Source organism: Mycobacterium sp. 852002-53434_SCH5985345 (assembly GCF_001667155.1).
Taxonomy (GTDB): domain Bacteria; phylum Actinomycetota; class Actinomycetes; order Mycobacteriales; family Mycobacteriaceae; genus Mycobacterium.
The window spans coordinates 112,257-169,927 of sequence record NZ_LZIE01000074.1; the positions used below are offsets into that span (position 1 = coordinate 112,257).

General features: G+C 66.3%; 53 protein-coding genes (2 of these 53 cut by a window edge). 34 read left to right on the plus strand and 19 right to left on the minus strand.

Annotated elements, in window-relative coordinates; all coding sequences use genetic code 11:
* Positions 1-1,134 carry the 3' portion of a cytochrome P450 gene (locus tag A5756_RS18080; RefSeq protein ID WP_066955299.1) on the plus strand. 57 nt of this gene lie to the left of the window's left edge, so 1,134 of the gene's 1,191 nt are visible here — the last part of the coding sequence; its start codon lies beyond the left edge, outside the window; the stop codon is at positions 1,132-1,134.
* Between the two features lie 49 nt (positions 1,135-1,183).
* Positions 1,184-1,747, plus strand: a complete 564-nt coding sequence (locus A5756_RS18085) for a pyridoxamine 5'-phosphate oxidase family protein (RefSeq protein WP_082959142.1) — start codon at positions 1,184-1,186, stop codon at positions 1,745-1,747.
* 5 nt (positions 1,748-1,752) lie between these two features.
* Here the strand turns inward: A5756_RS18085 and A5756_RS18090 are convergent, their stop codons facing one another.
* Positions 1,753-2,658, minus strand: a complete 906-nt coding sequence (locus A5756_RS18090; RefSeq protein WP_066955301.1) for an SDR family oxidoreductase — start codon at positions 2,656-2,658, stop codon at positions 1,753-1,755.
* A 14-nt stretch (positions 2,659-2,672) separates the two neighbouring features.
* A complete protein-coding gene (locus A5756_RS18095) occupies positions 2,673-3,458 on the minus strand; it encodes an SDR family oxidoreductase (RefSeq protein WP_197505796.1) in 786 nt (261 codons plus the stop codon).
* A 59-nt stretch (positions 3,459-3,517) separates the two neighbouring features.
* Between A5756_RS18095 and echA20 the strand changes: the two genes are divergently transcribed.
* Genes echA20 through A5756_RS18140 form a run of 9 tightly spaced genes read left to right on the plus strand, consistent with a single transcriptional unit; the run spans position 3,518 to position 9,805 of the window.
* Positions 3,518-4,276: a (7aS)-7a-methyl-1,5-dioxo-2,3,5,6,7,7a-hexahydro-1H-indene-carboxyl-CoA hydrolase gene (gene echA20 / locus A5756_RS18100; protein ID WP_066955304.1), complete on the plus strand. Its 759-nt coding sequence runs from the start codon at positions 3,518-3,520 to the stop codon at positions 4,274-4,276.
* On the plus strand, positions 4,273-5,151 hold the full coding sequence (gene ipdA, locus A5756_RS18105; protein WP_066955307.1) for a cholesterol ring-cleaving hydrolase subunit IpdA: 879 nt from the start codon (positions 4,273-4,275) through the stop codon (positions 5,149-5,151). The genes echA20 and ipdA overlap by 4 nt, the downstream gene beginning before the upstream one ends.
* 3 nt (positions 5,152-5,154) lie before the next feature.
* Entirely contained in the window at positions 5,155-5,907 is a 753-nt protein-coding gene (gene ipdB / locus A5756_RS18110) for a cholesterol ring-cleaving hydrolase subunit IpdB (RefSeq protein WP_066955310.1), read from the plus strand.
* Positions 5,907-6,980, plus strand: coding sequence for a (3aS,4S,5R,7aS)-5-hydroxy-7a-methyl-1-oxo-octahydro-1H-indene-4-carboxyl-CoA dehydrogenase (gene ipdC, locus A5756_RS18115; protein ID WP_066955312.1), 1,074 nt, complete (start codon positions 5,907-5,909; stop codon positions 6,978-6,980). The genes ipdB and ipdC overlap by 1 nt, the downstream gene beginning before the upstream one ends.
* Before the next feature lie 54 nt (positions 6,981-7,034).
* Entirely contained in the window at positions 7,035-7,457 is a 423-nt protein-coding gene (locus A5756_RS18120; protein WP_082960051.1) for a nitroreductase family deazaflavin-dependent oxidoreductase, read from the plus strand.
* Between the two features lie 42 nt (positions 7,458-7,499).
* Positions 7,500-8,147 carry a SatD family protein gene (locus A5756_RS18125; RefSeq protein ID WP_066955315.1) on the plus strand — a complete coding sequence of 216 codons (648 nt, stop codon included), beginning with the start codon at positions 7,500-7,502 and terminating at the stop codon, positions 8,145-8,147.
* On the plus strand, positions 8,144-8,884 hold the full coding sequence (locus tag A5756_RS18130; protein ID WP_066955318.1) for a hypothetical protein: 741 nt from the start codon (positions 8,144-8,146) through the stop codon (positions 8,882-8,884). The genes A5756_RS18125 and A5756_RS18130 overlap by 4 nt, the downstream gene beginning before the upstream one ends.
* A 13-nt stretch (positions 8,885-8,897) precedes the next feature.
* On the plus strand, positions 8,898-9,377 hold the full coding sequence (locus tag A5756_RS18135; RefSeq protein ID WP_066955321.1) for a helix-turn-helix domain-containing protein: 480 nt from the start codon (positions 8,898-8,900) through the stop codon (positions 9,375-9,377).
* A complete protein-coding gene (locus A5756_RS18140; RefSeq protein WP_066955323.1) occupies positions 9,374-9,805 on the plus strand; it encodes a VOC family protein in 432 nt (143 codons plus the stop codon). Before A5756_RS18135 ends, A5756_RS18140 begins: the two co-directional genes overlap by 4 nt.
* Before the next feature lie 39 nt (positions 9,806-9,844).
* Here A5756_RS18140 and fadA6 read toward each other — a convergent pair whose 3' ends face one another.
* Genes fadA6 through ipdE1 form a run of 4 tightly spaced genes read right to left on the minus strand, consistent with a single transcriptional unit; the run spans position 9,845 to position 13,588 of the window.
* On the minus strand, positions 9,845-11,005 hold the full coding sequence (gene fadA6, locus A5756_RS18145) for a steroid 3-ketoacyl-CoA thiolase FadA6 (RefSeq protein ID WP_066955326.1): 1,161 nt from the start codon (positions 11,003-11,005) through the stop codon (positions 9,845-9,847).
* A 3-nt stretch (positions 11,006-11,008) separates the two neighbouring features.
* The gene (kstR2, locus tag A5756_RS18150; RefSeq protein ID WP_156659622.1) at positions 11,009-11,611 is read right to left on the minus strand and encodes a TetR family transcriptional regulator KstR2; all 603 of its coding nucleotides are present in this window, start codon (positions 11,609-11,611) and stop codon (positions 11,009-11,011) included.
* Between the two features lie 43 nt (positions 11,612-11,654).
* Positions 11,655-12,443 carry a (5R,7aS)-5-hydroxy-7a-methyl-1-oxo-2,3,5,6,7,7a-hexahydro-1H-indene-carboxyl-CoA reductase gene (ipdF, locus tag A5756_RS18155; RefSeq protein ID WP_066955332.1) on the minus strand — a complete coding sequence of 263 codons (789 nt, stop codon included), beginning with the start codon at positions 12,441-12,443 and terminating at the stop codon, positions 11,655-11,657.
* Positions 12,440-13,588 carry an acyl-CoA dehydrogenase IpdE1 gene (gene ipdE1, locus A5756_RS18160; protein WP_066955334.1) on the minus strand — a complete coding sequence of 383 codons (1,149 nt, stop codon included), beginning with the start codon at positions 13,586-13,588 and terminating at the stop codon, positions 12,440-12,442. The genes ipdF and ipdE1 overlap by 4 nt, the downstream gene beginning before the upstream one ends.
* Positions 13,589-13,636: 48 nt before the next feature.
* Here ipdE1 and fadD3 point away from each other — a divergent pair, with 48 nt between their 5' ends.
* The 5 genes from fadD3 to A5756_RS18185 are packed head-to-tail and all read left to right on the plus strand — an operon-like array spanning position 13,637 to position 19,376.
* Positions 13,637-15,181 carry a 3-((3aS,4S,7aS)-7a-methyl-1,5-dioxo-octahydro-1H-inden-4-yl)propanoate--CoA ligase FadD3 gene (gene fadD3, locus A5756_RS18165; RefSeq protein WP_066955336.1) on the plus strand — a complete coding sequence of 515 codons (1,545 nt, stop codon included), beginning with the start codon at positions 13,637-13,639 and terminating at the stop codon, positions 15,179-15,181.
* A gap of 1 nt (position 15,182) precedes the next feature.
* A complete protein-coding gene (locus A5756_RS18170) occupies positions 15,183-16,328 on the plus strand; it encodes an acyl-CoA dehydrogenase family protein (protein WP_066955339.1) in 1,146 nt (381 codons plus the stop codon).
* Entirely contained in the window at positions 16,325-17,269 is a 945-nt protein-coding gene (locus A5756_RS18175; protein ID WP_066955342.1) for an acyl-CoA dehydrogenase family protein, read from the plus strand. The genes A5756_RS18170 and A5756_RS18175 overlap by 4 nt, the downstream gene beginning before the upstream one ends.
* Positions 17,266-18,222: an acyl-CoA dehydrogenase family protein gene (locus tag A5756_RS18180; RefSeq protein WP_156659624.1), complete on the plus strand. Its 957-nt coding sequence runs from the start codon at positions 17,266-17,268 to the stop codon at positions 18,220-18,222. Before A5756_RS18175 ends, A5756_RS18180 begins: the two co-directional genes overlap by 4 nt.
* Positions 18,219-19,376 carry a pyridoxal phosphate-dependent aminotransferase gene (locus A5756_RS18185; RefSeq protein WP_066955348.1) on the plus strand — a complete coding sequence of 386 codons (1,158 nt, stop codon included), beginning with the start codon at positions 18,219-18,221 and terminating at the stop codon, positions 19,374-19,376. Before A5756_RS18180 ends, A5756_RS18185 begins: the two co-directional genes overlap by 4 nt.
* Here A5756_RS18185 and A5756_RS18190 read toward each other — a convergent pair.
* Complete coding sequence (locus A5756_RS18190; protein ID WP_066955350.1) at positions 19,373-20,203, minus strand: arylamine N-acetyltransferase; 831 nt, start codon at positions 20,201-20,203, stop codon at positions 19,373-19,375. The genes A5756_RS18185 and A5756_RS18190 overlap by 4 nt on opposite strands.
* Positions 20,204-20,297: 94 nt before the next feature.
* On the opposite strand from A5756_RS18190, the gene A5756_RS18195 reads away from it, so the two are divergent.
* The 3 genes from A5756_RS18195 (at position 20,298) to A5756_RS18205 (ending at position 24,837) form a co-directional block, all read left to right on the plus strand.
* Positions 20,298-20,900 (plus strand): DsbA family protein, encoded by a 603-nt coding sequence (locus A5756_RS18195; RefSeq protein ID WP_066955353.1) that lies wholly within the window; start codon positions 20,298-20,300, stop codon positions 20,898-20,900.
* A 149-nt stretch (positions 20,901-21,049) separates the two neighbouring features.
* Positions 21,050-24,199 carry a serine/threonine-protein kinase gene (locus A5756_RS18200; RefSeq protein WP_066955356.1) on the plus strand — a complete coding sequence of 1,050 codons (3,150 nt, stop codon included), beginning with the start codon at positions 21,050-21,052 and terminating at the stop codon, positions 24,197-24,199.
* Positions 24,200-24,378: 179 nt separating this feature from the next.
* A complete protein-coding gene (locus A5756_RS18205) occupies positions 24,379-24,837 on the plus strand; it encodes a hypothetical protein (RefSeq protein WP_231989241.1) in 459 nt (152 codons plus the stop codon).
* On the opposite strand, the gene hsaB is transcribed toward A5756_RS18205, so the two are convergent.
* Genes hsaB through hsaA form a run of 4 tightly spaced genes read right to left on the minus strand, consistent with a single transcriptional unit; the run spans position 24,834 to position 28,364 of the window.
* On the minus strand, positions 24,834-25,397 hold the full coding sequence (hsaB, locus tag A5756_RS18210) for a 3-hydroxy-9,10-secoandrosta-1,3,5(10)-triene-9,17-dione monooxygenase reductase subunit (protein WP_066955361.1): 564 nt from the start codon (positions 25,395-25,397) through the stop codon (positions 24,834-24,836). The genes A5756_RS18205 and hsaB overlap by 4 nt on opposite strands.
* Positions 25,398-25,399: 2 nt before the next feature.
* A complete protein-coding gene (gene hsaC / locus A5756_RS18215; protein ID WP_066955365.1) occupies positions 25,400-26,302 on the minus strand; it encodes an iron-dependent extradiol dioxygenase HsaC in 903 nt (300 codons plus the stop codon).
* Complete coding sequence (gene hsaD / locus A5756_RS18220; RefSeq protein WP_066955367.1) at positions 26,302-27,177, minus strand: 4,5:9,10-diseco-3-hydroxy-5,9,17-trioxoandrosta-1(10),2-diene-4-oate hydrolase; 876 nt, start codon at positions 27,175-27,177, stop codon at positions 26,302-26,304. The genes hsaC and hsaD overlap by 1 nt, the downstream gene beginning before the upstream one ends.
* Before the next feature lie 2 nt (positions 27,178-27,179).
* Entirely contained in the window at positions 27,180-28,364 is a 1,185-nt protein-coding gene (hsaA, locus tag A5756_RS18225) for a 3-hydroxy-9,10-secoandrosta-1,3,5(10)-triene-9,17-dione monooxygenase oxygenase subunit (RefSeq protein WP_066955370.1), read from the minus strand.
* A 156-nt stretch (positions 28,365-28,520) separates the two neighbouring features.
* Here hsaA and A5756_RS18230 point away from each other — a divergent pair, with 156 nt between their 5' ends.
* From A5756_RS18230 to A5756_RS25985, 5 genes are all read left to right on the plus strand, one after another.
* Positions 28,521-29,603, plus strand: a complete 1,083-nt coding sequence (locus tag A5756_RS18230) for a ferredoxin--NADP reductase (RefSeq protein WP_066955373.1) — start codon at positions 28,521-28,523, stop codon at positions 29,601-29,603.
* 50 nt (positions 29,604-29,653) lie between these two features.
* Complete coding sequence (locus A5756_RS18235) at positions 29,654-30,187, plus strand: hypothetical protein (protein ID WP_066955376.1); 534 nt, start codon at positions 29,654-29,656, stop codon at positions 30,185-30,187.
* Between the two features lie 445 nt (positions 30,188-30,632).
* Positions 30,633-31,910, plus strand: a complete 1,278-nt coding sequence (locus tag A5756_RS25535) for a metallophosphoesterase (protein WP_082960052.1) — start codon at positions 30,633-30,635, stop codon at positions 31,908-31,910.
* A 61-nt stretch (positions 31,911-31,971) separates the two neighbouring features.
* Positions 31,972-33,840 carry a hypothetical protein gene (locus A5756_RS25980; RefSeq protein WP_156659626.1) on the plus strand — a complete coding sequence of 623 codons (1,869 nt, stop codon included), beginning with the start codon at positions 31,972-31,974 and terminating at the stop codon, positions 33,838-33,840.
* A gap of 7 nt (positions 33,841-33,847) precedes the next feature.
* A complete protein-coding gene (locus A5756_RS25985; protein WP_156659628.1) occupies positions 33,848-34,792 on the plus strand; it encodes a hypothetical protein in 945 nt (314 codons plus the stop codon).
* Position 34,793: 1 nt separating this feature from the next.
* Here A5756_RS25985 and A5756_RS18240 read toward each other — a convergent pair whose 3' ends face one another.
* Together A5756_RS18240 and A5756_RS18245 are read right to left on the minus strand one after the other, a co-directional pair.
* Entirely contained in the window at positions 34,794-35,987 is a 1,194-nt protein-coding gene (locus A5756_RS18240) for a DNA adenine methylase (protein ID WP_066955379.1), read from the minus strand.
* A gap of 237 nt (positions 35,988-36,224) precedes the next feature.
* Complete coding sequence (locus A5756_RS18245; protein WP_066955382.1) at positions 36,225-38,348, minus strand: acyl-CoA dehydrogenase; 2,124 nt, start codon at positions 38,346-38,348, stop codon at positions 36,225-36,227.
* Positions 38,349-38,685: 337 nt separating this feature from the next.
* Between A5756_RS18245 and kstR the strand changes: the two genes are divergently transcribed.
* Complete coding sequence (gene kstR / locus A5756_RS18250) at positions 38,686-39,285, plus strand: cholesterol catabolism transcriptional regulator KstR (protein WP_197505457.1); 600 nt, start codon at positions 38,686-38,688, stop codon at positions 39,283-39,285.
* 69 nt (positions 39,286-39,354) lie between these two features.
* Here kstR and A5756_RS18255 read toward each other — a convergent pair whose 3' ends face one another.
* Positions 39,355-40,434 (minus strand): LacI family DNA-binding transcriptional regulator, encoded by a 1,080-nt coding sequence (locus A5756_RS18255; RefSeq protein WP_066955388.1) that lies wholly within the window; start codon positions 40,432-40,434, stop codon positions 39,355-39,357.
* 129 nt (positions 40,435-40,563) lie between these two features.
* Here A5756_RS18255 and A5756_RS18260 point away from each other — a divergent pair, with 129 nt between their 5' ends.
* The 9 genes from A5756_RS18260 (at position 40,564) to A5756_RS18300 (ending at position 51,263) form a co-directional block, all read left to right on the plus strand.
* Positions 40,564-41,505, plus strand: a complete 942-nt coding sequence (locus A5756_RS18260; RefSeq protein WP_066955390.1) for a metal ABC transporter solute-binding protein, Zn/Mn family — start codon at positions 40,564-40,566, stop codon at positions 41,503-41,505.
* On the plus strand, positions 41,502-42,326 hold the full coding sequence (locus tag A5756_RS18265; RefSeq protein ID WP_066955392.1) for a metal ABC transporter ATP-binding protein: 825 nt from the start codon (positions 41,502-41,504) through the stop codon (positions 42,324-42,326). The genes A5756_RS18260 and A5756_RS18265 overlap by 4 nt, the downstream gene beginning before the upstream one ends.
* Positions 42,323-43,183 carry a metal ABC transporter permease gene (locus A5756_RS18270; RefSeq protein WP_066955395.1) on the plus strand — a complete coding sequence of 287 codons (861 nt, stop codon included), beginning with the start codon at positions 42,323-42,325 and terminating at the stop codon, positions 43,181-43,183. Before A5756_RS18265 ends, A5756_RS18270 begins: the two co-directional genes overlap by 4 nt.
* A 31-nt stretch (positions 43,184-43,214) precedes the next feature.
* On the plus strand, positions 43,215-43,925 hold the full coding sequence (locus A5756_RS18275; protein ID WP_232005358.1) for a sensor domain-containing protein: 711 nt from the start codon (positions 43,215-43,217) through the stop codon (positions 43,923-43,925).
* 59 nt (positions 43,926-43,984) lie between these two features.
* A complete protein-coding gene (locus tag A5756_RS18280; RefSeq protein ID WP_066955398.1) occupies positions 43,985-44,743 on the plus strand; it encodes a LamB/YcsF family protein in 759 nt (252 codons plus the stop codon).
* The gene (locus A5756_RS18285) at positions 44,743-45,660 is read left to right on the plus strand and encodes an MBL fold metallo-hydrolase (RefSeq protein ID WP_066955401.1); all 918 of its coding nucleotides are present in this window, start codon (positions 44,743-44,745) and stop codon (positions 45,658-45,660) included. Before A5756_RS18280 ends, A5756_RS18285 begins: the two co-directional genes overlap by 1 nt.
* A gap of 5 nt (positions 45,661-45,665) precedes the next feature.
* A complete protein-coding gene (locus tag A5756_RS18290) occupies positions 45,666-46,907 on the plus strand; it encodes an SLC13 family permease (protein WP_066955984.1) in 1,242 nt (413 codons plus the stop codon).
* A 227-nt stretch (positions 46,908-47,134) separates the two neighbouring features.
* A complete protein-coding gene (locus A5756_RS18295; protein ID WP_066955404.1) occupies positions 47,135-50,305 on the plus strand; it encodes an adenylate/guanylate cyclase domain-containing protein in 3,171 nt (1,056 codons plus the stop codon).
* Positions 50,306-50,420: 115 nt separating this feature from the next.
* The gene (locus tag A5756_RS18300; protein WP_066955407.1) at positions 50,421-51,263 is read left to right on the plus strand and encodes an alpha/beta fold hydrolase; all 843 of its coding nucleotides are present in this window, start codon (positions 50,421-50,423) and stop codon (positions 51,261-51,263) included.
* A gap of 96 nt (positions 51,264-51,359) precedes the next feature.
* Here the strand turns inward: A5756_RS18300 and A5756_RS18305 are convergent, their stop codons facing one another.
* The 5 genes from A5756_RS18305 to A5756_RS18325 form a co-directional block, all read right to left on the minus strand.
* A complete protein-coding gene (locus tag A5756_RS18305; protein WP_066955410.1) occupies positions 51,360-51,671 on the minus strand; it encodes a DUF3303 domain-containing protein in 312 nt (103 codons plus the stop codon).
* A complete protein-coding gene (locus A5756_RS18310) occupies positions 51,668-53,083 on the minus strand; it encodes a cytochrome P450 (RefSeq protein ID WP_066955413.1) in 1,416 nt (471 codons plus the stop codon). The genes A5756_RS18305 and A5756_RS18310 overlap by 4 nt, the downstream gene beginning before the upstream one ends.
* 88 nt (positions 53,084-53,171) lie before the next feature.
* Complete coding sequence (locus tag A5756_RS18315) at positions 53,172-55,799, minus strand: LuxR C-terminal-related transcriptional regulator (protein ID WP_066955416.1); 2,628 nt, start codon at positions 55,797-55,799, stop codon at positions 53,172-53,174.
* 91 nt (positions 55,800-55,890) lie between these two features.
* Positions 55,891-57,132, minus strand: a complete 1,242-nt coding sequence (locus tag A5756_RS18320; RefSeq protein ID WP_066955419.1) for a glycosyltransferase — start codon at positions 57,130-57,132, stop codon at positions 55,891-55,893.
* A gap of 1 nt (position 57,133) precedes the next feature.
* Positions 57,134-57,671: the final stretch of an adenylate/guanylate cyclase domain-containing protein gene (locus tag A5756_RS18325; RefSeq protein ID WP_066955422.1), read on the minus strand. The gene runs 2,657 nt beyond the window's last position; the window shows 538 of its 3,195 coding nt (coding positions 2,658-3,195); its start codon lies beyond the right edge, outside the window — the gene reads right to left on this strand; it ends in the stop codon at positions 57,134-57,136.

Here is a 57,671-nt window from a genome sequence, read left to right on the forward strand (position 1 = left end):
GCCATCATCGATCCTTATCCGCACTACCAGCGGCTGCGCGACCTCGGCCCGGTGGTCTGGCTGGGCAAGCAGAAGGCGTACGCGCTTCCTCGCTACGCCGAGTGCAAGGCAGCGTTGCGTGATGACAAGACATTTCTCTCCGGCAGGGGCGTTTCACTCAACCCGATCACCAATCGCTTATCCCGCGGCACGACGCTCAACAGCGACGGGGATGAACACGATCAGCGACGAAAACTGGTGGCGCACCGGCTGTTACCGCGCGTGTTGCGAGGGATCAGCGAGAGCGTGGACGCAACCGCCGCCGCGGTCGTGGATGCCGCGCTCGCTAAGGGTGAGGTCGATGGCGTCAGCGATCTCGCGGCCGCCCTGCCGCTCGCGGTAGTGCCCGACCTCATCGGGTGGCCGCGCAACCATCGCGGTCGCCTCATCGAATGGGGTGGGGCCACTTTCGACGTCCTCGGTCCGCTGAACTGGCAAGCGATCAAATCGACGCCTCGAGCGTTGCAAATGCTGAGCTTCGCGCGTCGCGTGGTTCGCCAGCGCGCTGTTCTGGACGGCAGCATGGCACACGAGCTGCTGATTGCCGCCGACGAAGGCAAGCTGTCGCACCGCGAATGCCCGCCGCTGATGGTCGACTACCTCGCGCCGTCGATAGACACCACCATGAGTGCCATCTCCAACGCGTTGTATTTGTTCGCCAACCATCCCGAGCAATGGCGGCTCCTCAAAACGGAGCCGGCCCTCATGACGAACGCGATCAATGAAGTCGTCCGGTACGAGCCACCTTTGCGCGCATTCGCGCGTTGGGTAGCTCGACCGACTGAACTCCTCGGCACGACAATGCCATTCGGCGCTCGGGTGCTCGTGATGTACGCCTCGGCCAACCGAGACGAAAACGAGTGGGAGCAACCCGACGTCTTCGACATTCGCCGCGACGCCAGCCGTCAGATCGGCTTCGGCCAGGGTGCACACGCCTGCGCCGGCCAAGGTCTGGCGCGCTTGGAGACGGCCGCCATGCTGTGCGCGCTCGTCGACCGCGTCGACCGCATCGAGGTCACCGGCCCACCGAAATGGGCTATCAACAACATCATTCGCCGGCACCAATCCCTGCCACTCAAGCTGATTGCCGCTTAGCGATCTCATTCGGGATTGCCGACGTACAAACGGATCTGAGAGGAATCCAATGAGACTCCTACCGCCGGCCGCCGAGCCTTTCCTCCCACCGGCCGAGCGCGACATGCTCCCCTCGGAGCGCCGCGAATTCGTCCGCACACACCGAACGTGTGTGTTCGGCTACCGCCGCCGCCGGGACGGGCCGGCCATGTCGGTCGTCTATTACGTCCCGACCGATGACGACCAATTGCTGGTGTCCACCATGGCCGGACGTGCGAAGACGAATGCCGTGGCGCGGGACCCGAAAGTCAGCATGTGTGTGCTGGACGAGCGCTGGCCGTTCTCGTTCTTGCAGGTCTACGCCGACGCGGTGATCGAACGTGACAACGACTTGATCGTCGACGTCATGATGGCCGTGGGCTGGCGCATGTCCGGACAGCAGCCAGGCGCCGAAGCACGGCCCTTCGTCAAGGAAATGGCCGAGCGCGAAGGCAGAGTGGTGATCCGTTGTCGCCCCTACGCGACGTTCGCCACGCCGCCGCGTCATCTGTATGCGAATGAAGAAGCAACCGAACTGACCCACTGGGGATCGTCTTCGGTCGCCTGGAGCGCTCCGGACCCGGTTGCCCAATAGCTGAGTTAGGCGCCGTAGACAGGGGCCGCCGGGCGCGCCTTGGCGAGCAGATCGGCGACGACGGGTCCCAGTTCCGCGGGGTCCCACTTCGCGCCCTTGTCGATTTGCGGTCCGTGCGCCCAACCCTCGGCGATCCGGATCTTGCCGCCCTCGACCTCGAACACCTTCCCCGTGACGTCGCGGGATTCGGTGCTGCCCAGCCACACCACCAGCGGTGAGATGTTCTCCGGTGCCATCGCGTCGAAATCCTGGTCCTGCGTTGCCATCATCTCGGCGAAGACGGTCTCGGTCATGCGGGTGCGGGCCGACGGTGCGATGGCGTTGACGGTGACGCCGTAGCGGCCCATTTCGGCGGCGCCAACCAGCGTAAGTGCCGCGATGCCGGCCTTGGCGGCGCTGTAGTTACCCTGTCCGACGCTGCCCTGCAGGCCGGCACCCGAACTGGTGTTGACGATCCGCGCGTTGACGGTTTTGCCCTCTTTGGACAGCCCGCGCCAGTACGAGGCCGCGTGCCGCATCGTGGCGAAGTGACCTTTGAGATGGACGGCGATGACGGCGTCGAACTCTTCCTCGCTGGTGTTGGCCATCATCCGGTCACGCACGATGCCGGCGTTGTTCACCAGAACGTCCAGCCCACCGAAGGTGTCGACGGCGGTCTGGATCAGGCCCGCGGCTTCGTTCCAGTCGGCGATGTTGGATCCGTTAGCGACGGCTTCCCCACCGGCCGCGGTGATTTCGTCGACCACGCCCTGTGCGGCGCTGCCGCCGCCGGCCGGTGAACCGTCGAGGCCCACGCCGATGTCGTTGACCACCACGCGGGCGCCTTCGGCCGCGAAGGCCAGCGCATGCGCGCGACCGATGCCGCCGCCGGCTCCGGTGACGATGACAACGCGGCCGTCAACCACTCCCATTGTTCGTGTCTCCTCTACTTGATCGCGCTGGCGTTCGTTGTGGCCAGATAGTGCGGCGGCTCACCGCCGCCGTGCACCTCCAGCGAGGCGCCGCTGATGTAGGACGCGGTGTCCGACGCCAGAAACGCTGTGGCCCAACCGATGTCCTCAGGCTTGGCCAGCCGGCCCAGTGGCACGTTCTTTGAGATCGCGGCGATGGACTCGGCGTCACCATAGAAAAGCTCGGACTGCTCGGTCTCCACCATGCCGACCACGCAGGCATTCACCCGGACCTTCGGCCCCCACTCCACCGCCAGTGTCTGCGTGAGGCTTTCCAAGCCCGCCTTGGCCGCACCGTACGCGCCGGTGCCGGGCGACGGCCGTCGACCACTCAGGCTGCAGATGTTGATGATCGACCCGCCGCGGTCCTGGTTTTGCATCTGAGCGTTGGCGTGTTGCGAAACCGACAGCGCGCCAATGAGGTTGAGCTCGATGATCTTTCGGTTGAACTTTGCGCTGGACTCCGCGGTCAGCACGTACGGCGAACCGCCCGCATTGTTGACCACGACGTCGAGCCGGCCGTGTTCGTCGACGATGGAGTCGATCAGCGCCTTGACGGCGTCGTCGTCGCGGATGTCACACGAATGAAATTCATAGGGCAGGCCCTCGACGGGACGCCGTGCGCAGGTGATGACAGTCGCGCCCTGCGCGGCGAAGACAGAACTGATACCGGCGCCCACCCCCCGGACCCCGCCGGTGACCAGAACCACCCGCCCGGCCAGCCCCAAGTTGATGGCGTCGGGTGCTTCGGCGCGAGTCACTGTGCTAGCGTACCAAGCAAGTGCTTGCTTAGGTAGTTACCCCACAAGGAAGTGGCACCGTGCCCATCACATCCAAAACCACCGAACCGGGCATCGTCGCGGTCACCGTCGACTTTCCCCCGGTCAACGCCATCCCGTCGCGCGGCTGGTTCGAACTGGCCGACGTCATCACGGCCGCCGGTCAGGACCCCGAGACTCACGTCGTCATCCTGCGGGCCGAGGGCCGTGGCTTCAACGCCGGGGTCGACATCAAGGAGATGCAGCGCACCGAGGGATTCGCCGCGCTGATCGACGCCAACCGCGGTTGCTTCGCCGCCTTCCGCGCCGTCTATGAGTGCGCGGTGCCGGTCGTTGCCGCGGTGAACGGGTTTTGCGTCGGCGGCGGCATCGGCCTGGTCGGCAACTCCGACGTCATCGTGGCCTCCGACGACGCCACGTTCGGGCTGCCCGAGGTGGAGCGCGGCGCCCTGGGCGCGGCCACCCACCTCTCCCGGCTGGTGCCGCAGCACCTGATGCGGCGGCTGTTCTTCACCGCCGCCACCGTCGACGCCGCCACCTTGCACCACTTCGGTTCGGTGCACGAGGTGGTGCCGCGCGACCAGCTGGACGAGGCCGCTTTGAAGGTGGCCCGAGACATTGCCGCCAAGGACACCCGCGTCATCCGCGCGGCCAAGGAGGCGCTCAACCTCATCGATGTGCAGCGGGTCAACTCGAGTTACCGCATGGAGCAAGGGTTTACGTTCGAGCTCAATCTGGCCGGCGTCGCCGACGAGCACCGCGACGCGTTCGCCGGTACGGCGAAGGGCAAGAAGGAATGAGCGACAAAAGGACCAGCCTGGATGAATCCGTCGCGCAGTTGCGCAGCGGCATGACCATCGGCATCGGCGGCTGGGGCTCGCGGCGCAAACCGATGGCCTTCGTGCGGGCCATGCTGCGCACCGACGTCACCGACCTCACGGTGGTCACCTACGGCGGACCCGACCTCGGCTTGCTGTGCTCGGCCGGCAAGGTCAAGCGCGCCTACTACGGCTTCGTCTCGCTGGACTCCCCGCCCTTCTACGACCCGTGGTTCGCCAAGGCCCGCACCAGCGGCGCCATCGAGGCCCGGGAAATGGACGAGGGGATGCTGCGTTGTGGCCTGCAAGCCGCCGCGCAACGCCTGCCGTTCCTGCCGATTCGGGCCGGGTTGGGCAGCTCGGTCCCCGACTTCTGGGAGGGCGAACTGCAGACCGTGACCAGCCCCTACCCCGCACCCGGGGGCGGCTACGAGACGCTGATCGCCATGCCGGCGCTACGCCTGGACGCGGCCTTTGTGCACCTGAATCTCGGTGACTGCCAAGGCAATGCGGCCTACACCGGGATCGATCCCTACTTCGACGACCTGTTCCTGATGTCCGCCGAAAAGCGCTTCCTGTCGGTGGAGCGCGTGGTCTCCACGGAGGAGTTGGTCAAGGCTGTTCCCCCGCAGACCCTGCTGGTGAACCGGATGATGGTCGACGCCGTAGTGGAGGCGCCCGGCGGCGCCCACTTCACCACCGCGGCACCGGATTACGGCCGGGACGAGAAGTTTCAGCGGCACTACGCCGAGGCGGCCTCCACCGAAGAGGGCTGGCGGAAGTTCGTCCAGACCTACCTGTCGGGCAGCGAGGACGACTACCAGGCGGCGGTTCGCGCATTCGCAGAGGAGGCCTGAAAAGTGAGCAGCACCCGCGCCGAAGTGTGCGCAGTCGCCTGCGCCGAATTATTCAGGGATGCCGGCGAAATCATGGTCAGCCCTATGACCAACATGGCGTCGGTCGGTGCGCGGCTGGCGCGGTTGACCTTTTCGCCCGACATCTTGCTGACCGACGGCGAGGCGCAGCTGCTGGCGGACACCCCCGCCCTGGGGCAAGCCGGGGACCCAAAGAGGATTGAGGGCTGGATGCCGTTCGGCCGGGTGTTCGAGACGCTGGCCTGGGGGCGACGGCACGTAGTGATGGGCGCGAATCAGGTCGACCGCTTTGGCAATCAGAACATTTCGGCGTTCGGCCCGTTGCAACACCCGACCAGGCAGATGTTTGGCCTACGGGGCGCACCCGGCAACGCGATCAACCACGCGACCAGCTATTGGGTGGGCAACCACTCGAAGCGGGTGTTCTGCGAGGCCGTCGACGTTGTCTGCGGCATCGGCTGGGACAAGGTGGACGCGGACAATCCGGCCTTCCGCTTCGCCAACACGTACCGGGTCGTGTCCAACCTCGGCGTGTTCGACTTCGGCGGCCCGGACCACACGATGCGCGCGCTGACGCTGCATCCCGGGGTTTCACCCGATGACGTTCGCGAGGCCACGTCGTTCGACCTGCATGGCGTCGACGAGGCCGGTGAGACCAGGCTGCCGACGGACGAAGAGCTCCACCTGATCCGCGAGGTGATCGACCCGAAGTCCCTGCGCGACAGAGAGATACGTTGATGAAGTTGCGCACGCCGCTGACCGAGCTGGTCGGTGTCGAGCACCCGGTGGTGCAAACCGGGATGGGCTGGGTGGCCGGCGCCCGATTGGTGGCCGCCACCGCCAACGCCGGGGGGCTGGGCATTTTGGCTTCGGCCACCATGACGCTGGACGAGCTCGCGACCGCCATCGGAAAGGTCAAGGCCGCCACCGACAAACCGTTCGGCGTGAACATCCGCGCCGACGCCGCCGACGCCGGCGACCGCGTCGATCTGATGATCCGCGAGGGCGTGAAGGTGGCGTCGTTCGCGCTGGCGCCCAAGCAGGAGCTGATCGCCCGACTCAAAGACGCGGGCGCAGTGGTGATTCCGTCGATCGGCGCCGCCAAACACGCACGCAAGGTCGCGGCCTGGGGCGCCGACGCGATGATCGTGCAGGGCGGCGAGGGCGGCGGACACACCGGACCCGTCGCCACCACGCTCCTGCTGCCGTCGGTGCTGGATGCAGTGCAGGGCACCGGAATCCCGGTGATCGCGGCTGGCGGGTTCTTCGACGGGCGCGGTCTGGCGGCCGCGTTGAGCTACGGCGCCGCCGGCGTGGCGATGGGTACCCGTTTCCTGCTGACCTCCGACTCGACCGTGCCCGAAGCCGTCAAGCGCCGCTATTTGGACGCTGCGCTCGACGGCACGGTGGTCACCACACGCGTCGATGGCATGCCGCACCGGGTGTTGCGCACCGGCCTGGTCGAGCGGCTGGAAAGCGGTTCGCCGGTAAGGGGTCTCACCGCGGCGGTGCGCAATGCGGCCAAGTTCAAGCACATGTCGCAGATGACCTGGCGGTCGATGATCCGCGACGGCATGGCGATGCGCCACGGCAAGGAGATGACGTGGTCGCAGGTGGTGATGGCGGCCAACACCCCGATGCTGTTGAAGGCCGGACTGGTCGAAGGCAATACCGAGGCTGGAGTGCTCGCCTCGGGCCAGGTGGCCGGCATCCTCGAGGACCTGCCGTCGTGCGCCGAGCTCATCGACTCGATCGTGCGCGACGCGATCACCCATCTGCGGTCGGCGTCGGCGCTCGTCGAAGAACGGTAAGCCGGCGACCAAAGACCCTGGCACCGGCTCGTTGGGCGGCGTCACCCTGGATGGATGATGAAGCTGACACCCGAATCCTGGCCGACTCCACTATTGAACGCGGTTCGTACTTCCAACAAATACCTGCTCAATCCGCTGATGGTGCGACTGGCCGGCCGCAAGAACTGGTATGCGGCAGCGATCGAGCACACCGGACGACGCTCGGGCAAGGTCTACACCACACCGGTCGTCGCCGAGCGAACCCCCGACGGCTTCGTCGTACCGCTGCCCTACGGCACCGACGTCGACTGGTTGCAAAACATTCGTGCGGCAGGGCGAGCGACCATCACGTCCCATGGCGAGAAGCACGAGGTGGTCAGGCCCGAGATCATCGACGCGGCCGACGCCCTGCCCATGCTGTCGACTTCCCGGCGACGCACCTTCGAACGCGTCGGCATAGCGGAGTTCCTCCGTGTCAAGGAGAGGCCTGCTGATTAAGCTATGGCCTAATTTCTGCGGAATTTAAGCTATAATCTTCATATGGTCCAAGTGAAGGAAAATCCTTCACTACGCGCGACGGTCATCGGCGACGTAGTCGGATCCCGGCTTGCCGCCGACCGGCCGGGCCTGCATCGACGGGTGGCCGCCGTCCTGCGCCAGGCCGCCGCCGGCGCGATCGACCCGCCCGCCTTCACCGTCGGTGACGAGTTCCAGGGCAGTTACCCCACCGTCGGCGCGGCCATCGACGCGGCATTGACGATCCGCCTACTGCTGGCGCCGGAGACCGACGTCCGGTTCGGCATCGGCTGGGGCATGGTCACCGTCCTCGATGCCGGCGCCGGCATCCAGGACGGGCCGGGCTGGTGGACCGCGCGCGAGGCCATCCAGCAGACGGCGGAAACTCAGCGACAGCCCGGCTTCACGCTGGTGCGCACCGCATTCAGGGCAGCTGACAACACGCGCGCCGACGCCGCCGCCGTCAACGCGGCCCTGATTTGTCGGGACCATCTGCTTGGATCGCTCGATGAAAGATCGTTGCGAATTGTGAGGGGCTTGATGACCGGCCGAACCAAGAAGGAGCTCGCCGTGGCCGAGGGCATCAGCCCGTCCGCGGTCTCCCAGCGGGCCGCGCGGGACGGTTTGGACCTGATTGTCGTTGCCTCTCAATACCTTCGGAGCCTGCCGTGAGTGCCGTTGCGGTATTGTTGCTCGCTGTCGGAGTCGCCGACCTGTGCCGGCGAGCGGTCCGCGCAACGTGGCCCCCGCTGGCGGTCGGGCCGGTCGTCGTGCTGGCTTGCGCGGCGCTGGGCGCGCTGTGGCATGGCGGCGATATACCGCTGCTCGTGGTCGCGGCCACCACGGCGGTCGTCTGGGAATGGCTATGCCTGCGCAGCGAACGTAGCGGTCGCGGGCAAGCGGCCCCGTTGGCGGTATTCGCCGCCGCGCTGGTGCTGCTGATCGTGTTGTCCGGATGGTCCACCCGGGTGAGCGGCGTCGTCGGGCGGTGGTCGGCATGGGTACAGCTGCCGCTGAGCCACGTCACGCCGACCCGGCTGCTGATGATCGTCGGTGTGGTGCTGATGCAGTTCGCCACCGGAAATCAGTTGGTGCGCCTTGTGCTCGGCTCCGTGGGGGCGGTGCGCCCGGCGGGCGAGCCGCAGCCATCGGACCGCCTCAAGGGCGGGCGGCTGCTGGGGCCAATGGAACGGCTGCTGATCCTGAGCCTCGGCGTCGGCGGCCAGGTGGCGGCGGCCAGCGCCGTCGTCGCCGCCAAGGGCATCATCCGATTTCCCGAGTTGAGCGCCCAGAAGAACCGCAACGGCGACGTCGGCATCGACGAGGTGACCGAGTATTTTCTGGTGGGCAGCTTCACGAGCTGGCTGCTGGCACTCGGCGGGATCGCGCTGGTGCTGGCCGCCCGGTGATCGCGGGCAGACTATGGGGGTGGCATCCGCACCGGTAGCCCGGCACCTGCTTAGGGCCAAAGACTTCGTCGACGCGCATTACCAGAAGTCGCTGTCCGTCGCCGACCTGGCAGCGGCGGCAGGCCTTTCACCCGCTCACTTCAGCCGGCGCTTCAAGGAGACGTTCGGCGAGTCGCCGCACCAGTATGTGCTGACGCGGCGGCTCGAACGAGCCGCCGCATTGCTGCGCACGACCGACTGGACGGTGGCCGCCGTTTGCGTCGCGGTGGGTTGGGAAAGCGTCGGCTCGTTCACCACGAGTTTTCGCCGCATGTTCGGCGTGACGCCACAGGGCTATCGGGCCACCTTCCCACCCGCCGAGCGTCACGTACGAATTCCGCGCTGTGTCGCGCAGGCCTACGGGCGGCCACAAAACCGCACGTTTCGAGAAGACGACGGACCCGCGAAGTCCGTAGCGTCGAAGCGAGACAACCGGAGTGAGGAGAACCGATGATCAAGATCGCAAACGCACAGTTCTGGGTGCATGACCAAGACGCGGCGCTGGCGTTCTACACCAAGACCCTGGGCTGGGCGGTCCGGTCGGACGTGACGATGGAAGCGTGGAACTTCCGGTGGCTGTGCGTCGGTCCCGTCGGGCAGGACGACGTCGGGCTGGTTCTCATGCCCGTTCCAGGGCTGCCGATGCTCGACGCCGCGGCCAGCGCGCAACTGGCAGAGCTGGTCGCCAAGGGAGCTGGTGGCACCTTGTTCCTGGAGACCGACGACTGCCAAGCCGCCTACGACGAATTATCCGCTCGCGGAGTCGAATTCAATGATCCTCCAACGCCGCAGGCGTACGGTATCGACACTTCCTTCCGCGACCCGTCCGGAAACAACATTCGGCTCACCCAGGTACTCGAGTTCGATCCGGCCCGGAACTGATCACCCGCCCGGCTCGCGGTAAAGCGGCCCCCGCGGGCCCTACAGCCGCTCGATGATGGTGACGTTCGCGGTGCCACCGCCCTCACACATCGTCTGCAAGCCGTAGCGGCCGCCGATGCGCTCGAGTTCGTTGAGCATGGTGGTGAACAGCTTGGCGCCGGTCGCGCCCAGTGGGTGGCCCAGGGCGATCGCGCCGCCATTCGGGTTGACCTTCTCCGGGTCGGCCTTGATCTCCTTGAGCCAGGCCATCACCACCGGTGCGAACGCTTCGTTGATCTCGACGGTGTCGATGTCGTCGATCGACAGCCCGGCCTTCTCCAGCGCGTGGCGCGTGGCCGGGATGGGCCCGGTCAGCATGAACACCGGGTCGGCCGCGCGGGCACTGATGTGGTGAATGCGGGCCCGCGGCTTGAGCTTGTGATCCTTGACCGCCTGCTCGGAAGCCAGCAGCACCGCGCTGGCGCCGTCGGAGATCTGGCTGGCCATCGCCGCCGTCAGCCGGCCGCCCTCGACGAGCGTCTTGAGGCCGGCCATCTTCTCCAGCGACGACTCGCGCGGACCCTCGTCGACCCGGAAAGGCCCCGATTCCGTTTCGACGGTGATGATTTCGTTGTCGAAGTGACCGCCGCGGATCGCGGCGAACGCGCGCTCATGGCTGGTCAGTGCGTAGCGCTCCATCTCTTCGCGCGACAGGTTCCACTTCTCGGCGATCAGCTCCGAGCCGCGGAACTGAGAGATCTCCTGGTCGCCGTAGCGGTGCAGCCACTGCTTGGACTCATTGGTCGGCGAGGTGAACCCGAACTGCTCGCCCACGGTCATGGCCGACGAGATCGGGATCTGGCTCATGTTCTGCACACCGCCGGCCACGATGAGGTCGGCGGTGCCGGCCATGATGGCCTGCGCGCCAAAGGAAATCGCCTGCTGGCTGGAGCCGCACTGCCGGTCCACGGTGACGCCGGGAACCTCCTCGGGGTAGCCCGCGGCCAGCCACGAGAGCCGGGCGATGTTGCCCGCCTGCCCGCCGATGGCGTCGACGCAGCCGGCGATCACGTCGTCGACGGCGGCGGGGTCGACGTCGACCCGGTCGAGCAGCCCACGCCAACCAAGGGCGCCGAGGTCTACGGGATGCACCCCGGCCAGCGATCCATTTCGCTTGCCGACCGCGGTACGCACAGCGTCGATGACATACGCCTCTGCCATTTGTCAGACTCCTTCTTTGGTAATCCCACCGAGAACGATGGCGAGGTATTGCTGACCCACCTGTTGTGCGGTGAGGGGTCCGCCGGGTTGATACCAGCGCACCGACACCCACGTGGTGTCACGAATGAAACGGTAGACGAGGTCGACGTTGAGGTCGGGCTGGAAATAGCCCTCATCGATGCCCTGGTTGATCACCTCGACCCACATCTTGCGCTGCTGGCGGTTCATGTCCTCGATATAGGCGAACCGGGGCTGCGACAACAGCCGTTGGGCTTCGTCCTGATAGATGACGACCTGCGCGTGCCGATGCTCGATCGCCTCGAACGACGCCATGAACAGCCCCTTGAGCCGCTCCAGCGGGTTGGCCTCGCTGTCCACGATCTCGCGGTAGCGGGCGAACAACCAGTCCAGGAAACTGCGCAGCAGCTCATCGACCATCTCCTCCTTGGAGGAGAAGTGGTGATAGAGGCTGCCGGACAGGATGCCGGCACTGTCCGCGATGTCGCGCACGGTGGTGGCGCGCAATCCGCGCTCGGCGAACATGGTCGCGGCGAGTTCCAACAACTCGTCGCGGCGGCTGTTTGCCTGACCGGCCACTCGGTCCACTCGATCAGAGTATCAACCAAGCGCTTGCTTGGCTAGCCGGCGCTTACGGATGCTGGCTGGACACCGAGATGACCTCGCCGGTCAGGTAGCTGGAATAGTCGCTGGCCAGGAATGCGATGGTGGCCGCCACCTCCCACGGCTCGGCCGCCCGCCCGAAAGCTTCACCGGCCGACAGCCGGTCGAGCAGGTCGGACGAGGTCGTCTTGTCCAGGAACTTGTGCCGCGCGATGCTCGGCGACACCGCGTTGATGCGGACCCCGTAGTCGACGGCTTCTATTGCACTGCAACGGGTTAACGCCATAACCCCCGCTTTGGCGGCCGCGTAGTGCGACTGCGAGTGCTGCGCCCGCCAGCCCAGAACGCTTGCGTTGTTGACGATCACCCCGCCGTGGTCCGCGTCGCGGAAGTAGCCCAGCGCCGCCCGGGTGGCGCGGAACACCGACGACAGCGTCACGTTCAGGACGCGGTCCCACTCGTCGTCGGTCATGTCGACCACCGGTGTCTGACCGCCCAGCCCGGCGTTGTTAACCAAAACGTCCAGCCGGCCCATCCGGGCGGTGGTCGACGCGATCAGCGCGTCCACCTGCGCGCTGGACGTCACGTCGCACAGCACGCTCTCGACCCGGCCCAGCCCCAGCCCCGACAGTTCGGCGGCGGTCTCCCCCAGCCGTCTTTCGTGGTGGTCCGACACCACCAGGTCGGCGCCCTCGACCAGCGCCCGTCGCGCCGTCGCCGAGCCGATCCCGGTGCCGGCGGCCGCGGTTACGACGACCACCTTGCCTTGCAGAAGCCCGTGCCCGGCAACCTCTTTCGGAGCTTCGGACAGGCTCATCCCTTTACCTCCCGGGGCAGGCCGAGCACCCGCTCGGCGATGATGTTGCGCTGGATCTCGTTGGAGCCGCCGTAGATGGTGTCGGCGCGGGTGAACAGGAAAAGCCGCTGCCACTCGTCGAATTCGCCGTCCGACAAGGTCAGCCCCGGCTTGCCGATCACGTCCATCGCCAGCTCGCCCAGATCGCGATGCCAGTTGGCCCACAACAACTTTGACACGTTGTCCTGGCCGGGCTGCTCAACGTCCATGGTGGCCAGCGCATACGAACGCATGGCCCGCAGACCGGTCCACGCCCGCGTCAGCCGCTCCCGGATGAACGGGTCATCAGCGGCGCCGTTGCGCTGCGCAAGGCCGGCCAGGTTGGAAAGCTCACGGGCGTAGCGGATCTGCTGCCCGAGGGTCGACACGCCACGTTCGAAGGTCAGCGTGCCCATGGCGACCCGCCAGCCGTCGCCGGGCTGGCCGACCACGAGATTGGCGTCGGTGCGGGCGTCGTCGAAGAAGACCTCGTTGAATTCCGAGTCGCCGGTCAGCTGGATGATCGGGCGGACCTGCACACCCGGCTGGTCCAGCGGCACCAACAGATACGACAGCCCGGCGTGCCGCTTGGAACCCTTCTCCGTGCGAGCGACCACGAAGCACCACTGCGCCCAGTGCGCCAACGAGGTCCACACCTTCTGGCCGTTGATCACCCAGTGGTCACCGTCCAGCTCGGCGGTGGTAGAGACGTTGGCCAGGTCGCTGCCGGCGCCGGGCTCGGAATAGCCCTGACACCACAGCTCGGTGACGTCGAGGATCTTCGGCAGGAAGCGCTGCTGCTGCTCGGGTGTCCCGAAGGCGATCAGTGTCGGCCCCAGCAGTTCCTCGCCAAAATGGTTCACCTTGTCCGGCGCGTCGGCTTTGGCGTACTCCTCGTAGAACGCCACCCGGTGCGCGGTCGAGAGCCCACGGCCGCCGTGTTCCACCGGCCAGCCCAGGCAGGTCAGGCCGGCGTTGGCCAGATGCTGATTCCACGCCCGGCGCTCTTCGAACGCCTCGTGCTCGCGCCCCGGTCCGCCAAGGCCCTTGAGAGCTGCGAATTCGCCGACCAGATTGTCGGCGAGCCACTGGCGGACCTCCGCCCGGAACTCCTCGACGTCCTGCATGCCCTGTAGGCTAACCTACCAAGCACTTGCTTTGTTAGAGGAGCATTCATGGGGAGCGATCCGCGCACCGTACCGGCGGCGCTCGATCGATTGGCGCAGCAACTCCCCGGTCACGACGCGTTGATCACCGACGAGCGGTCGTTCACGGCGGCCGCGCTGCGCGACGAGGTGCACCGGGCGGCGGCCGCGCTGATCAGCCTCGGCGTGCAAGCGGGGGACCGCGTGGCGATCTGGTCGCCTAATACCTGGCACTGGGTGGTGGCCTGCCTGGCGATCCACCACGCCGGCGCAGCCATGGTGCCCCTGAACACCCGCTATACGGCCGAGGAGGCCGCCGACATTCTGGCCCGCACCGGTGCGCCCGTGTTGTTCGGGATGGGCCGATTCCTCGGGCACGATCGCGTCGCCGACCTGGACCGCTTGGGCCCTGAAGCCCTCCCCGCGCTGCGGCATATCGTGCGGATTCCGATCGAGGCTGATGACGGGACGTGGGACGACTTCATCTCCCGCGGCTCCGACGTCAGCGCGGTCGCGGCCCGCGCCGACGCCGTCACGCCCGACGACGTCAGCGACATCCTGTTCACCTCGGGCACCACGGGACGCAGCAAAGGGGTGCTCTGCGCGCACCGGCAATCGCTGTCCGCCTCGGCGTCGTGGGCCGCCAACGGCAAGATCACCAGCGACGACCGCTACCTGTGCATCAACCCGTTCTTCCACAACTTCGGGTACAAGGCCGGCATCCTGGCCTGCCTGCAGACCGGGGCGACGCTGATCCCGCACCTGACCTTCGACCCGTCCCATGCGCTGCGGGCGATCGAGCAGCACCGCATCACCGTGCTGCCCGGGCCGCCCACGATTTACCAGACCCTGCTGGACCATCCGCAGCGCAAGGACTACGACCTGAGCTCGCTGCGGTTCGCGGTGACCGGAGCGGCCACCGTCCCAGTCGTCTTGGTCGAGCGCATGCAATCCGAGCTTGACATCGACATCGTGCTGACCGCTTACGGGCTGACCGAGGCGAACGGCATGGGCACCATGTGCCGCGCGGACGACGACGCGGTCACCGTCGCCACGACGTGCGGGCGCCCGTTCGCCGACTTCGAATTGCGCATCGACGCAACAAGTCCCGGCGAAGCCGGTGAGGTGCTGCTGCGCGGGCCGAACGTCATGCTGGGTTACCTCGACGACCCGGCCGCCACCGCGGCCGCCATCGACGCCGACGGCTGGCTGCACACCGGTGACATCGGTGCCGTCGACCCGGCCGGCAACCTGCGCATCACCGACCGGCTCAAGGACATGTACATCTGCGGCGGATTCAATGTCTACCCCGCCGAGGTCGAGCAGGTGCTGGCCCGGATGGAGGGGGTCGCCGACGCCGCGGTGATCGGGCTTCCCGACGAGCGCCTCGGCGAGGTCGGACGGGCGTTCGTGGTGACCCGGCCCGGCGTCGTCCTCGACGAGCAGTCCGTGATCGCTTACACACGTGAACATTTGGCGAATTTCAAGGCGCCGCGGTCGGTGCGGTTCGTCGAGGCGTTGCCGCGCAATCCTGGCGGCAAGGTGGTCAAACCACAACTGCGAGAGTGGACGTGAAGTGGATCTGGAACTAGACGAAGAGACCCTGGCGTTTGCGGCCGAGGTGCGGGACTTCTTGTCGGCCAACGCCGATTCCATCCCGACGAAGTCCTACGACAACGCCGAGGGCTTTGCCCAGCACCGGCAGTGGGACCGCGTTCTGTTCGACGCCGGGCTGTCGGTGATCACCTGGCCCAAGAAATACGGGGGCCGCGACGCGCCGCTGCTGCACTGGGTGGTGTTCGAAGAGGAGTACTTTCGCGCCGGTGCCCCGGGACGCGCCAGCGCCAACGGCACCTCGATGCTGGCGCCGACGCTGTTCGCACACGGCACCGAAGAGCAGCTGGACCGCATCCTGCCGAAAATGGCCAGCGGCGAACAGATCTGGGCTCAGGCGTGGTCGGAGCCGGAATCCGGCAGCGACCTGGCCTCGCTGCGATCCACCGCGACCCAAACCGACGGCGGTTGGCTGCTGAACGGGCAGAAGATCTGGAGTTCCCGCGCGCCGTTCGCGGAAATGGGCTTCGGGCTGTTTCGGTCGGACCCGGCGGCCGAGCGGCACAACGGCCTGACGTACTTCATGTTCGACCTGAAGGCCAAGGGCGTCACCGTACGCCCCATCGTCCAGCTGGGCGGCGACACCGGCTTCGGCGAGATCTTCCTCGACGACGTGTTCGTCCCCGACCACGACGTCATCGGCACCCCGAACGAGGGCTGGCGGGCGGCCATGAGCACCTCGAGCAACGAACGCGGCATGTCCCTGCGCAGCCCGGCCCGTTTCCTGGCGACCGCCGAGCGGCTGGTGCAGCTCTGGAAGGACAGCGGCTCTCCCCCGGCCTTCGCCGACCGCGTCGCCGATGGCTGGATCAAGGCCCAGGCCTACCGGCTGCAAACCTTCGGCACGGTGACCAGGCTGACCGAAGGCGGTGAGCTGGGCGCCGAATCGTCGGTGACCAAGGTGTTCTGGTCGGACCTCGACGTGGAGCTGCACCAGACCGCACTCGACGTGCTCGCCGCCGACGGCGAGCTCGCCGGCAATTGGACCGATGGCCTGCTGTTCGCGCTGGGCGGCCCGATCTACGCCGGCACCAACGAGATTCAGCGCAACATCATCTCGGAGCGGCTGCTGGGCCTGCCCCGCGAGAAGTCCCGGGGCAAGAAGTGAAATTTGCGCTAGACGAACAGCAGCGCGACTTCGCGGCCAGCATCGACGCCGCCCTGGGCGCGGCCGACCTGCCCGGTGTGATCCGCGCGTGGTCGGCGGGCGATACCGCGCCCGGCCGCAAGGTGTGGGGCCAGCTGGCCGACCTGGGTGTCACCGCGCTGGCGGTCCCCGAGAAGTTCGACGGCATCGAGGCCCATCCGGTCGACCTGGTGGTCGCGCTCGAACGCCTGGGACGGTGGTGTGTGCCCGGGCCGGTGGCCGAATCCATCGCCGTGGCACCGGTTTTGCTCGCCTCTGACGATCAGGCCGAGCGCTGCGCCGCCCTGGCCTCCGGTGAGCTGGTCGCCACCGTCGCGCTGCCGCCGCACACCCCCCGCGCGGTGGACGCCGGCACGGCCGGGCTGGTGCTCGTGGCAACCGACGAGGGCGTCGCCGAAGCGACGCCGGGTGACCGGCACGAGTCGGTCGATCCGAGCCGGCCCCTCTACGACGTGACCCCAACCGGCCGGGCGTGGCAGGCGGACCTTCGGCGCGCCTACGAGTTCGGGGCGCTGGCCACCGCCGCACAGTTGGTCGGCGCCGCCGAGGCGCTGCTGCGCGACACCGTCGACTACGCCAAGCAGCGGTCGCAATTCGGCCGGGTGATCGGTTCCTATCAGGCGATCAAGCACAAGCTCGCCGACGTGCACATCGCGATCGAGCTGGCCCGCCCGCTGCTGTATGGCGCGGCCTTATCACTCGAGCCCCGCGACGTCAGCGCCGCCAAGGCGGCGGCGTCCGAGGCGGGCCTGCTGGCCGCGCGGTCGGCGCTGCAGACCCACGGCGCGATCGGGTTCACCCAGGAACACGACCTGTCGCTTTGGTTGCTGCGGGTGCAAGCATTGCGTTCGGCCTGGGGTACGCCCGAGGCGCATCGGCGGCGAGTGCTGGAGGCGCTATGACGATGACAGAAGAACGGGAGATGCTGCGGGAGACCGTCGCGACCCTGGTGGCCAAGCACGCGAACCCGGCGGCGGTGCGCGCAGCGATGGAGTCCGACCGCGGCTACGACGAGTCGCTGTGGCAGCTGCTCTGTGAGCAGGTGGGCGCCGCCGCGCTGGTCATCCCCGAGGAGTTGGGTGGAGCGGGCGGCGAACTAGCCGATGCCGCAACGGTTTTGCAGGAGCTCGGCCGGGCGCTCGTGCCTTCGCCACTGCTGGGCACGACGCTGGCGGAGCTGGCCCTGTTGGCCGCGCCCGAGCCCGACGCCGAGACGCTGGGCCGTCTCGCCGAGGGCACCTCGATCGGCGCGCTGGTGCTCGACGCCGACTATGTGGTCAACGGCGATATCGCCGACGTCGTAGTCGCCCTCGACGACGGCCAGTTGAGCCGGTGGACCCGATTCGACACGCAGCCCGTGACCCCCATGGACCCGACTCGGCGGCTCGCGCGGCTCGAGGCCGAGGCGACCGAACCGATCGGAACCGACCTCGGCATCACCCACAGCGCGGCCATCCTGCTGGCCGCCGAGCAGATCGGCGCCGCCGAACGCTGCCTGGAGCTCACCGTCGAATACGCCAAGAACAGAGTGCAATTCGGCCGTCCGATCGGCAGTTTCCAGGCCCTCAAACACCGGATGGCCGATTTGTACGTCGCGATAGCCGCGGCAAAGGCCGTCGTTGCGGACGCTTGCAACGAGCCCACCCCGACCAACGCGGCCACCGCGCGCCTCGCCGCGACCGAGGCGCTGTGCACCGCCGCCGCCGAAGGCATCCAGCTGCACGGCGGGATCGCGATCACCTGGGAACACGACATGCACCTGTATTTCAAACGCGCCCACGGCAGCGCGCATCTGCTCAGCACACCGCAAGAACTGCTCGCACGACTGGAAGCCGAGGTGCTCGAGACGTCGTGAACGACCACGTCGCGCTGCGCGCCGCCATCCCGCCCTTCTATGTGATGGACGCGTGGCTGGCCGCGGCCGAGCGCCAGCGCAGCCACGGCGACCTGGTGAACCTGTCGGCCGGCCAGCCAAGCGTGGGAGCGCCGGAGCCGGTGCGCGCGGCCGCGGCCGCCGCCCTGCACCTCAACGAGCTCGGTTACACCGTGACGCTGGGAACCCCCGAGCTGCGCGCGGCGATAGCGGCGGATTACCAACGCCAGCACGGGCTTCGGGTGGAACCCGACGACGTGGTGGTCACCACCGGTTCTTCCGGCGGATTCCTGCTCGCGTTTCTGGCGTGCTTCGACGCCGGTGACCGGGTGGCGCTGGCCAGTCCTGGCTACCCGTGCTACCGAAACATCCTGTCCGCGTTGGGATGCGAGGTGGTCGAAATCCCCTGCGGACCGCTGACCCGCTTCCAGCCCACCGTGCAGATGCTCGCCGAACTCGACCCGCCGCCCCAGGGCGTGATCGTCGCCAGCCCCGCCAATCCCACCGGAACCGTGATAGCGCCGTCCGAGTTGGCCGCCATCGCGTCGTGGTGCGAGAAGTCCGGGGTGCGACTGATCAGTGACGAGGTTTACCACGGCCTGGTCTATGAGGGCGCGCCGCAGACCAGTTGCGCCTGGCAGACATCACGAGATGCCGTGGTGGTCAACAGCTTTTCGAAATATTGGGCGATGACGGGTTGGCGGCTGGGCTGGATGCTGGTGCCACCGGCGCTGCTGCGAGCGGTGGACCGCCTGACCGGCAACTTCACCATCTGCCCGCCGGTGCTGTCGCAACTCGCCGGGGTCGCGGCCTTCACCCCCGAGGCGATCGCCGAAGCCGACGGCAACCTGCACCACTACGCGACCAACCGCACGCTGCTGCTCGATGGGCTGCGCCAGATCGGCATCGACCGCCTCGCGCCCACCGACGGCGCGTTCTACGTCTACGCCGACGTGTCGGACCGCACCAACGACTCGATCGCATTCTGCTCGAAACTGTTGGACGACACCGGGGTTGCCATCGCGCCGGGGATCGATTTCGACACCACGCACGGCAACTCATTCGTCCGGTTGTCGTTCGCCGGGCCGACCGGCGACATCGAAGAGGCGCTGCGACGGATCGGCCCCTGGCTTTAGGCGTCCAGGATCTTGTCCAGTCGAGCCTCGAGGGCACCGCGGTCGCCGACGTCGGACACGTTGATGCCGAACCGCCCGCTGAGGGTGTCGACCACCGCCGCCGCGTCGTCCAGGCGGATCTTCTCGCTGGCGTCGGCGCGATGGATGGCCAGGTTCCTACCGGCCAGGTTCAGTCGGGCGTCGTCGGTCACGCGCGCGGCCGTCAGACCGGTGACGAAGTGCGACGAGGGATGCGTCGAGACGAACCAGCTGCCCACTTGCAGGTCGACGTCCGGCGCGGTCCGGGTGCTGAACTCGTAGAGCGGTTGCCACTCGCCGCGGACCTGGGCCTGCAAGACCAGGCCATCGCCGCGGTCCTCCAGCCGGTAGGGCTCGTGCGTCGTCTGCTGCACGCTGCCGGTCTCGATGCGCAGTGGCGAGGTGGGTGTCTGGCCTCCGAAACCCACGTCGACGAGGTACGAAGCGTGGGAGCCGGGGAACGTCACCGCCAACACGGTGTGTGTCTGCGGCGGTGACGGCGCGTCGAGCGGCCGCATCCACACCACCCGGCCGGCCAGGCGCCGCACGCGGAAGCCCAGCTCGGTCAGCACGTAGCCCATCAGGCCGTTCTGCTCGTAGCAGTAGCCACCCCGGCCCCGCCGAACCAGCTTGCCGGCGAGGGCGCCCGGGCTCAGGTCGTCGACAGCCACACCCAGCAGCGGATCGAGGTTTTCGAATGGAATCGCTTTGGTGTGCGCGCTCACCAAGGCCTGCAATACGTCGAGGTTGGGCGCCGCGGCGCCGCCATAACCGATGCGATCGAAATACTCGCCCAGCTTCAGCGTCATACGGCCATTCTGCTGCCAGCCATCGGCAGGCGTGCGACGGCCGGTAGCGGGTATGCCGTCCCTAGCCCCAAGCCTTGGTCCGAAGGAGGAACCCGTGGCCGACGTCGACCTCTATCTCGATCCCGTCTGTCCGTTCTCTTGGGTGACAGCGCGCTGGCTGCGTGACGCCGCGCAATCGACGCACACCCCGGTCGCCCTGCGGCAGATGAGCCTGGCGGTGCTGAACGAGGGCCAGGACACCGACGCCAAACAGCAACGCATGATGGAGCGGTCGACACGGCTGGGCCGCCTGTTCGCGGCGGCCGTCGCCGAGCGAGGACCGGACGCGTTCGCGGGCCTCTACGACTCGATCGGCCGCCGGATCCATGTGCGGCAGGAGGACCTCACCGCAGCAGGAATCCGGGAAGCCCTCTCCGAGAACGGCCTCGAGGAGAGGCTCGCCGAAGCCGTCGACGACAGCGGCTTCGACGAAACGGTCAAGCGGGCGCACCAAGCCAGCCAAGACGCCTTGGGCGACGAGGCCGGCAGCCCGATCATCGCGATCGACGGCCACGCGTTCTCCGGCCCCGTCCTGACCCGAACACCGAACACGCAGGACGGTATTCGCTTGCTGGAGGCAGTGCTCACCATGGCCGGCATTCCGGAATTCGCCGAGCTGCAACGCCCCCATCAGGGCCCGCCGACCATCGACGCCTGAGCGCTACCGACGCGCGTCGTCGGCTAACTCCTCCGGCCCTGGCCCGCGACCGGGTGAACGAAGGTTGCCGAAAGAGACACCGGCGAGGTTCTGAGCGCTTAACCTTGAGCTCGCCTGTCACTATTTCGCGGAGGGTTGAGCGCCAGCAAATGCCTGAAGAGCCCCATTCCGACAATGTCGCACCGGTACCGAGCGGCATCGCCGCGGAGCTGGCGGCCGCGGGGTTCGAGGACGCGCGCCAGGTGGCCCGCGGCGGAGCGGGCGTCATCTACTGCTGCTATGAGACCGCGCTCGGGCGAAGCGTTGCGGTGAAGGTGCTGCCGTCCCACATCGACGAAGACAGCAGAGAACGGTTCCTGCGCGAGGGCTACGCGATGGGCGGGCTATCCGGCCATCCGAACATCGTCAACATCCTGCGGGTCGGCGTGACCCCGAGCGGCAAGCCCTACATCGTGATGCCCTATCACTCGGCGGACTCGCTGGCGGTCCGGCTGCGCCGGGAAGGGCCGGTCGCCTGGCCCGAGGCGTTGCACATCGGCGTAAAGCTCTGCGGCGCACTGGAAACCGCGCACCGGACCGGGACCCTGCACCGCGATATCAAGCCGGCCAACATCCTCCTCAATGACTACGGCGAGCCGCAACTAAGCGATTTCGGCATCGCCCACATCGAAGGTGGGTATGAGACCGCGACCGGGTTCTTCTCCGGGACGATCGATTTCACCGCGCCGGAGGTCATGACGGGCAACCCGGCGACGATCGCGTCCGACATGTATTCGCTTGGCGCCACGCTGTATGCGCTCATCGCGGGCAACGCCGCGCACGAGCGCAAGAAGGGCGAGGACCTGATCGCGCAGTATCTGCGCATCAGCACCACCGGGATCCCGGACATGCGGCCCGACGGCATCCCGGACGCGGTGTGCTCGGCGATCGAGAGGGCGATGTCGATCGACCCCGCCGAGCGGCCCGCCTCGGCCGAGGAGTTCGGCCGCGAGCTACAGGGCGCCCAGCGCCGCAACGGGCTGAAACCCGACGCGATGGCGATCACCGGACGCCCCTCGGCCGTGGCGGCGGATGCCCCGTATGCCGAGCCGGTCCCGCCCGGCGGCCACAGCGAGGTGGCGCACCCGCCCCTCCCCAACACGTCGAGCATGCCCGCACCGACGCGTGGGCCGAGAGGGCACGACGACCCGACCTCCGCGATCAGCGCCCCGCTCGGGCTCGAACATGCGCTGGAAACGGCGGCCCTTCCGCAGTCGGCGCCCGCTGAGCTGGCGAGCTTGCTGCGTGGCGGGCAGGCGCCGGCGACGCAACCGAAGGTGCGGCAACCCAACGCCGCCCCGCCGTCGGGCCGAAACGGCGGCGCCCAGGGCCCGCCGCGCGGCCCCAGGGACCGGGCCGCCGCATGGTTCGCGGAGCCGGGGAAGAAGCGGAACCGCATCGCGCTGGTGGCCGGAGCGGTCGCCGCGGTCGTGCTGTTGGTCATCGGCGGCGTCTTTCTCGCGCTTTCGCCGGACAACAAGGCCGGGTCTAAAGGGGCGTCCGGCCAGCCGACCGCGCAGCCGCCCATGCAATGGAAACCGATCACCAACGCGCGCATTTCGCGGGACGCGGCGGCCACCACGCAGGCCGACGGAACCATCTGGATCTTCGGCGGCATCCGCAGCGACGGCGGCCTGACCGGACTGCAGGAGGGCTACGACCCCGTCATCGACAGCTGGAAGGTCGGCGACGACCTGCCCGTCCCCGTTTCGCACGCGATGGCGGTCACCTGGCAGGGCAATCCGGTGGTGCTCGGCGGCTGGAAGTCCGAGGGCGGTAAAAACGTTGCGAGCGACCAGGTTTGGCGCGTCATCAACAGCCGCTGGGTCGAGCTTCCGCACCTGTTGCAGCCCCGGGCGGCCGCGGCCGCGGCCGTGGTCGGCGACCGGCTGGTCGTCACCGGGGGAGTCGACGCAAGCGGCGCGCTGCTGAACACGACCGAGGTGTTCGATGGCAACACCTGGACCCTCGGCGCGCCCATCCCGACGCCGCGTCAGATGCTGGCCGCGGCCTCGGACGGGAAGCTGCTGTACACCGTGGGCGGCGCCAGCGGCTCCACCGACCTGGCGACGGTCGAGGCGTACGACCCGGCCGCGAAGACGTGGACGCCGTTGCCCGCCCTGAGCCAGCCGCGCAGCGACCTCGGCGTGGCGATCGTCGACGGGCGCCTGGTCGCGGTGGGCGGCGTGTCGGCCGGCCAACTTCTCAAGAGCGTCTCCGCCTTCGACCTGATGACGAAGGCCTGGTCCGCGCTGCCCGACATGACCACCGCGCGGCACGGGATGGCCGTCGACGCGGTGGAGAAGTCCGTGTACGCGATCGGCGGGTCGACCGCCGTCGGCGACGGCCAGCTGACGTCGTCGGCCGAGGCGCTGAAGCTGCCGGCCCGCCGGATCCAGCCGGCGTCGCAGTGGCGGTCGCTGCCGGACGCGCCGACTCCCCGGCTGATGACGGCATGGGCCGTGGTCAACGACAAGATCTGGATCGTGGGCGGCCTGCGCAACGGCGTCGCGCTGCAGACCGTTGAGAGCTACGACCCGCAGACCGGCGCCTGGCAAACCGGGCCACCCCTGCCCATCCCGCTGCATCACGCGGCGGCGGCGGCCTACCGCGGCGAGGTGGTGGTGCTGGGCGGTGCCAGCGATCAGCTGGCCAACGCATCCGACAAGGTGTTCGCGCTGCGCGGCGGCAATTGGGTTGAGCTGCCGCATCTGACGCACGCGCGTGCGGCGCCGGCGGCGGCGGTGGTGGGTGACAAGCTCGTCGCGGTGGGTGGCCAGAACGCCAAACAGGTCGTCCCCCAGACCGAGGTCTTCGACGGCAATTCGTGGAACGACGCCGCCGACATGCCGACGCCGCGCGAACATCTGGCCGCGGTGTCGGACGGCACCTACGTGTACGCGATCGGCGGTAGGTTCCTTTCCGCCGACAAGAACTCCGCGGCGAACGAGCGGTTCGATCCGCAATCGGGCAACTGGACCAAGCTGGTGGGCATGCCGACCCCGCGCGGGAGCTACGGCGCGACCTACATCGACGGCCGCATCGTGGTCGTCGGCGGTGAGGAACCGACGATGGTGCTGAACGTCGTCGAGATGTACGACATCGCCGACGCGAAGTGGAGCACCCTGCCGCCGATGCCGACCGCGCGCCACGCCGAGGTGGTGGCGACGGTCGGGAACACCGTCTACTGCATCGGCGGCGCGAACCGGCCGACCCACGAGGGCCCGATCGCGACCGTGGAGGCGCTGGACTTCATGTAGTGACGGTCTCCGCTCCCGCGGTCTCATGATTTCGGCGTCCACGGCGGCCGGGTAGAGGCCAAGGTCACCAGCCAGAGCCGCCGATCCCTGCCCATTGTTTTACTTGCGCCAGATACGGGGATTCCACTACGAGCCGGCGTCTCGCGCCAGGCGCAAACCCGACCTGATGGGAGCCCATGATGAATAGCAGCGCTATCTGGATCGTGGTCGCCGCCGCGGCGGTATTGGTGATTCTCGTTGCCCTCGTCGCACTGAGCAGAATGCGGCACCGCCGGCGGCAGCGGCAGGCCGAAGAGATCCGCGAACAGGCCAAGCTGGAGACGGCAAAGGTCGAGCGGCGCGAAGCCCTCGCTCAGGAAACGGCCGCAAAGGCCCGCGCCGCGCAGGCCGAGGCGGAGGCCAAGGCGGCCGAAGCCGCCCGGCTGCAGGAGCGAGCGGCCAACCATCAGAGCGAGGTCGCGGCGTCGCGCGAACAACTGCAGGAGCAGTTCAAACGGGCCGATGAACTGCACCCGGAGGCCGCCGCGAAGCCAGCGGGTGAGCACGACGATCCCAACGCGGTGCGGTCCCCGGAGTCGCACGAGCCGACGACCGACGCCGAGGCCGTCGGGCACGAGACCTACCGGGGGACGCCCTAGAGCCAGGTGTCCTGGGTGGTGGCGGTGAGAAACGCCTCGAGGTCGTCGCGCCACTGCGCCGGTGTCGTTTTGTCCGGTTCTATCCCGGTGTACTCCCCGCGATAGAACAGCAGCGGCCGCGGCTTGATCTTGGGTGCCTCCGACAACGACTGAACCGCGCCGAACACGACGAAATGGTCGCCACCGTCGTGCACGGATGCCACCGTGCAGTCGATGTAGGCCAGCGACCCGTCGATGACCGGCGAGCCGAGTTCCGAGGCGTGCCAGTCGATCCCGGCGAACTTGTCGGGCTCCTTCGAGCCGAAGCGCGCGGAAACGTGCTTCTGCTTCTCGGTCAGCACGTTGACGCAGAACCGGCCGCTGGCCTCGATGGCCTGCCAGGATCGCGACACCTTGGTCGGGCAGAACAACACCAGCGGCGGGTCAAGCGACAGCGCGGCGAAAGACTGGCAGGCGAAGCCGACCGGGACCTCGTCATGCACCGTGGTGATGATGGTGATGCCGGTGCAGAACTGCCCCAGCACCTGCCGGAAGGCCCGCGGATCGATCGGCGCAGACATGATTATCCGCGGGCGCCGACCGTGAAGTCGTGGCCCCACAGGCTGACGGCCGTGCTTTCCCGGGCGACCCAGTCGTTATCCTCGACTTGCCTTCCCTCGCAGCCGAATTCGATGTCGAACCCACCGGGTGTCTTCATGTAGAAGGACAGCATCAGGTCGTTGACGTGCCGACCAAGCGTGGCCGACATGGGCACCTTCCGGCGCAACGCACGGTCCAGGCAGAGCCCGACGTCGTCGGAGTTCTCGACCTCCATCATCAGGTGCACGATGCCGCTCGGCGTCGGCAGCGGCAGGAAGGCCAGGCTGTGGTGGCGCGGGTTGCAGCCGAAGAACCGCAGCCAGGCGGGCGCGCCGTCGGCCGGCCGACCGACCAACTGGGGCGGCATCCGCATGGAGTCGCGCAGCTTGAAGCCGAGCACGTCCCGGTAGAAGTGCAGGGCCTCGTCGTCATCGCGCGTGGACAACACCACGTGGCCCAAGCCCTGCTCGCCGGTGACGAACTTGTGCCCGTACGGGCTGACCACGCGGCGGTGCTCCAGCGCGACCCCGTGGAAGACCTCCAGGCAGTTGCCGGACGGGTCGGCGAACCGGATCATCTCGACGACGCGGCGATCCGCCAGCTCGGCGGCGGTGGCCTCCTTGTAGGGCACGCCCTCGACATCGAGCCGGTTCCGGATCTCTTGCAGCCCTTCCGCATTGGCACATTCCCAGCCCGCCTCCATGAGGTGGTCGCGCTCGCCGGGCACGATCACCAGCCGGGCCGGGAAGTCGTCCATGCGCAGGTACAGCGCCCCCTCGGTGTTGCCTTTGCCCTCGACCATGCCGAGCACCTTCAGGCCGTAGTCGCGCCAGGCCGCCATGTCGGTGGCCTCGATGCGCAGATAACCCAGCGAACGGATGCTCATCACGCACCTCCCAGGAAATCGACGGTCAACTTGTTGAACTCGTCGAACTTCTCCACCTGCGCCCAGTGCCCACATTGCCCGAAAACGTGGAGCTGCGCACGCGGAATGGTCTTCAGCGCGACGAGCGCACCGTCGAGCGGGTTGACCCGGTCCTCGCGGCCCCAGATCAACAGCACGGGCTGGCGCAGCCGGTGCACCTCGCGCCACATCATGCCGAGCTCGAAATCGGCCCCCGCGAACGACATTCCCATCGCACGGGTGGCGGTCAGCGATTCCGGCGTGCTGGCCAGCGCGAACCGCTCGTCGATCAGCTCAGGCGTGATCAGCTTCTGGTCGTAGACCATGACCCGCAGGAACGCCTCGAGGTTCTCCCGGGTGGGTTCGACCGAGAACTTGCCCAGTCGTTTGACGCCCTCGGTCGGGTCGGGGGCGAACAGGTTGATGCTCAGCCCGCCGGGCCCCATCAACACCAACCGCCCGGCCCGGTCGGGATAGTCGAGGGCGAACCGGACCGCGGTGCCCCCGCCCAGCGAATTGCCCACCAGCGGAACACGTCCCAGGCCGATTTGGTCGAAGAGCCCCTTGAGCGCCCGCGCGGCATAGTGGTTGAACTGCCCGTGTTCGGCGCGCTTGTCGGACAGCCCGTAGCCGGGCTGATCGACGGCCAGCACGTGAAATCGCTGCGCCAGCATCGGAATGTTGCGCGAGAAGTTCGTCCAGCTGGCAGCGCCGGGACCCCCGCCGTGCAGCAGCACCACGGTCTGGTCGTTGCCGACCCCGGCCTCGTGATAATGCAGCTTCAGCGGGCCGTCGACATCGACTTCGGCGAAGCGCGAGGTCGACTCGAACGTCAACTCCCCCGTTGTGGCCGTCACGGCTAGACCATCGTGTCGCCCGGCGGCAACCCGAACTCGTTGTTTCCGAAGATCTGGTACGCCCGCTCGGGGTCGTTGGCCGCGTGCACCCGTCCCGCGTGCGCGTCACGCCAGAACCGTTGCACCGGTTGGTCGTTGCCCAGGGCGGTGGCGCCGGAAGCCTCGAACAGCCGGTCGATGGAGGCGATCGCACGCCCGGTCGCGCGCACCTGGTCGCGCCGGGCGCGGGCGCGCAGCTCGAACGGGATCTCCTTACCGGCGGACAGCAATGCGTACTCGTCGGCGACGTTGCCGCTCAGCTGGCGCCAGGCCGCGTCGATGTCGCTGGCCGCCTCGGCGATGCGCACCTTGGCGAACGGGTCGTCCTTGGCCTTCTCCCCGGCGAACGCCGCGCGCACCCGCTTGCCCTGGTGCTCCACGTGCGCGTCGTACGCGCCGTAGGCCATGCCGACGATCGGCGCGGAGATGGTGGTGGGGTGCATTGTGCCCCAAGGCATTTTGTAAACCGGGGCGGTGTTGGTCTGGTACCCGCCAGCGGTGCCGTCGTTCATCGCCTTGTAAGAGAGGAACCGGTGCCGCGGCACGAACACGTCCTTGACCACCACCGTGTTGCTGCCGGTGCCGCGCAGGCCCACGACATGCCACACGTCGTCGATGCGGTACTCGCTGCGCGGGATCAGGAAGCTGCCGAAGTCGACCGGTCGGCCGTCCTTGATCACCGGACCGCCGAGGAAGGCCCACGTCGCGTGGTCACATCCGGACGACCAGTTCCAGGAACCGTTCACCAGATAGCCACCGTCGGTCACCACGCCGGCGCCCATCGGCGCGTAAGACGACGAGACCCGCACGTTCGGGTCGTCGCCCCAGACTTCCTCCTGGGCCTGCTGGTCGAACAGGGCCAGATGCCAGTTGTGCACGCCGATGATCGAGCTCACCCAGCCGGTGGACCCGCAGGCGCTGGCGAGCCGTCGCACCGCCTCGTAGAACAGGGCCGGATCGCATTGCAGGCCGCCCCACTGCTCGGGCTGCAGCAGGGTGAAGAAGCCGATGTCCTGCAGTTCCTGAACGGTCTCCTCGGGCAGCCGCCGCAAATCCTCCGTCGCCTGAGCGCGCTCCCGAATCCGCGGCAGCAGATCATCGATGCCAGCCAAAACCGACTGCGCGTCGCGTTGTTGAATGGACGTCACTAGGTTTGCCTCCTGGGCCAAACTTACTCAGCGGACTTACACCAGAGACTAGAACACGTTCCGATTTGTGTCGAGCAGGGTATTCCTGCGGCTGGTAGCGATACGAATCCGCTTTTCTGTAACATGTTCTAGTTGTAACGAGAGGGAGGATGGGTCTTGGCCGAGGCCAATCTCGACGAGCCGCTCGGTGACCACGTCCTTGAACTGCAGATCGCCGAGGTCGTCGCCGAAACGGACGACGCGCGGTCGCTGGTGTTCGCGGTGCCCGACGAGCCGGGCGATCCCGACATCCCGCCCGAGCGGCTGCGCTACGCACCGGGCCAGTTCTTGACGTTGCGCGTTCCCAGCGAGCGCACCGGATCGGTGGCCCGCTGCTACTCGCTGTGCAGTTCGCCGTTCACCGACGACGCGCTGACCGTCACGATCAAACGGACCGCCGACGGATACGCGTCGAACTGGCTGTGCGAGCACGCGCGGGTGGGCATGCGGATCCACGTGCTGGCGCCGTCGGGCAATTTCGTGCCGAAGACGCTCGACGACGACTTCCTGTTGATGGCCGCGGGCAGCGGGATCACCCCGATCATGTCGATCTGCAAATCGGCCCTCGCCGAGGGCAGCGGCCAGGTGACGCTGCTCTACGCCAATCGCGATGAGAAGTCGGTGATCTTCGCCGACGCGCTGCGCGAGCTGTCGGCCAAATATCCCGACCGGCTCACGGTGGTGCACTGGCTGGAATCGCTGCAGGGCATGCCGAGCGTGACCGCGCTGGCGAAGCTCGCCGCCCCCTATACCGATCGCCCCGTGTACATCTGCGGGCCCGGCCCGTTCATGGATGCCGCCCGCGAAGCGCTGGAATCACTGAAAGTGCCCGCGCCGCAAGTGCATATCGAGGTGTTCAAGTCGTTGGACTCCGACCCGTTCGCGGCGGTGAAGATCGACGACACCGCCCCGGGCGACCAGCCGCCGGCCACCGCGGTGGTGCAGCTGGACGGTGAAACCCACACCGTGTCGTGGCCGCGCAACGCCAAGCTGCTCGACGTGTTGCTCGCGAAAGGTTTGGATGCGCCGTTCTCCTGCCGCGAGGGCCATTGCGGTGCGTGTGCGTGCACCTTGCGCAGCGGCAACGTCAGCATGGAGGTCAATGACGTGCTCGAGCAGCAGGACCTCGACGACGGCCTGATTCTGGCCTGTCAATCTCACCCGGAATCTGATTCGGTAGAAGTCACCTACGACGAGTAGTGGCGGGGTTAGGTTCACGGCTAGGGTTGGCGAACCGAGAGGGGAACAGCATGAAGCGGCTGATAACCGGGTTTGCGGTGGTCGGATCGGCGCTGACGTTCCTGCCCGGCCCGGTCGCCGGCGCGGCCAGCAACACCGCGACCACGTTGTTTCCGCTGGACGGACCCAACCAGCTCGAGACGCGCACCATCCTGAATTGCTTCAAGTCCGACGGCCACTGCGACTTCACCGCCGGCGCGGACATGCTGACACCCGACGGGGTGACCGGCTTCCCGCACGAGCTGTGGGCCCGCCAAACCACCGAGATCCGGTCGTCGAACCGGCTGGCCTACCTGGACGCGCACGCCACCGGCCAGTACGAGCGGGTGATGAAGTCGATGGGGTCCGACGAGATCACGACCGTCTACTTCGGTGAGGGCCCGCCGGACAAGTATCAGACGACCGGGCGCATCGACTCCACCGATTGGCAGACCGGCCAGCCCAAGACCGACAACAACGTCATCGTCTGCACCCACATCCAGGTGGTCTACCCCGGGGTCAACATCACCTCGCCCAGCACCTGCGCCCAGACCACGTTTTCCTGAGCGTCGATAAGCCGACGGCACCTGAGTATTCGGCATACTTACGCGAGTTCCTAAACAAACATACTTCTGCCCCTCCGTCCGCGGTCGATCCGGCAATGGCCTCGACGTTGGAAAAGAAGGCGAGGTCGTACCCCAAAAAGTGACCAGCCTGGCCATAACAGAAGCCTGAGCTCTAGTCGGAGACGGCAGAGAGTCCACCTTTACGACAAACGGCACGAGAAACACAACGCCCGCCGGCTGTCCATAGCCACACGGCGATCATCAAAATCCGGCAAATGGAACCCGCCCGATGAGGCGCAAATAAGCACCTTCGAAAAGCATGCGCCGCTATGATCTCATGCCAGGGGGTAGGACAGCGCCCAAGACGGCAAGCAACGACGGGACGTGAGTGAGCCGCGGGCGACTCAACCCGGCTTAGGGTAAATGCGCGCTCGGAGGGTAGTTAGTGTCTGAACTTACGGCCGTGGTGGTGTCTGATCTGCACGCAACAAGCAAGCCACCAGGTGACAGTGCAGGATCGTGGCTCACCACTAACACGCCGGAGACTCCCCAGGAGCACCCAATCATCGGACTCAGATCCTTCCTTCGCGAGAAGCATCCCATCAAACCCGACCTTCTCTTAGTAGCCGGCGACATTTGCGACAAAGCCGATGAAGCCGCGCTCAAATATGCTTGGCGCCACCTAGTAGAACTTGCAAACGATACGGGTGCCACGTTGATTGCAACGGCAGGCAATCATGATCTGGATTCTCGGCATCAGGCCGACATAGACCCACGTGGAGCCCTCTACGACCTCATTCCGCCGTTTCCTGCTCTTGATAACACAACGCGCGACGAATTCTGGTCAAAGAACTTCGCGGTAGTCGAGCCTGCACGAGATGAGGGCAGCAACATAATCCCGTGGAGAGTGGTTACGCTGAACTCAGCCGCCTTCCACGGCTACGTAGGTAATGATGACCGCGAATTAGATCATGGACGAATTTCAAAGCGAACAGCCCGCCGCTTACGTGCCGAATTGGAGTCGCGTAACCAGGAAGCGAATCTGAACATCATGCTGGTGCATCACCACCTCCATCAGTTACCGTACATCGATCAGGAAGAGCAAAGCATAATTCGGGACGTGTATTTGCTGACCGAACTGTTGGAAGAATTCAGCCCTTGGATTGTCATTCATGGACACAAGCACCGCGGCAGATTGCTCTTCGCCGGTGGAGAAGGCCATGCACCGGCGATCTTTTCCGCCGCTAGCATGTCGGCTTTCCCCCTGACTCCGAGCGCTACTGCAGGTACCACAAATCAGGCATATATCGTGACATTCGCTGATCCCGAACGACTCGAAATGCTCCAAGACATTGGCGTAGGCGGCCGTTTCATCGCACTTGACTGGGCTCCGACGAAAGGTTGGAAATTTGCCACCTCAAGCAATGAGTTCACCTTACCCGGCCGCGGCGGCTTCGGGTGGCGCGCCGATCCCCGCACCCTGGCGACTTCCATAGCAAGAGAAATGACCCGTACGAACGTAACCTCAATCTCACGTGAGGAGCTACTTGCACTCGAGCCGAGGCTCGATTTTCTATCTCCCACTGGGATCAATATGCTCGCAGACAAGCTCGAACGTCGCGCACCGTCACTTATGTTACACCGCGACGAACATGGAGAGATCACCAAAGTTGACCGATTAGTCGGACCCAAAGAACAGGCGGAGCAGAGCCTTGGTCGCTGACATTGGCCCTAACTCAATTGAGGCCGGCACACGGCCACTGGTCGCCTTCAACGCCCGATCGATGACGGTAGAAGATATCGTTAAGACTTTTGTTGAGCCGGCGCAGTTCAAACGACTAAGGCAACCGGTCAATTCATTACTGTCGGGGCCAAGGGGGGCTGGCAAGACAACCATGATGAAAATGCTGCAGCCCGAAGCACTTGAGAAGTGGTCTTCGCCCAACGCCATGACAATCAGTAACGAGATCGCTTACACCGGAGTTTTCATCGCAACCGATCGCACATGGAAGCGGCAAATCGAACCGCCAATAAGGGGCGATAAACCATTTCATCCTGTAGTTTCGATAATTACTGAAGCAGCTTTCACATGCCATGTGCTACGCGAGATCGTTTTGGCCATGCGATATCGATTGTCTCCTGAGTGGCCCGGCACGGTGAAGAGGAGCAGAGGGCGGATCATCGACGGCAGTGAAGCGTCACTTTCAATGAAGGTCGCCGATTTATCTGGGCTTGATAAATATGAGCCGTCGTTGAACGGGGTCGCGGATGCACTGACCATCCGATTGGCGCGACTTTATGGGCTTCAAAAAGCATATAGGAATGGGGAAGAGCCGCCTATTCCGGGGTGGATCACGACAGACTGCTTAGCAGCGGCTAGCGCCGTAATTGACTTGTTCAATCGCGCCGTTCAGCAAGAGAACCATCAGTGGGCACTTCTCTTCGACGAAATGGAGCTCGCTCCAACCATGATCGTTCAATCACTGATCGACGGCATGCGTGGACTGCCAGAGAACCTACTGCTGAAACTTAGTATATCGCCAGTCCAACCCGAGCTTTCGGTTCTCAACCTGCCATATGCGGGCGTTCCCGGACAAGATTTCGACCTGATTCAATTGACGAGCGCGCGGCAGTCAAATTCGGTCGAAATAGGTCGCCGTATGCTAGTTGCGGAGCTAAAACGCCGAAATATCCAGGTTTCGCCTGTTCGACTGCTAGGTAAGTCAGTGTTCGCCAGTAACGATGAGGGCGACGGGGGCGTCGATAGGACCGATGCTTCGGCCCGCTATAGCTCATACGCAACGAATTCTTCGCTGCTCAGACGGTACAAGTCTCTAGCATCTATCGATAAAACCTTTTCGGAGTGGCTTAGGGATAAAGATGTCGATCTTGATGATTTGGAGCGATTATCGCCGTCTGATCGAGCCGCGAAATTACGAAAAATTCGCAATCTGGTAGTGGTGCGCGAACACTATCGCAAAGCCGAGACGATGCGCAGAAGCCGTAAATCGTATGGTCTCTATACCGGCATGGACACTGTCGCGGCATTTTGTGATGGGAACCCACGCCTGCTGACCGCCCTAATCGGCCAAATGTTAGCTCCGCGCACAATCATCGAGGGCCGCGTCTCGAGGCCAGATCAAAGCAAAGCGATCGAGAGTGTTATGAGCCGGTTCTTCGCCTTAATTGATTCCGCCGAAGGTGTGAGGGACAAGAGGGGTCATATTGCTACTTTGGCAGACTTAGTCGACCAAATCGGTGACGCACTCGCAGATCGAGTCATCGATTTTCCGTTTTCCGACAACGTTCCCCTTAGCTTCTCGGTCGATAGAGGCGTCTCAGACGAAGCCATGCAGCTGTTGCAAAGTGGGATAAATATCGGCGTATTCATTCACATTCCCAAGCGATCAGACCGCCGGCTGAGGTCGGATGAGCGTGTGCCTCTCGACCTGGCCGGTGAACAATTTCGTCTAAGTTATGTTTTAGCGCCGTACTTCGGCCTACCGGTGCGACTAGGTCGATCAGTGGCTTTATCGGACCTTTTAAGCCAACGGGCTCGGTATCGAAGGGAAGGAAAGTCCAAGGTGATCAACGAAGGTCATACTGTGAGCCAGCAGTACTCGTTTTTCCCTGATCTGACGAAGGCCGAGTGACTTCAGCATGGCGCGCCTTGCGGTAAGCCCGCTTGATGTCAATGAATCGCGTTTCGACCTCTTTATTGGTTCGATTGGTTACGAGCGCCGCGCATCCCATGCAATAACTCAATTGATGCCACAGGTTGAAAAGGTTATCGCTGCTCCATTCAATGAGAATCAGGTACTCAATTATCCTCGCAATTTTGATTTGTTTTGCAAGGTCGGGAAAGTGATCTCAGGAGGAGAGTTATACAAGGGCGCAATTATCGATGAGGTACGCGACTGGGTCGATGTAACAAGCGCACGTCGAAAGGTTACTCGCCAGCCATTTCGGGTGTGTGTCGATATATCGTCGATGAATCGGCTTCGTTTGGCTGAGACAATCTTGGCGCTGTTCATTGAGGCAAATGTTGCCCAGCCGATGGAGGTGTCCTGGGTTTACTCGGTAGCCCGGTTTGATCGACGACTGCTAGATACGGGTCCGGTTAAGTTCAATGATGCAATTCCAGGTTTTGAGGGCTGGGGCGATCCAATGACTCCACTTCATGCGATTGTGGGTTTGGGCTTGGAGGGCGATCTTGCTTTGGGCGTGTTAGATGAGCTCGAAGCAGCGGATACGACGGTTTTTGAACCCATGGGATTCTCGTCCTCGTACGATCAGCGCATTTCCGCTCGAAATCGAGATTTTGCGAGCGGGGTGCCTAGCGATAAGAGATTCTCGTACAACGTCACAGAGCCGTATACCTCGTTTCTTACGTTGTCAGGAGTCGTGGCTGACCTCACGTCGGTTGGTAGGGTGGTAATCCTTCCGTTGGGGCCTAAATTATTCGCGCTTATGAGCTTGCTAATCGCGGCGGCTGAACAAGAAAGAATCACGATATGGCGGCTGAGCGCTGACACGAGAGGAGACCCAGTTGACCGAAAAGCGGCAGGCCCTATCCTGGGCCTGAATACATTTTTCAGTCCTTGATTCATATCGAACATACGTAGATGCACTCTAAAGTTAGCTTTTTAGCAGGCCCGGCTTTTGCACCCATTGTGGAATGCGCCGCCGGCAACGTCCGCCGTGTCACTTTCTTAAACTGATCTTGTAACAGGTCGTCAAGAGAAATCCCCGTCTTGTGGAGGAGCCCATCCGTCGGATAGGACAGGACGAGGTTAGCCCCCCTATCGATGATCGCCTCGATTAACATTATGAATGCCTTTTCGACCGCAGACTTCGTCGAGTAGTCGCTCAGGAAACGGTCCGTCCTATACCTACCCAAGCCCTTCGATTCCGGGAAATCGTACTTGTATAACGTCTCGTATAGATGGTAGTAACGCGAATAGTGGTCCTTAGTATACGGCGGGTCGGCATATACGACAGTGAATTCGGGTACTGATCGCAGCGCGTTGCATGCCTCGAGGTTCGTTATGCGGTTCTGCCGACGCCATTTTGCGTCACCAATAGGCTCGAACACATGAATGCGGTCCAGGAATCGGTCCCATATGCTACGGTGCCAGTACGTGGATACGCGTGCAGCGGACTTCTGAGTGCGGGCCTGCAGAAATTGTGCTGTATGACCTGGCGAGTTCACACAGTCACTGACAGACCCCAGCCACGCTGCTATAGCGATGTCGTCGGCTCCACACACGGTATCGATCGCATATTTAATCGCGTCAACCTGAATAGCCTGCCTCAAACTAAGATAACTTCCCGCAAAGTAGAGCTGGGCTAACTTATGCTTACGTATTCCTTGAGAACCAGAGGCGTGGAGGGCGGCCTTCTTCGTTTTTATGCAGTTTCCCGCATGTGGAAGCGAACCGATGTACTCCCTCAGCCGGGTCCAGTCAGGGTGCTTGAGGACGGTCGCTTCTCTTTGGAGCTCAGTTCTCCACATCTTCGATAGGTCACTCACTGCCTCTTCGTAATGACATCTCATTGGTCCGATCAGCTCGCGCGGATGTACTGCTGTTCTCTCGGCAAAGAGCGCGCGTGCGAAGCAGTTTGTGAACGTCAGCACATCATTGATGTACACCGGACGTTCGTTCCGGAGACTCGCGGATGCTGCGCCCATTCCACCAAACAGATCCACGACTGGCCCGCGCTCTGATGCCTCAAAGATCGCCTTACGCACGTGCGGGGTAAGGAACCGCTTTGTCCCCATGTACCGTATCGGCGCCATTCGTAATCCCCGCTGTGCGTTGCGTATATTCGGCCAGGATGCCCGAGAAGCGATGAGGCATCATAACCTGGTTCATCGTCGAGGGTTCGCCGTTCTGTGCAACCCCGTTGCTACTACAACGCGCGGACCGACAATTGGGCGATTCGGTCTTTTCTCACAATGCCAACCGTTGCGCATCTGACTTTCAACACCCTCGCTGGGTTTCCGTCTCGCCGGAAATAGATGGCCCAGGGCCCGTCACCGGGGTAGCCCGAGCAGTCGCTCGGCGGCCACGGTGAGCAGGATCTGCTCGGTGCCGCCGGCGATGGTTAGGCAGCGGGTGTTCAGGAAGTCGTACACCGCGTGGTTGCGGACCAGCCCGGCGCCCTCGGCGACGTCCATCATGAACTCCGCCAGCGCCTGCCGGTAGCGCACCCCGATGAGTTTGCGGACGCTGGACTGCGCCCCCGGGTCCTGCCCGCCCACGGCGAGCTGGGCGATCCGCTGGTCCAGCAGCGCGCCGGTTTGGGCGATGACGATCAACCGGCCGAGCCGATCCTGCTGCGCGGCATCGAGATCCAGCTCCGCCAGCACCTTGAGCAACTCCTCCATCGGGTTGCCCAGTGCGGTGCCGGTGGCCATCGCAATCCGCTCGTTGGCCAGCGTGGTGCGGGCCAGCCGCCAGCCGTCGTTCACCGCGCCGACCACCATCTCGTCGGGGACGAACACGTTGTCCAGGAAGACCTCGTTGAACAGTGAGTCACCGGTGATCTCGCGCAGCGGGCGGATCTCGATGCCCGGCGATTTCATGTCCACCAGGAAGTAGGTGATGCCCTTGTGCTTCGGGGCGTCCGGATCGGTGCGCGCCAGGCACACGCCCCACCGCGCCTTGTGCGCCGCCGACGTCCACACCTTCTGCCCGGTGAGCAGCCAGCCGCCGTCCCCGCGCGCCGCCTTGGTGCGCAGCGACGCCAGGTCGGAGCCGGCTCCCGGTTCGGAAAACAGTTGGCACCAGAGGAATTCACCGCGCAGGGTGCCCGGTACGAAGCGCTCGATCTGCTCCGGCGTGCCGTGCTCGAGGATGGTCGGGGCCGCCCACCAGCCGATCACGAGGTCGGGCCGCACCACCCCACCGGCCGCCAGCTCCTGATCGATCAGCAACTGCTCGGCCGGCGACGCGCCACGCCCGTGCGGCGCCGGCCAGTGCGGTGCCTGCAGCCCGGCCTCGGCGAGCGCCGCCTGCCGCTTCTCTTCGGGCAGCGCGGCGATTTCCGCGATGGCGGCGGCGATCTCCGCACGCTCGCCCTCGACGTCGGTGAGGTCGATCCCCAGGCGTCGCCGCACACCGCCCTGCGTCAGTTCGGTGACGCGGCGCAACCAGCGCTCGGCGCCGCCGAGGAAGCTACCGATGGCGTGCGCCCGCCTCAGGTACAGGTGCGCGTCGTGTTCCCAGGTGCAGCCGATGCCGCCGAGCACCTGGATGCAGTCCTTGACATTGGCTTTCGCGGCGGCGATGCCGATGCTCGCCGCCAAAGCGGCCGCAATCGAAAGCTGGTCAGCATCGCTATCCCCTGCGGCGCGTGCGGCGTCGGCGGCGGCCACCTCCGCCTGCTCGGCGCGACACAGCATTTCCGCGCACAAGTGCTTGACGGCCTGGAAGCTGCCGATCGGCTTGCCGAACTGCTCGCGGACCTTGGCGTAGTCGACGGCGGTGTCCAGCGACCAGCGGGTCACGCCCGCCGCCTCGGCCGCCAACACCGTCGCCGCCAGCTCCTCGACGCGCTGTGGCGAGTCGGTGATCTTGGTGGCCGGTGCCGACGTCAGTACCACCCGGGCCAACGGCCGGGAGAAATCGGTGGCGTCCAGGGCCTCGATCTGCACGCCGTCGCTCTCGGAGTCGACCAGCAGCCAGGTCCCGCCGGCCGGCAGCAACAGGACGCCCCCACCGGCGGCACCCAACACCAATGGCAGCACGCCCGAGGCCCGCGACGTTTCGCTGTCGAACTGCGCGTCCCCGTCCAGCGCCAGCCCGGCGAAGCGTTCGCCGGCGGCCAGTTGCGCCAGCAGTTCGGGGTCGGAGACGACGAGCGTTGCCAGCGCCGTCGTCGCCACCGGCCCGGGCACCAGTGCCTTGGCGGCTTCCTCGACCATCGCGCACAGGTCCTCGACGCTGCCACCGGCCCCGCCGTGCTCCTCCGGGATCGCGACTCCGAAAATGCCCAGCTCGGCGAGGCGGGCGAACACCGGGCGCCACGCGTCGGCGTCGCCTTGCTCGACCTCGCGGATCGCGGTCGTCCCGCCGGGTCCCGCCGCCGAATTGCGGGCCCAGTCGCGCACCAGCGCACGCGCGGCGAACTGCTCGTCTGTGACGGTCGCTACCACCCTCGGGACCTCCGCGTCCTTCGACTCGACGTGACATTGGGGCCTACGACCCCTAGCTCTCGATTCTCCTGCGTGTCTCGGGTCGCTGCGCAACCCGCCTCGTCGCAGACTAGAACGTGTTCTAATAGTGCCAGCGATCGACCGTCAAGTCGAACGCCATCACAGCAGCACACGCGGCTGTCCCGGCGGTACGGAGGTGGGAAATTCACACTCAGCATGCGTATCGTTTGCAAGCGAGCCGCCAGGAACAGGAGCAACCCGTCATATGCCAGCCGGTGCCAACTCGAGGGCCAACGCGAGCCGCGCTTCTGACTCGCAACCGCGCGAGGTCATGAACGTGGCGGTATTGGCGGAGTCCGAACTCGGCTCGGAGGCACAGCGGGAACGCCGCAAGCGGATCCTGGACGCCACCATGGCCATCGCCTCCAAGGGCGGCTACGAGGCGGTCCAGATGCGCGCAGTCGCGGACCGCGCCGACGTGGCGGTGGGGACGCTGTACCGATATTTCCCGTCGAAGGTGCACCTGCTGGTGTCGGCGCTGGGCCGGGAATTCAGCCGCATCGACGCCAAGACCGACCGCTCGTCGGTTACCGGGGGCACGCCGTTTCAGCGGCTCAACTTCATGGTCGGCAAGCTCAACCGTGCGATGCAGCGCAATCCCCTGCTCACCGAAGCCATGACGCGGGCCTACGTCTTCGCCGACGCCTCCGCGGCCAGCGAGGTCGACCAGGTTGAGAAGCTCATCGACTCCATGTTCGCCCGGGCGATGGCCGAGGGCGAACCGACCGAAGACCAGTACCACATCGCCCGGGTGATCTCCGACGTCTGGCTGTCCAATCTGCTCGCCTGGCTCACCCGGCGCGCCTCCGCCACCGACGTCAGCAAGCGGCTGGATCTGGCCGTGCGGTTGTTGATCGGGGACCAGAACGGCGGCTAGGCGGCGATCGCAAGCGCGGCGTCGCCGGGCGCGGCGGGTCGCCGCCATCAGCCATGCCTCGCGCGACAGCTAGGCCGGCGGACCGGCGGTTCGGCCGCGGATCAGCTCGGTAGCCAGGACCTCCGCGACCGGCAGGCCCGACCGCGGCGGATTCAGCAGTAGCTCACCGGCCCGGCGGCCCTTCTGCAGGCTGGGCTGAGACACGGTGGTCAGCCCACGGCCGACCGCGTCGGGCACGCCGTCGAAGCCGGTGACGGTCATCTGCCCGGGCACGTAAATGCCATGTGCGCGAAGGTAATCCATGGCGGACAGGGCCAAGATGTCGGCCGTACACATCAGCGCGGTGATCCGCGGGTTGGCCTCCAGCGCCGCCTTGGCGGCGGCTCCACCGGAATCCGGCAGGTGCTCGTAGCTCTCCACCACGGTCAGCGCATCGGGGTCGACGCCGGCGGCCGTCATCGCCTCCCACACGCCGATGATGCGTTCGCGCTGCACGTCGAAGGCCGGCGACCGCAACCGGTCCGCGTCCACCAGCCCCTGCCGGCGGTCCCGGCCCAGCCGCATTGTCAGCAGCCCGATCTCGCGATGCCCGAGCCCGAGCACGTAGTCCGCCAGCTCGCGCATCGCCGCCCGGTCGTCGATGCCCACCCGGGACACACCGGCGAGCCCCTTCGGCTGGTCGACGACCACGACCGGCAACCGGCGCTGCAAGACGACCTGCAGGTACGGGTCCTCTTCGCAAACCGAATACACCACGAAGCCGTCCACACCGGCGCCGAGCACCGCGCCCGTCCCGTCCTGGATGCTGCGGCCGGGCCCGACGGCCACCAGCAACAGTCCCTGCCCCAGCTCTTCGCAGGACTGGGCGACCCCTGCGACGAAGTCCCGTGCCGCCGGGTCACTGAAGAAATAGGTCAGCGGTTCAGCCATCACCAGCCCGACCGCACCGGCCTTGCGGGTGCGCAGCGAGCGCGCCACCGGATCGGGGCCCGGGTAGCCCAGCCGCCTGGCCGTCGCCAGCACGCGCTCACGCAGGTCGGAGGAGAGCTGATCCGGCCGGTTGAAGGCGTTCGAGATCGTGGTGCGCGAAACCTTCAATTCGTCCGCCAACGACGCCAGAGTCGCACGCCGGCGCGGTGCGGGGCTCACAGTCGGTGACGCTACAGCGAATCCCCACCCGCGCCTAAGCGGCTTCCACTCGTCACTTTGTAATGGAAACGATTTTCATTAGTATTATGTGTCGGCCAGTCGGCCAGCGAGAGGACATCGGACGTGCGCATGGCGCTCAAGCGGGGACGAAGCGCGGCCGCCAACGCACCGCGTTGGCTGCCTGCCGTCCTGCTCCTGCTCGCTGCCGGCACCGCGCCCACCGGCTGCGCCAGCCCGGCGCATCCTCACGCGACCGCCGTGGTCGCCTCGACCGGGGTGTGGGGCAGCGTGGCCCGCGCCATCACCGGCCGTCGCGTCGCGGTCACCACCCTGCTGCCCGGCGGGGACACCGACCCACACTCCTACCAGGCCAGTCCATCGGACGCGGCCGCGATCACCGACGCCAGCCTGGTCGTCTACAACGGCGGCGGTTACGACCCGTGGGTCGACCAGGTGCTGGCCGGGCATCCCGGCGTGAAATCGATCGACGCCTATGCGTTCCTGAAAAACTCCGGCACCGCAGCGCAGCAGGCCAACGAGCACGTGTTCTACAACCTGGACGTCGCGAAATCGGTCGCGTTCGCCATCGCCGACCGCATGGCCGTCGTCGACCCGGTCCACGCCGCCGACTACCGCGCCAACGCCGCCGAATTCTGCCGCGGCGCCGACGGCATCGCCATCTCCGAACACGCCATCGCCAGCGCCTACCCCGGCACCGGGGTCATCACGACCGAACCTGTCGCGTACTACCTGCTGGCGGCGTCCGGCCTGGTCAACCGCACCCCGCAAGCCTTCACCGCGGCCAACGAGAACGAAACGGATCCCGCGCCGGCCGACATGGCCTTCGTCCTCGACCTGATCGACCACCGTCAGGTGTCGGCGGTGCTGATCAACCCGCAGACCTCGACCACCGCGATCAACGGCGTGCGGGACGCCGCGCGCCGCGCCGGCGTGCCGGTGACCGAGGTGAGCGAGACGCTGCCCGACGGGACCGATTACCTGAGCTGGCAGCGCAACACGGTCAACCAGCTGCTGACGGTGCTGCAGTCCGGCCGGTCAGTACAGCCGTGAGCCTCGATGCGGTTCCGGCCGTCGACCGCTACCGGGACACCGTCTCGCTGCGGGGGGCGCGGCTGGCGTTCGGTGACCGCGTGCTGTGGGATCACCTCGACCTGTCGGTGTCGCGCGGCGAGTTCATCGCCGTCCTCGGTCCCAACGGCAGCGGCAAGACGTCACTGCTCAAGGTGCTGCTGGGCCAGCTGTCGCTGTCCGCCGGGGTCGCACTGGTGGACGGAAAGCCGATGACCTCGGGCAGCGGACGCGTCGGCTACGTGCCGCAACACCGACCGATGGACCACGACGTGATGCTGCGTGGACGCGACCTGGTTCGGCTGGGCGTCGACGGACATCGTTGGGGCAGCGTGCCACGCAGATCCGCCGACCGGGCCCGCCGGCGCGCGGCCGTGCGCGAGGCGCTGCGACAGGTCAACGCCGAACACCTGGCCGACGTCCGGGTGGGGGTGATGTCGGGCGGCGAGCTGCAGCGGATTCGCATCGCGCAGGCGCTGGTCAGCGACCCGATGCTGCTGCTGTGCGACGAGCCGCTGCTGGCCCTGGACCCGGCGAACGCGAAGCTGGTGTCCGCCCTGATTGACCGCCGCCGCCGCGATGCGTCGACCACCGTCATCGTCGTCACCCACGACGTCAACCCGATCCTGTCCTACGTGGACCGGTTGATCTATCTGGTCGACGGACGATTCCGGATCGGCACCGTCGAAGAAGTGATGACCACGGAGACCCTGTCCATGCTGTATGGGGCCGACATCCAGGTGGTGAAGGTCAAAGACCGCTACGTGGTGGTGGGCGAGCCGACCGACTGGGCCCACCAGTGAACCCTCGGCTCACCGGCGTCCTGGCCCACCTGCTCGACTTCGACGTCACCGCCCACCTGCTCGGCCACGACTTCGTCCAGCAGGCCCTGCTCGCGGCCGCGCTGCTGGGGCTGGTGGCCGGGTTGATCGGACCGTTCATCGTGATGCGTCAGATGTCGTTCGCCGTGCATGGTTCCAGCGAATTGTCGTTGACGGGAGCGGCTTTCGCGCTGCTGGTCGGCGTCGAGGTGGGGGTGGGCGCACTGGTCGGCAGCGCTTTGGCGGCCGCGCTGTTCGGCGTTCTGGGGCGGCGGGCCCGCGAACGCGACTCGGTCATCGGCGTGGTGCTGGCCTTCGGCCTGGGCCTGGCGGTGCTGTTCATTTACCTCTACCCGGGCCGGACCGCGACCAGCTTCGCGCTGCTCACCGGGCAGATAGTCGGCGTCGGCTACACCGGGCTGAGCATGCTGGCGCTGGTATGCCTGCTCGTCATCGCCGTCATCGCGACGTGCTACCGCCCGCTGTTGTTCGCCACCGTCGATCCCGACGTCGCCGCGGCCCGCGGCGTGCCCGTTCGCGCGCTGGGCATCGTGTTCGCCGCACTGGTCGGCGTGGTGGCCGCTCAGGCCGTCCAGATCGTCGGGGCGCTGCTGGTGATGTCGTTGCTGATCACGCCGGCGGCCGCGGCCGCCCGAGTGGTGGCCTCGCCGGCGGCGGCGATGGTCGCCTCGGTCGTCTTCGCCGAGGTTTCCGCCGTCGGCGGCATCGTGCTGTCGCTGGCGCCGGGTGTCCCGGTGTCGGTCTTCGTCGCGGGGATTTCGTTCGCGATCTATCTGTTCTGCTGGCTGCTGGGACGACGGCGGGAAGTTGCCTCCTAAACTTGTCGGCACAGACGTCCGAAAGGCTCTGGTGCGTAGGCAACTCCCAATCCTCCTGCAGGCGGCGGTGTGCGCCCTCGCGGCCGGCTGCACCAGCATCGTCGGCGGTAACGCCGCGCCCGCGGACACCCGCGGTCCGCTCACGCAGGCCCCGGTGGCCGTCACCGCCCTGGACGGGCTGCTGCTCGACGACAGGAAGGTCAACGACATCCTGGGTGCGGGAATGCGAATCCGGTATCGCACCCAGGAGATGTGGGACTCCACCCAGACGTTCAGCGAGAAGAGCTGCTTGGCGATGGCCGGGCCCGCCCAGCAGGCCGTCTATGCGGACACCGGCTGGACCGCGGTGCGCGGCGAGCGACTGGACGACAGCTTCGACAATCCCAAGGTGCGCAACGACTCCGTCAATCAGGCCGTGATCGCCTACCCCACGGCCCGCCAGGCGAACGCGTTCTACGAGGCCTCGGTCAAGAGGTGGTCCGCCTGTGCCAACCGCCGCTTCGTCGACCATCCCGCCGGCCAGCCCGAGATCGCGTGGGCGGTGGCCGATTCCCATCAGGTCGGGGGCACGCTCAGCACGTCCGAAGAGCAGGTAGGCAGCGAGGACGGCTGGCGGTGCCAGCGCGCGCTGACCGCGCGCAACAACATCGTCATCGATGTGGCCGCCTGCGGCTCCTTCCTGCCCGGTGCGTCCGCGGTCGACGTTGCCCAACAGATCGCGGCCGCGGTCGTCACCCGATAGCGACGGGGAAGACGACCGCCTCTCCGGATGGCACTGGCGCCGCCCCATAAGCTGGGCGGGTGGCCCGCATCGACCTCAACGCCGACCTGGGGGAGGGTTTCGGCGTCTGGCGCCTCGGTGATGACGAGGCCATGCTGCGGATCGTCACCAGCGCCAACGTGGCGTGCGGGTTCCACGCCGGGGACCCAGCCGGATTGTTACGGGTCTGCCGGGCCGCCGCCGAGCGCGGCGTACGCATCGGGGCACAGGTGAGCTATCGCGACCTGGCCGGTTTCGGAAGGCGTTTCATCGACGTCGCCGCCGCCGACCTGGTCGCCGATGTGGTGTATCAGATCGGCGCGCTGCAGGCGGTCGCGCGCGCATCGGGTTCCGCGGTGTCGTACGTCAAACCCCATGGCGCGCTGTACAACACGATCGTGACCAACCGCGACCAGGCGGCCGCCGTCGCGGAGGCGGTGCGGCTGGTGGACCCCGCGCTGCCGGTGCTGGGCATGGCGGGCTCGGTGTTCTTCGACGAGGCCTCGCGCCGCGGCCTGCGCACGGTGGCCGAGGCCTTCGCCGACCGCGCCTACCGGGCGGACGGCCAGTTGGTGTCCCGCCGCGAACCCGGCGCGGTGCTGCACGACCCGGCGGCGATCGCCGACCGCGTGGTGGGCATGGTGGCCTCCGGTCGGGTCACCGCCGTTGACGGCACACCGATCGCGGTCAGCGTGGAATCGGTCTGCGTGCACGGCGATTCGCCCGGTGCGGTGCAGATCGCGACCGCCGTCCGCGACCGGCTCGCGGCCGCCGGCGTCGAGATCGGGGCGTTCGGCTGATGCGGCTGAAACTCGGCCGGCCCGACATCGGACGGTATGCGGATCGGTTCGACGCGCCCGGCGCCGAACCCGGATCCCTGTCGGTGACGTGGATGGGCGTGGCGACGTTGCTCATTGACGACGGGTCGTCGGCGCTGCTGACCGACGGCTACTTCTCCCGGCCGGGTCTCGCGCGGGTAGCCGCCGGCAGGGTGGCGCCGTCGCCGGCCCGCGTGGATGGTTGCCTGGCCCGGGCCAAGGTGTCCCGGCTGGAGGCCGTGATCCCGGTACACACGCACATCGACCACGTGCTGGATTCCGCGTTGGTCGCCGACCGCACCGGGGCACGACTGGTCGGTGGCCGGTCGGCGGCCAACGTCGGGCGCGGATACGGACTTGCCGAGGACCGGCTCGTCGTCGCCGCCAGCGGCGAGCCGATTGCGTTGGGCGCCTTTGACGTAACGCTGGTCGAATCGCATCACTGCCCGCCGGACCGGTTTCCCGGCATGATCGAGGCGCCGGTGACCCCGCCGGTCAGGGCGTCCGCATATCGCTGCGGGGAGGCCTGGTCGACGCTGGTGCACCACCGCCCGTCGGGCCGGCGGCTGCTGATCCAGGGCAGCGCCGGTTTCGTCAAGGGCGCGCTGGCGGGCCACCGCGCCGAAGCCGTCTATCTGAGCGCCGGGCAGCTGGGCCTGCAACCGAGGCCGTACCTGGTCGACTACTGGACCGAGACCGTGCGCGCGGTGGGCGCGCGCCGGGTGATCCTCATTCACTGGGATGACTTCTTCCGGCCGCTGTCAAAGCCGCTGCGGGCCTTGCCCTATGCGGGCGATGACCTGGACTCCTCGATCCGCATCCTCGACGAGTTGGCCGCAGCAGACGGTGTCGCGCTGCACCTGCCGACGGTGTGGCGGCGCGAAAACCCCTGGGCCTGAATACATTGAACCTGACCCTTGCGCTGGTGCTGCTCGCTGCCGTCCTGGCCTTCGCCGTCGTGCGCCCGAGGGGCTGGCCGGAGGCGGCGGCGGCGGTCCCCGCGGCCCTCGTCCTGATCGCGGTGGGCGCCATATCGGTGCATCAGGCGTTCGAGGAGGTGGCCGGTCTTTCGGGGGTGGTCGGCTTCCTGGGCGCGGTGCTGGTGCTGGCCAAGCTGTGCGACGACGAGGGCCTGTTCGAGGCGGCGGGTGCGGCGATGACGCGCGGACGCGTCGGGTCGCGCGGCCTGCTGCTGCGGGTTTTCGCCATCGCCGCCATGATCACCGCGGTTCTGAGCCTGGACACCGCGGTGGTGTTGCTGACCCCGGTCGTGCTGGCCGGCGTCCGCCGGCTGCGAACCCCGGTGCGGCCCTACGCCTTTGCCACCGCGCACCTGGCCAACGGCGCTTCCCTGCTGCTGCCGGTGTCCAACCTGACCAACCTGTTGGCGTTTCACACCGCCGGCCTTTCGTTCACGCGGTTCACCTTGTTGATGGCGTTGCCGTGGGTGGGCGCGGTGGTCACGCTGTATGCAGTATTCCGCTGGTTTTTCGCCGCCGACCTGCGCGTGCAGCCGCACCCTGAGCAACCCGGGCCGGCGCCGCGGCCGCCGGTGTTCGTGTTGGCGGTGGTCGGGCTGACGCTGGCCGGCTTCGCGGTCGCCCAGTCCATCGGGGTGGCCCCCGCCTGGGTGGCGCTCGCCGGCGCCGCGGCCCTGGCCGTGCGCAGCCTTAGCCGCGGGCACACGTCGGTGGTGGACATCGCGCGCTCGGCGCACGTGTCGTTCCTGGTGTTCGTGCTCGCGCTGGGCGTCGTCGTGCGGGCGGTCATGCTCAACGGCATGGACAAAGCGATGTCGGCAGTGCTGCCGGCCGGTTCGACGCTGCCCGCACTGCTCGCCATCGCCGCGGTGGCCGCGGTGCTGGCCAACGTCGTGAACAACCTGCCCGCCACCCTGGTGCTGCTGCCACTGGTCGCGCCGAGCGGACCGGTCGCGATCCTGGCCGTCCTGCTCGGGGTCAACATCGGACCCAACCTGACCTACGTCGGGTCACTGTCGAACCTGTTGTGGCGGCGCGTGCTTCGCCAGCACGATGTGGACGCTGGAGTCGGGGAATACACCCGCCTCGGGCTGTGCACCGTGCCCGTGTCGCTGGTGGTCGCGGTCGTCGCGCTCTGGGTGTCGGCGCGGGTGCTCGGCGTTTAACCCCGGTGGTATGCCCGAGCTGCTCCCGGGCCTCCGCGCGCGGTTGGTGCAAGGGGGCACCCGTGAGACAGATTGAAGATCCCCAGGTCAGCGGACGCCGCAGCTGGCACAAAAGCCGCCCCTGACACCGCCGCCACTTAACGCTGTGTCAATATCGCTCTTCTTTGCTGGTAAAGACCCTATTCTTTGCGCATCGGGGAGTCGGGACCCGGATGGGCGGTGCTGGCATGACGGCTGCTGAAGTGGCATGCGTGGCATGCGGCACAGAACTGCGCCAGAATGCGAAATTCTGCGACGCCTGCGGGTCGCCGTTGACCGGGTCGGACACCCGCGCCGAGTACAAGCAGGTGACGGTGTTGTTCGCCGATGTGGTGCACTCGATGGACATCGCCGCAGCGGTAGGTACAGAGCGGTTGCGCGAGATCATGTCCGAATTGGTTGTCCGGTCCTCGGCGGCGGTGCAGCGCTACGGCGGGACGGTGGACAAGTTCACGGGCGACGGGATCATGGCGATCTTTGGGGCACCGGCTGCGTTGGAAGACCACGCATTACGCGCCTGCCTGGCCGCGGTGGACATCCAGCGGGAGGTGGAGCGCCTGGCAGCCGAGGTGGACCACGGGGATGGCGTGACGCTGGAGCTGCGAGTCGGGCTCAATTCCGGTGAGGTGATTGCGGGCAAGATGGGCTCGGACCCTGCCGGTTACACGGCTGTCGGGCAGGAAGTCGGAATGGCGCAACGCATGGAATCCGTGGCGCCACCCGGCGGGGTGATGCTTAGCGAGTCGACCGCGCGGCTCGTCGAGGCCTCCGTATTGTTGGGTGAGCTTGAGGCAGTGTGCATCAAGGGTTTCAGCACACCAGTGGGCGCACGCCGGCTGCTCGCACCAATCACGGAAACCAGGCACCCAGCCAGGTGGCGGTCGAAGCTGGTGGGTCGCGACATGGAGCTCGGCACCCTCGCCGGGTTACTCGATCAGGCGAAAGACGGCAACGGCCGCGTGGTCCGGCTGGTAGGACCGCCTGGGATCGGCAAAAGTCGGTTAGTGCTCGAGACAACCGCGATTGCGACCGAGCGCGGCGTCGAGGTCTACACGACCTACTGTGAATCCCACACCAGCGACATCCCATTCCACGTAGCGACTCGACTCATCCGGGATGTGTTTTCGATCGGTGGTCTCGGACCGGATGCGGCGCGCGCAAGGATTCGCGCCAGCCTGCCGGAGGCTGATCCTGAAGACCTGTTGTTGCTGGACGATCTGCTCGGCGTCTCTGATCCCGGCGCCTCGTTGCCGGTCGTTCATCCCGCCGCGCGCACGCGCCGGTTGACGTCATTGCTCAATGCGGCCGCGGTCGCTCGGACGTCTCCGGCGATTTTCGTGATCGAGGACGCGCATTGGATCGATCAGATCAGCGAGGCGATGTTCACCGAGTTCGCTAAAGCAGTGCCGCTGACGCGCGTGCTTTTGTTTATCACTTACCGGCCGGAGTATCACGGGCCGCTGGACCGGTTGCCGGGCTCACATCCCATTTCGCTTTCGCCGCTTCGGGATTCCGCTTCCACGGAACTTGTTAACGAATTGCTCGGGTCAGATCCATCGGTCAACGAGTTCGTCGAGCAAGTTACTCAACGCGCCGCGGGCAATCCGTTCTTCGCCGAAGAGATCGTGCGTGACCTGGCCGAGCGGGGAGTGGTGGGCGGCGAGCCTGGCGCTTATGTGTCGCAACACCACCCCACGGACCTGCGTGTCCCGGCCTCGCTGCAAGCTGCCATAGCCGCCCGCATCGATCGCCTCGGTGCGGCGGGAAAACGCTCGTTGAACGCCGCGGCGGTCATCGGACTCCGATTCGAGTCGGACCTGCTCGCCGGCATCGCGGAAGGCATCGAGCTACGAGACCTGGTCGAAGCTGAACTCATCGACCAGGTCGGGGTCACACCCGGACAGGAATACGCCTTTCGGCATCCGCTGATCCGCACGGTGGCCTACGAATCTCAACTCAAGGCGGATCGCTCTCGGCTGCACCGCAACCTGGCCACGGCGATCGAAGAACGCGATCCGAAATCGTGCGACGCGAACGCAGCGCTTATTGCTGAGCATCTCGAGGCGGCTGGAGACCTCAGCGCGGCGTGGAATTGGCACATGCGTGCCGGCGCATGGGCCCAGTCCCGCGATGTGCGGGCTGTGTATACGAGTTGGCAGCGGGCTCGCGACGTTGCCGACCGCCTTCCCGTCAACGAGCCCGACGGGTCCGCGATGCGGATAGCACCGCGAATGCTGATTTGCGGTAACAGCTGGAGACTCGGTATCAGTCTCGAGGAAGCCGGATTTGACGAACTTCGTCAGCTCTGCACCGCTGTTGGAGATGATCTGTCGCTGGCGCGCGGAACGGCCGGCATGCTGATGATGTTGTTGCTTCACAACAAGTTTCGCGAGGCGGCTGCTGGCGCATCGGAATGCGCCAGATTAATCGAGACGCGCGTTGAGCCGGCGCTGGTTCTCGATGTCATCTGCGCAGCAAGCAATGCCAAGTATCAAGCCGGTGAGGTCGTCGAAGGATTGCGGTTGGCCCAGTTGGCCGTCGATGCGTCCGGTGGTGATCCGACCAGGCCAAGCACGATCCTCAGGGTTCCGGTGGCTCTCGCATTGGCGTTTCGTGGACTGAACCGACTGTGCCATGGACTGCCTGGCTTTCGTGACGACCTCGACGAGGCCGCCTCGATGGGCCGGGCGTCGGGGGACACGCTGAACTACTCCACGTCCCTTTTTTGGAAGTACGGCTTTCCTGTTCTCAATGGTGCCGTACTACCCGATCAGATGGCCGTCCAGGAGACCGCCGAAGTGCTGGAGATGGCCAAGCGTTCCGGTGACGACTACGCAGCGGATCGCGCGCGAATAATTCGCGGCCTCATACTCGTTCGCCGGCGGGGTCAGCGGGCAGCTGGCTTGAAGCTGCTCAACTCGTTCGGCGAGGACTCGTCGCAGAACGACCTGTCAGCGTGGTGGCTGCGGCTCGTTGACACCGATATCGCGAAGGAAAAGGCCAGAGTAGGCGACCTCGATGTAGCGATTGCGTTGGCACGCGATGCTGTGGACTTCAGATTCACCTCAGGGGACATGACCTCTCGTGGGCCTGCCGTCACGGTGCTGGTGGAATCACTGCTCGGGCGAGGCACCGAGTCCGACATCACCGAGGCCGCTGCGGCTATCGAGACGTTAGCGGCGGTTCCGGTCGACCCGGGCTTCGTGCTGCACGAACTGCCCCTGCTGAGACTTCGTGCCCTGCTGGCTCAGGCTCGCGGCAACGACGCTGGATACCGATCATTCGCGAACCGGTATTGCGCGATGGCCAATGGCCTTGGCTTCGAAGGGCATATGGCGATTGCAGAGGCGATGACATGACCACAGCCCGAGTTGGCATCCAGTTGGACACAGACATGAGACCAACCGCAAAGCCGCATGCCTGGTTGATGCTACGAACCGGAACTTCTGTTCTTGGAGCTATTAGGGGTGGGAGATGCCGCTTTCCGAGCTCATGATCGATACCGTTCTCGGGCGCCTACACGTCGAAGTCGAAGGTGAAGGATCTGTTGCGGTGCTGTGGCACAGCCTGTTCGTCGATTCCCGCTCCTGGTCGCGGCTACGCGGGCTGCTTCGAGAAGACCGACGCCTAGTCCTCATCGATGGCCCTGGCCACGGGAAAAGTGGTTATCCGACAGCAGATTTCGATCTCGACGATTGTGCCAAGGCGGCTACCGAGGTACTCGACGCCTTGGGTGTGCAAAAGCCCGTCGACTGGTTAGGTAACGCATGGGGAGGCCACGTCGGGCTCACGCTGGCCGCCAGTTCACCGGACTGGTGCCGCAGCGTGGCAACGATCTCTACCCCGGTGCAAGCGCTCAGCCGCCGCGAACGGATGACGATCGTGCCGATGGTGTGGGCCTATCGCTACGTCGGTGCCGCTCCCCCGCTCACGAATGCGGTTGCAGTCGCCATCCTCGGCAAGGAATTCATGCGGTCGCAGCCCGATGACGCCGCCGCCGTGATGCAGGCATTCCGCGGCGCGCCCCGAGCCGGCATGCATCGCGCCATGAAGTCGATCATGTTGAACAGGCCGGGTCTTGATCCCCTGCTACCGCGCATCGACACTCCGACCGTGATGATGGTGACGACCGCGGACCCGATCCTTCCGGTCGCACAGATCCACAACGCGGTGGCTCAGATGCCTGCCGCGCGAGCCGTCGAGCTATGCGGTGAGGGCCATGTGGCCCCGATCATGACGCAGGTCGACGAACTGGTGGAGATCATTAGGGCGTTCTGGCGCGACCCGCGGGATTACGTCGCAACCGGGTCACTCTGATCTGGTGTCTAGGAGCACGAGCAGACGCAGCCCCGGCGTTTGAGCGAGTCTGCGTCTGCTCGCTTGGTAACCGCCACCACTGTGGCGGCTGGCGATTCAGCTGATCGAATCTCTGAACTCCACGCCTTCCTGCAGCGCCTGAGCAGCTTGGGCCATGTCGACGACGGGATAGATCTGGTATTCGGCGATCATGGCGAATTTGCTTGTGGTGTCTGCCAAGTCAGCCGGGTTGTCAGTTTCCACCACGGCGAATCCGCCACTGCCATCCACTCGACCAAGGAACTGGTGATACGTCGAGCTCTGAGGCTGCGTCCACTTCGAGAACACGGCCAACCCGCGCCGCAAGGACTCTTCGTTCTCGGCTGCCGAGCCGCTCACACGGTAGGTCCACGCCAGTACATACTTCATTGCATCCTCCTTGGGATTTCGTTGGTTTTGACGGGGCCTGGGGTCCGCGCACGGACACGGGCGCGGATGGGCGCGGCGGCAACCACCGTGAACGGTGTTGCCAGCGGGAAGTCTTCGTCGAGCGATTCGATCTCGGCCGCGCGAATCATCGTCGCGAGTGCGAGTGTGGCCTCCAGCATCGCGAACTGGTCGCCGACGCATGACCGCGGACCGCCGCCGAAGGGGAGGTACTGCCAACGGCTTCGACCTCTCGACCGTTCCGGAAGGAACCGGTCCGGGTCGAAACGCAGCGGGTCCTCCCATAGCGCGGGGTCGCGGTGCAGCGCGTAAAAGCTCACCAGCGCCATGGTTTCGGCCTCGACCCGATGGCCGTCCACGACGATGTCGCGGGTGGGGCAGCGCATCGTTCCCGCCGCGGGCGGACACAACCGCAGCGCTTCGTGCAACACGCGCACGGTCAGGGTGAGCTCGGGCACATCGTCTGGGGTCAGCGCCCGCTCACCCAGCGCGGAGACCTCCGCGCGGACCTGCTCCTGGATGTCGCGGTGGCGCCCCAACGACCACAACGCGTAGGTCAGGGTGGTCGAAGTGGTGTCGTGGCCGGCGAGCATGAACAGCACCAGCTCGTGGCAGATCTCATCGTCGGACAACGGCCGGTCGGTCTCTGGATCGATCGCCTCGATGAGGGCGCGCACTAAGGGGGCATCTAGATCGGGGTCGACACGAACCGCGTTCAGAATCTCGGCCGCCAGCTGGTGCAGGGTGTCGTTGGCCCGGCGAGCGGCGCGCTGGCCTCTGGTGGGCAGCCACCGCGGCGGGTTCACCGGCCGAGCCGCGCGGTCGGCAACCCATGTCAGTGAAGCGCGCAATGCACGACCCACTTCGTCGGCGCGCTCATCGAGGTCAACCCCGAGCACCGAGCGCCCCAGTGCGCGCAGGGTCAGCTTGCGGCACTCCGTATCGAGGTCCAAGAGCGCGCCGCCTCGCCAACCGTCGGCGACGGATTGCGCCGCCGCGGCCATGTGTCCCGAATAGCCGGCCACCCGTCGCTTGGTGAACATCGGCTGCAGCGCGCGTCGTCGCGGTAGCCAGCGGTCGTGCGGAAGGTCGAGTAAGTTGCCGCCCATCAGCGCGAGCAGCTCCACCATGGTGCGGGTACGGCCCCGGTCGGCGATCTCGTCGGTGCGGCCCAACAGATCACGCGCGCCTTGCGGGCTGGCAATCAATACCACGTTCGGTAACAGCCACTTCGGACCGAGCACGAGCCGGGTGATGGGGCCGCCGGCGTCCACCAGCGCTTGCATGCCGTCGACATAAGACCGCACCGCCTTAACCTGCCGCCAATACGGGAGCGGGTTCTTCGGCGCCAGCGAGCGCGGCCTGACTTCAGATTGTTCGAGCATCTCGACCATGCCGACTCCTTTGTCGAATGGCACGGTATTGCCGAATCAGGTGCGTTCACATGCGTAGTCGGCTACTCGACTTCGCGAGTATTTGGGCTCAGCCCGTCCCGCAGTCACCCGGCCCGGATCTGACGATCGACGCCAACGCCTCGCGTGATTGAGCCCCAACCCGCTGGCACGCCCGGTAGACGTGTCCTTCTACAGTGCGCACCGACATCACCAACTTCTCGGCGATCTGGCGGTTTGAGAGGCCGGCCACGACGAGCTCGACGACATCGCGCTGGCGGCCCGACAACTTAAGGCCCGTCGGCGTGCGCAGCGCCGGCGTGCATAAACCGCCACATTTTTGGGCCAACTCCTTGGCCAACGCCGCGGCATACAGTCCGCGCCTGTGCTGCTGGCTTTCGTTGAACGCGACCGAAGCCTGCGCCGCCGCGTCAGCGGCCGCGGCCCGATCACCGATCTGCCGGTACGCTGCCGACGCCTCCAGCAGGCCTTCGCCATCACCTGAGAGCAGGCTTTCCGCATGCAGGGCAACAGCGTTGGCCAGCGGCAGCGACAACGCCGCGGCTAGCTCGCGTGCCCGCACCGCCTGTGAGGCGTCGCCCCATTGGGCCGCGACCTGTATGCAGGCCAGCTCATGGGTGGGCTGGCCGCGCTCGCGGGCAAGCTGAGCAGCCTGGTGGGCGCTCGTCACGGCCTCGCTGAGACGACCGCTTGCTGCCAACGCCCAACCGCTAGCCAGCGACAGGGCGGTGTGCATGAACAAAAAGTCAGGCGGCACACACGACCGCGCCCCAGCTACAGCGTCGTTGGCCTCGGTGGGTTGTCCGAGCTTGGCGTGGGCCTCAGCCAGGGCGAAGTAGCTCGCCGCGCGCAAACCCGTTGTGACGGAGTGTTTTTCCACCCCGGCAAGCGCTTCGTGCACCAGTCGGGCCGCCTCGGCGACGGCACCGCGCACCAGTTCGGCGTTCCCCAGCAGGAGCGCCAGGTTCGCATACGCCAGACCCGGAATGTCGCGGGCGGAGTCGGCCAGTTGCTCTGCCGTGGTGACGAATTCGTCGATGCGCCCGGTCAATCGGCAGGCACGACCGTAAACAGCCCCGAACCAAAACCGCATATGGGACGCCTGGAACGACGTCGTCGTGCGCCGCAGCGCCTGCTCGGCCACGTCCGCGAGCTCATCGACCTCCCCCAGCGCACCCATCGCCATGATCAGCGCAAGCGATGCCATCATCGCGTGAAAGCCTGGTAGGGCTTCGAAACTCAATGCGGCCCGGGCCCGTTCGGCCGCAAGCGCGCAGCGCGCGGACATCGCGTCCAGGCAGGCCTGGACGGCCAGACGCTCCGCCGCCTGTGCCGGGGTCTCGGGGCTCGCGGCGAGACCGTCCAGGATCGCCGCAGCGGCTTGCGGGTTACCGAGCATCCAGGCCAGGTTGGCGGCCCGCACCGTCGCCCAGTGATGGCCGTCAGCCAAAACGGTGCCAGCCATGTCGCGCAATTCGGTCTCGGCCTCCTCGCCACGTCCGAGCAGCACCAGGTTCATTGCCAGCACCCCGGCCGCTCCGGGTGCCCCGGCTTGCGAAGCCGCAGTGGCGAACCGGTCAGCCAGATCCAGATCCAGCAGCGTCATGGCGTGCCGCGCCGACTCCAGATAAAGGTCGGGGTCGGGATCAAGGTCCGATTGGAGCCTCAGCAGCGCGCGCCGCACGGTCGCCTGCATGTCGGCGTCACCGTCTTTGGTCAGCCGGGTCACCAGCCTGCCCCTGATTCCCGACAGATACATCTCGCCGGCGCTCGCGCGGCGCAGCTCACCGAACAGCGGGTGCGCCAGCCTGGCCGTCAGGCCGCCACCGGAGCGCTCGACGTTCACCAGACCCATGCTCTCGGCGACCGTCAGGTCGCGCCGGCGCGCCAAATCGCACAGCGCATCGACGGCCAACGGCTCGCACTGCGACAGCGTGTCTACCACGAGTGCCACTCCCGGGCTGAGCCGACCCATCTGGCGCGCGACGGTGTCCGACAGGCTCGCCGAGACCGCGACGTCGCCGTCCCACATCCACACCCCGGCCAATTTGCGCATCCGCCCGGCCGCTATCTGATCGCTTAGTAGCTGCTGGAGGAACAAGGTATTTCCCCCGGTCAGCTTCCGGAACCTCGCCGCACTTCGGGCGTCGACTGGACCGCCAAGCGTGCTCTCGATCAGTTGGCGTGTTGCGCCGGCGGAAAGCGGTTCGAGATCGATGCGCGCCAGCAGCCCGTCCTTCCACAACGCCGTCACGGCGTCGGGCTCCGCACCGCCGGTTCGTAGCGTTACCACCAGCCGGGCCCCGCCCGACTGCGCCAACTGGTGAACAACAAGGGCGGACAACCCGTCGAGCAGGTGAGCGTCATCGATTCCGACCATCACACGAGCCCGATGCTGTTGCGCGACAAACGAATCGATCACTCGGCGCACGTTTGCCAGTGGATCCGACATCGCATCGCCGAGCGCCCCGATGAACGCCCCCAGCGGTAGCGCACAAGCCGACTCTGTGCCGACGATCCACTTTGTCCGCTCACCGGACGCCTCGGCGCAGCGGAGCACTTCGCGGGCCAGCCTGGTCTTGCCCACACCGGCGGCTCCGGCGATCACTACGCCGGAGTGCTTGCCAGCCCCGTTCAATGCGCGGCGAATGATCGCTAATTCAGTGTCACGCCCGGTCAACGGCTCTCCGCTGATCACGCGGCGACTATAGCGGTGCGGCGGTGTCACGCGGGCGGCTTTCTCGACGTTTCGTGGCACCGATTTATACCCTGTAGACCCTTTGCTGAAGTCAGCTGACGTTGGTGCCGAGGAGGCGCTGCTCGAAGAGATCCGCGCCGCGGGCCGTCCCGCCGGTGGCCTTGAATCCGGCCGCCACCCGTTTCGCACCGTGGGTCATCGTCATCGCTTCCCGCACTTTGGTGCGCAGCCGCGACGGTGAGAGTTTCTTTGCCGGCAGGCGGGTACCGCACTGGGCCACCTCGACGCGCCGCGCAACCTCGAGCTGGTCGCGACCGTATGGAACGACGCACACCGGTATGCCACGGGCGAGCGCCTTTTGAGTTGCGCCCATCCCGCCGTGCGTCACGGCACACACCGCCCGGTCCAGCACCAAGCCGTGCGGGATGAATTGCAGCACGGTTGCGTTGCGCGTCGACGCTACTTCGTCCGGTCGCCCGGCGGGCAAGGTCGCGACCACATGCACCGGCTCGTCCTTCAGTGCGGCGAGCGCGGTCCGGATCAGGTTGGTGTCCGCTTGTTTCTCCGATGAGGTGGTGACCAGCACTATCGGCTGGTCGATTGAGGCCAGCCAATCGGGGACGGTGTGCGGCCCGGGGTCGACCACGCATGGACCGATCAGCTGCACCGCATCACCCCAATCCGTTTGCGGGTACTGGAACGGCTTGCCGCTGGCGACCAGCAGCAGCGGTGCGCGGCGCAAGAACTCGTCCATCGACGCGACCGACCGCAATTCGAGATCCGCACGAATCCCGTTGATCGGTGGGAGCATCACCCGCTGCAGCGGACCCTCCACCGCGATGCGCACGGCGGCATCGCGCAACCGGCCCAACGCGCCCGACATCGGCCTGAGACCCGGGCCGAACGGTGGCACGCCGGGCGACCGCAGTGGCGGCGTGTACGGCACGAAACATGCCCAGGGGATCTCACCGGTTTCGGCCGCCGACAGCGCCCCCCAGCAGTTCACGTCGACGAGCAGTGCATCTGGACCAACCCGCGCTATCGCGTCCCCGAGATCGGCGACTTCGTGCACGGCACGCCGGCCAAAGCTCGCAACTCCACGCTTGAGGGCGACCAGAGGATTGGCCGTCACCTCGCTGTCCCCGAGCTCGATCGCCTCGATGCGCGGATCGATCGCATCCGCCGTGAAGCCGAGCTTTCGCCCGATGTCTACACCGCTTGAGAGTGTCCGCACATAAATCCCGTGCCCACGGCTCGACAGCTCCGATAACAGCGCGCTCATCGGCAATAGGTGCCCCAGCGCGGGCGAGGTGTACGCCAGGATCGTCGCCACTTCAGCCCCGCCGCAGTGCAAGGGATTCATCGACCATCCGGCGTGCCTCGGGCTGCCGCCCGCGGGCATCGAGCTTGTTGCATGACTCGAGGTAAGCCTTCGACAGTTCGGCGTACTGGTCCGGGCGGCCTTCCGCCCGGGCCAGCAGCGCGCGGGATTTCAGCCACCACAGATCCGTAGCCGCGATGCCAGGCCGCCGAACGTGCCACCGACCGACGATGTCGCGGGCTTCGCGGAGGTCTTCGACGGATCCTCGCTCAACGAGCAGTTCGATGAGCGCCTCGGCCGTACAGCCGACGAACACTGGACTGCCGCTCTCGGAGTGCCGCAAGAACGTGGGGCGAAGATCGTCTATCGCTTCGTGGATCCGTCCTCTGCGGGCGGCATCGACCGCCAGATCGGCGGCAATGCTCGTCATCCCGATGTGATGCAGCTTGTGCTCCTCGATCAGGACGCGGGCGCGGTCAAGCAGATCGATGGCCTCGTCGCGCGACGTGTTCTCCGTGCGCAGCAGGGCCGATCCATGGGCCCACAGTGTG

Coding starts and splice junctions, on each gene's coding strand:
- A5756_RS18090 (WP_066955301.1), bottom strand. CDS start 2,658: ATGGGAGTGGTTGACGGCCGCGTTGTCATCGTCACCGGAGCCGGCGGC.
- ipdE1 (WP_066955334.1), bottom strand. CDS start 13,588: ATGCAGGACGTCGAGGAGTTCCGGGCGGAGGTCCGCCAGTGGCTCGCC.
- A5756_RS18125 (WP_066955315.1), top strand. CDS start 7,500: ATGGTCCAAGTGAAGGAAAATCCTTCACTACGCGCGACGGTCATCGGC.
- hsaC (WP_066955365.1), bottom strand. CDS start 26,302: ATGAGCATCCGTTCGCTGGGTTATCTGCGCATCGAGGCCACCGACATG.
- A5756_RS18260 (WP_066955390.1), top strand. CDS start 40,564: ATGGCGCTCAAGCGGGGACGAAGCGCGGCCGCCAACGCACCGCGTTGG.
- A5756_RS25985 (WP_156659628.1), top strand. CDS start 33,848: ATGGCGCGCCTTGCGGTAAGCCCGCTTGATGTCAATGAATCGCGTTTC.
- A5756_RS18135 (WP_066955321.1), top strand. CDS start 8,898: ATGGGGGTGGCATCCGCACCGGTAGCCCGGCACCTGCTTAGGGCCAAA.
- fadA6 (WP_066955326.1), bottom strand. CDS start 11,005: ATGGCAGAGGCGTATGTCATCGACGCTGTGCGTACCGCGGTCGGCAAG.
- ipdA (WP_066955307.1), top strand. CDS start 4,273: ATGAGCGACAAAAGGACCAGCCTGGATGAATCCGTCGCGCAGTTGCGC.
- A5756_RS18180 (WP_156659624.1), top strand. CDS start 17,266: ATGACGATGACAGAAGAACGGGAGATGCTGCGGGAGACCGTCGCGACC.
- A5756_RS18285 (WP_066955401.1), top strand. CDS start 44,743: ATGCGGCTGAAACTCGGCCGGCCCGACATCGGACGGTATGCGGATCGG.
- A5756_RS18085 (WP_082959142.1), top strand. CDS start 1,184: ATGAGACTCCTACCGCCGGCCGCCGAGCCTTTCCTCCCACCGGCCGAG.
- hsaB (WP_066955361.1), bottom strand. CDS start 25,397: ATGTCTGCGCCGATCGATCCGCGGGCCTTCCGGCAGGTGCTGGGGCAG.
- A5756_RS18240 (WP_066955379.1), bottom strand. CDS start 35,987: ATGGCGCCGATACGGTACATGGGGACAAAGCGGTTCCTTACCCCGCAC.
- A5756_RS18200 (WP_066955356.1), top strand. CDS start 21,050: ATGCCTGAAGAGCCCCATTCCGACAATGTCGCACCGGTACCGAGCGGC.
- A5756_RS18205 (WP_231989241.1), top strand. CDS start 24,379: ATGAATAGCAGCGCTATCTGGATCGTGGTCGCCGCCGCGGCGGTATTG.
- A5756_RS18120 (WP_082960051.1), top strand. CDS start 7,035: ATGATGAAGCTGACACCCGAATCCTGGCCGACTCCACTATTGAACGCG.
- A5756_RS18190 (WP_066955350.1), bottom strand. CDS start 20,203: ATGACGCTGAAGCTGGGCGAGTATTTCGATCGCATCGGTTATGGCGGC.
- A5756_RS18235 (WP_066955376.1), top strand. CDS start 29,654: ATGAAGCGGCTGATAACCGGGTTTGCGGTGGTCGGATCGGCGCTGACG.
- fadD3 (WP_066955336.1), top strand. CDS start 13,637: ATGGGGAGCGATCCGCGCACCGTACCGGCGGCGCTCGATCGATTGGCG.
- A5756_RS18310 (WP_066955413.1), bottom strand. CDS start 53,083: ATGGTCGAGATGCTCGAACAATCTGAAGTCAGGCCGCGCTCGCTGGCG.
- A5756_RS18300 (WP_066955407.1), top strand. CDS start 50,421: ATGCCGCTTTCCGAGCTCATGATCGATACCGTTCTCGGGCGCCTACAC.
- A5756_RS18295 (WP_066955404.1), top strand. CDS start 47,135: ATGACGGCTGCTGAAGTGGCATGCGTGGCATGCGGCACAGAACTGCGC.
- A5756_RS18140 (WP_066955323.1), top strand. CDS start 9,374: ATGATCAAGATCGCAAACGCACAGTTCTGGGTGCATGACCAAGACGCG.
- ipdF (WP_066955332.1), bottom strand. CDS start 12,443: ATGAGCCTGTCCGAAGCTCCGAAAGAGGTTGCCGGGCACGGGCTTCTG.
- ipdC (WP_066955312.1), top strand. CDS start 5,907: ATGAAGTTGCGCACGCCGCTGACCGAGCTGGTCGGTGTCGAGCACCCG.
- A5756_RS25980 (WP_156659626.1), top strand. CDS start 31,972: ATGACGGTAGAAGATATCGTTAAGACTTTTGTTGAGCCGGCGCAGTTC.
- A5756_RS18305 (WP_066955410.1), bottom strand. CDS start 51,671: ATGAAGTATGTACTGGCGTGGACCTACCGTGTGAGCGGCTCGGCAGCC.